The sequence below is a fragment of the Mycobacterium sp. NGS50 genome (assembly GCF_059812545.1).
In genome coordinates this window covers 56,203-111,893 of record NZ_JCALCW010000001.1, presented here as the reverse complement: position 1 = coordinate 111,893, position 55,691 = coordinate 56,203, and the positions used below count along the sequence as shown (strand labels likewise).

The 55,691-nt window shown below is 68.0% G+C and carries 60 protein-coding genes and 1 tRNA gene (1 of these 61 running past the window's edge); 38 read left to right on the top strand and 23 right to left on the bottom strand.

Annotated features, from left to right (window positions below):
* Both AC5Y36_RS00590 and AC5Y36_RS00585 read left to right on the top strand, forming a co-directional pair.
* On the top strand, positions 1-760 hold the 3' portion of the coding sequence (locus tag AC5Y36_RS00590) for a glutathione S-transferase family protein (protein ID WP_500038921.1). It extends 257 nt beyond the left edge of the window; only the last 760 of its 1,017 coding nucleotides appear in the window; its start codon lies beyond the left edge, outside the window; it ends in the stop codon at positions 758-760.
* Positions 761-826: 66 nt separating this feature from the next.
* Positions 827-1,192 carry a hypothetical protein gene (locus AC5Y36_RS00585; protein WP_500038920.1) on the top strand — a complete coding sequence of 122 codons (366 nt, stop codon included), beginning with the start codon at positions 827-829 and terminating at the stop codon, positions 1,190-1,192.
* Positions 1,193-1,305: 113 nt separating this feature from the next.
* Here AC5Y36_RS00585 and AC5Y36_RS00580 read toward each other — a convergent pair whose 3' ends face one another.
* A complete protein-coding gene (locus AC5Y36_RS00580) occupies positions 1,306-1,794 on the bottom strand; it encodes a DUF2771 domain-containing protein (RefSeq protein WP_500038919.1) in 489 nt (162 codons plus the stop codon).
* A complete protein-coding gene (locus AC5Y36_RS00575; RefSeq protein ID WP_500039117.1) occupies positions 1,791-3,386 on the bottom strand; it encodes an MFS transporter in 1,596 nt (531 codons plus the stop codon). Before AC5Y36_RS00575 ends, AC5Y36_RS00580 begins: the two co-directional genes overlap by 4 nt.
* Before the next feature lie 194 nt (positions 3,387-3,580).
* On the opposite strand from AC5Y36_RS00575, the gene AC5Y36_RS00570 reads away from it, so the two are divergent.
* Positions 3,581-4,360 (top strand): DUF3027 domain-containing protein, encoded by a 780-nt coding sequence (locus AC5Y36_RS00570; protein WP_500038918.1) that lies wholly within the window; start codon positions 3,581-3,583, stop codon positions 4,358-4,360.
* Here the strand turns inward: AC5Y36_RS00570 and AC5Y36_RS00565 are convergent.
* Together AC5Y36_RS00565 and AC5Y36_RS00560 are read right to left on the bottom strand one after the other, a co-directional pair.
* Positions 4,357-4,809: an SRPBCC family protein gene (locus AC5Y36_RS00565; RefSeq protein WP_500038917.1), complete on the bottom strand. Its 453-nt coding sequence runs from the start codon at positions 4,807-4,809 to the stop codon at positions 4,357-4,359. The genes AC5Y36_RS00570 and AC5Y36_RS00565 overlap by 4 nt on opposite strands.
* 11 nt (positions 4,810-4,820) lie before the next feature.
* On the bottom strand, positions 4,821-5,105 hold the full coding sequence (locus tag AC5Y36_RS00560) for a DUF2530 domain-containing protein (protein ID WP_500038916.1): 285 nt from the start codon (positions 5,103-5,105) through the stop codon (positions 4,821-4,823).
* Between the two features lie 51 nt (positions 5,106-5,156).
* On the opposite strand from AC5Y36_RS00560, the gene AC5Y36_RS00555 reads away from it, so the two are divergent.
* Positions 5,157-5,993 carry a TrmH family RNA methyltransferase gene (locus AC5Y36_RS00555; protein ID WP_500038915.1) on the top strand — a complete coding sequence of 279 codons (837 nt, stop codon included), beginning with the start codon at positions 5,157-5,159 and terminating at the stop codon, positions 5,991-5,993.
* A complete protein-coding gene (locus AC5Y36_RS00550; RefSeq protein WP_500038914.1) occupies positions 5,983-6,258 on the top strand; it encodes a DUF2537 domain-containing protein in 276 nt (91 codons plus the stop codon). The genes AC5Y36_RS00555 and AC5Y36_RS00550 overlap by 11 nt, the downstream gene beginning before the upstream one ends.
* A gap of 149 nt (positions 6,259-6,407) precedes the next feature.
* On the opposite strand, the gene sepH is transcribed toward AC5Y36_RS00550, so the two are convergent.
* The 3 genes from sepH to AC5Y36_RS00535 form a co-directional block, all read right to left on the bottom strand.
* Positions 6,408-7,238 (bottom strand): septation protein SepH, encoded by an 831-nt coding sequence (sepH, locus tag AC5Y36_RS00545; RefSeq protein WP_500038913.1) that lies wholly within the window; start codon positions 7,236-7,238, stop codon positions 6,408-6,410.
* A gap of 75 nt (positions 7,239-7,313) precedes the next feature.
* Positions 7,314-8,432 (bottom strand): phosphoserine transaminase, encoded by a 1,119-nt coding sequence (gene serC / locus AC5Y36_RS00540; RefSeq protein ID WP_500038912.1) that lies wholly within the window; start codon positions 8,430-8,432, stop codon positions 7,314-7,316.
* A 65-nt stretch (positions 8,433-8,497) separates the two neighbouring features.
* Positions 8,498-9,613, bottom strand: coding sequence for a hypothetical protein (locus tag AC5Y36_RS00535; RefSeq protein WP_500038911.1), 1,116 nt, complete (start codon positions 9,611-9,613; stop codon positions 8,498-8,500).
* A gap of 310 nt (positions 9,614-9,923) precedes the next feature.
* Here AC5Y36_RS00535 and AC5Y36_RS00530 point away from each other — a divergent pair, with 310 nt between their 5' ends.
* Complete coding sequence (locus AC5Y36_RS00530; protein WP_500039116.1) at positions 9,924-10,946, top strand: AurF N-oxygenase family protein; 1,023 nt, start codon at positions 9,924-9,926, stop codon at positions 10,944-10,946.
* 18 nt (positions 10,947-10,964) lie between these two features.
* Entirely contained in the window at positions 10,965-12,650 is a 1,686-nt protein-coding gene (locus AC5Y36_RS00525) for an FAD-dependent oxidoreductase (protein ID WP_500038910.1), read from the top strand.
* 4 nt (positions 12,651-12,654) lie between these two features.
* On the opposite strand, the gene AC5Y36_RS00520 is transcribed toward AC5Y36_RS00525, so the two are convergent.
* The 3 genes from AC5Y36_RS00520 to AC5Y36_RS00510 form a co-directional block, all read right to left on the bottom strand.
* Positions 12,655-14,097 carry an amidase gene (locus tag AC5Y36_RS00520; RefSeq protein ID WP_500038909.1) on the bottom strand — a complete coding sequence of 481 codons (1,443 nt, stop codon included), beginning with the start codon at positions 14,095-14,097 and terminating at the stop codon, positions 12,655-12,657.
* A 26-nt stretch (positions 14,098-14,123) separates the two neighbouring features.
* The gene (locus AC5Y36_RS00515; RefSeq protein WP_500039115.1) at positions 14,124-14,567 is read right to left on the bottom strand and encodes a VOC family protein; all 444 of its coding nucleotides are present in this window, start codon (positions 14,565-14,567) and stop codon (positions 14,124-14,126) included.
* Positions 14,568-14,654: 87 nt separating this feature from the next.
* The gene (locus AC5Y36_RS00510; RefSeq protein ID WP_500038908.1) at positions 14,655-15,788 is read right to left on the bottom strand and encodes a citrate synthase 2; all 1,134 of its coding nucleotides are present in this window, start codon (positions 15,786-15,788) and stop codon (positions 14,655-14,657) included.
* Between the two features lie 91 nt (positions 15,789-15,879).
* Here AC5Y36_RS00510 and pdxH point away from each other — a divergent pair, with 91 nt between their 5' ends.
* The 11 genes from pdxH to AC5Y36_RS00455 all read left to right on the top strand — a co-directional run bounded on the left by pdxH (position 15,880) and on the right by AC5Y36_RS00455 (position 24,982).
* The gene (gene pdxH, locus AC5Y36_RS00505; protein ID WP_500039114.1) at positions 15,880-16,536 is read left to right on the top strand and encodes a pyridoxamine 5'-phosphate oxidase; all 657 of its coding nucleotides are present in this window, start codon (positions 15,880-15,882) and stop codon (positions 16,534-16,536) included.
* A 5-nt stretch (positions 16,537-16,541) separates the two neighbouring features.
* Positions 16,542-17,852, top strand: a complete 1,311-nt coding sequence (locus AC5Y36_RS00500; protein ID WP_500038907.1) for an MFS transporter — start codon at positions 16,542-16,544, stop codon at positions 17,850-17,852.
* Between the two features lie 68 nt (positions 17,853-17,920).
* Positions 17,921-19,216, top strand: a complete 1,296-nt coding sequence (locus AC5Y36_RS00495) for a citrate synthase (RefSeq protein WP_500038906.1) — start codon at positions 17,921-17,923, stop codon at positions 19,214-19,216.
* A gap of 100 nt (positions 19,217-19,316) precedes the next feature.
* On the top strand, positions 19,317-19,679 hold the full coding sequence (locus tag AC5Y36_RS00490) for an FKBP-type peptidyl-prolyl cis-trans isomerase (protein WP_500038905.1): 363 nt from the start codon (positions 19,317-19,319) through the stop codon (positions 19,677-19,679).
* A 24-nt stretch (positions 19,680-19,703) separates the two neighbouring features.
* A complete protein-coding gene (gene arfA, locus AC5Y36_RS00485) occupies positions 19,704-20,375 on the top strand; it encodes a channel-forming protein ArfA/OmpATb (RefSeq protein WP_500038904.1) in 672 nt (223 codons plus the stop codon).
* Positions 20,376-20,406: 31 nt separating this feature from the next.
* Positions 20,407-20,532: a channel accessory protein ArfB gene (gene arfB / locus AC5Y36_RS00480; RefSeq protein WP_500038903.1), complete on the top strand. Its 126-nt coding sequence runs from the start codon at positions 20,407-20,409 to the stop codon at positions 20,530-20,532.
* Positions 20,525-20,662 (top strand): channel accessory protein ArfC, encoded by a 138-nt coding sequence (gene arfC / locus AC5Y36_RS00475; protein WP_500038902.1) that lies wholly within the window; start codon positions 20,525-20,527, stop codon positions 20,660-20,662. The genes arfB and arfC overlap by 8 nt, the downstream gene beginning before the upstream one ends.
* A gap of 228 nt (positions 20,663-20,890) precedes the next feature.
* Positions 20,891-21,763, top strand: a complete 873-nt coding sequence (locus tag AC5Y36_RS00470; RefSeq protein ID WP_500038901.1) for an alpha/beta fold hydrolase — start codon at positions 20,891-20,893, stop codon at positions 21,761-21,763.
* A 65-nt stretch (positions 21,764-21,828) separates the two neighbouring features.
* Complete coding sequence (locus AC5Y36_RS00465) at positions 21,829-23,145, top strand: TetR/AcrR family transcriptional regulator (protein WP_500038900.1); 1,317 nt, start codon at positions 21,829-21,831, stop codon at positions 23,143-23,145.
* Positions 23,146-23,255: 110 nt separating this feature from the next.
* Positions 23,256-24,290: a zinc-binding alcohol dehydrogenase family protein gene (locus tag AC5Y36_RS00460; protein WP_500038899.1), complete on the top strand. Its 1,035-nt coding sequence runs from the start codon at positions 23,256-23,258 to the stop codon at positions 24,288-24,290.
* Positions 24,287-24,982 carry a haloacid dehalogenase type II gene (locus AC5Y36_RS00455; protein ID WP_500038898.1) on the top strand — a complete coding sequence of 232 codons (696 nt, stop codon included), beginning with the start codon at positions 24,287-24,289 and terminating at the stop codon, positions 24,980-24,982. The genes AC5Y36_RS00460 and AC5Y36_RS00455 overlap by 4 nt, the downstream gene beginning before the upstream one ends.
* A gap of 3 nt (positions 24,983-24,985) precedes the next feature.
* Here AC5Y36_RS00455 and AC5Y36_RS00450 read toward each other — a convergent pair whose 3' ends face one another.
* The 3 genes from AC5Y36_RS00450 to AC5Y36_RS00440 form a co-directional block, all read right to left on the bottom strand.
* Positions 24,986-26,323: a HAMP domain-containing sensor histidine kinase gene (locus AC5Y36_RS00450; protein WP_500038897.1), complete on the bottom strand. Its 1,338-nt coding sequence runs from the start codon at positions 26,321-26,323 to the stop codon at positions 24,986-24,988.
* Positions 26,324-26,333: 10 nt separating this feature from the next.
* Positions 26,334-27,044 (bottom strand): two-component system response regulator PrrA, encoded by a 711-nt coding sequence (gene prrA / locus AC5Y36_RS00445; RefSeq protein WP_500038896.1) that lies wholly within the window; start codon positions 27,042-27,044, stop codon positions 26,334-26,336.
* Positions 27,045-27,134: 90 nt separating this feature from the next.
* Complete coding sequence (locus tag AC5Y36_RS00440) at positions 27,135-28,610, bottom strand: carboxyl transferase domain-containing protein (protein WP_500038895.1); 1,476 nt, start codon at positions 28,608-28,610, stop codon at positions 27,135-27,137.
* A gap of 25 nt (positions 28,611-28,635) precedes the next feature.
* On the opposite strand from AC5Y36_RS00440, the gene AC5Y36_RS00435 reads away from it, so the two are divergent.
* The 8 genes from AC5Y36_RS00435 (at position 28,636) to AC5Y36_RS00400 (ending at position 36,688) form a co-directional block, all read left to right on the top strand.
* Entirely contained in the window at positions 28,636-29,367 is a 732-nt protein-coding gene (locus tag AC5Y36_RS00435) for an enoyl-CoA hydratase (protein ID WP_500038894.1), read from the top strand.
* Between the two features lie 61 nt (positions 29,368-29,428).
* Positions 29,429-30,547: an MBL fold metallo-hydrolase gene (locus AC5Y36_RS00430; RefSeq protein WP_500039113.1), complete on the top strand. Its 1,119-nt coding sequence runs from the start codon at positions 29,429-29,431 to the stop codon at positions 30,545-30,547.
* Positions 30,548-30,598: 51 nt separating this feature from the next.
* Entirely contained in the window at positions 30,599-32,983 is a 2,385-nt protein-coding gene (locus AC5Y36_RS00425) for an HAD-IC family P-type ATPase (RefSeq protein ID WP_500038893.1), read from the top strand.
* Positions 32,984-33,028: 45 nt separating this feature from the next.
* Positions 33,029-33,208: an antitoxin gene (locus AC5Y36_RS00420; RefSeq protein WP_500038892.1), complete on the top strand. Its 180-nt coding sequence runs from the start codon at positions 33,029-33,031 to the stop codon at positions 33,206-33,208.
* A 3-nt stretch (positions 33,209-33,211) separates the two neighbouring features.
* A complete protein-coding gene (locus AC5Y36_RS00415; RefSeq protein ID WP_500038891.1) occupies positions 33,212-33,649 on the top strand; it encodes a type II toxin-antitoxin system Rv0910 family toxin in 438 nt (145 codons plus the stop codon).
* Between the two features lie 105 nt (positions 33,650-33,754).
* Positions 33,755-34,525: a VOC family protein gene (locus tag AC5Y36_RS00410; RefSeq protein WP_500038890.1), complete on the top strand. Its 771-nt coding sequence runs from the start codon at positions 33,755-33,757 to the stop codon at positions 34,523-34,525.
* A 165-nt stretch (positions 34,526-34,690) separates the two neighbouring features.
* The gene (locus tag AC5Y36_RS00405) at positions 34,691-36,262 is read left to right on the top strand and encodes an ABC-F family ATP-binding cassette domain-containing protein (RefSeq protein WP_500038889.1); all 1,572 of its coding nucleotides are present in this window, start codon (positions 34,691-34,693) and stop codon (positions 36,260-36,262) included.
* Positions 36,263-36,271: 9 nt separating this feature from the next.
* The gene (locus tag AC5Y36_RS00400; RefSeq protein WP_500038888.1) at positions 36,272-36,688 is read left to right on the top strand and encodes a hypothetical protein; all 417 of its coding nucleotides are present in this window, start codon (positions 36,272-36,274) and stop codon (positions 36,686-36,688) included.
* 115 nt (positions 36,689-36,803) lie between these two features.
* Here the strand turns inward: AC5Y36_RS00400 and AC5Y36_RS00395 are convergent.
* From AC5Y36_RS00395 to AC5Y36_RS00385, 3 genes are all read right to left on the bottom strand, one after another.
* A tRNA-Arg gene (locus AC5Y36_RS00395) sits at positions 36,804-36,876 on the bottom strand.
* 178 nt (positions 36,877-37,054) lie between these two features.
* Positions 37,055-38,485, bottom strand: a complete 1,431-nt coding sequence (locus AC5Y36_RS00390) for a hypothetical protein (RefSeq protein ID WP_500038887.1) — start codon at positions 38,483-38,485, stop codon at positions 37,055-37,057.
* A gap of 6 nt (positions 38,486-38,491) precedes the next feature.
* Positions 38,492-39,421 (bottom strand): site-specific integrase, encoded by a 930-nt coding sequence (locus tag AC5Y36_RS00385; protein ID WP_500038886.1) that lies wholly within the window; start codon positions 39,419-39,421, stop codon positions 38,492-38,494.
* Between the two features lie 131 nt (positions 39,422-39,552).
* Here AC5Y36_RS00385 and AC5Y36_RS00380 point away from each other — a divergent pair, with 131 nt between their 5' ends.
* The 7 genes from AC5Y36_RS00380 to AC5Y36_RS00350 all read left to right on the top strand — a co-directional run bounded on the left by AC5Y36_RS00380 (position 39,553) and on the right by AC5Y36_RS00350 (position 45,383).
* Positions 39,553-39,882 (top strand): helix-turn-helix domain-containing protein, encoded by a 330-nt coding sequence (locus AC5Y36_RS00380; protein ID WP_500038885.1) that lies wholly within the window; start codon positions 39,553-39,555, stop codon positions 39,880-39,882.
* Positions 39,883-40,023: 141 nt separating this feature from the next.
* On the top strand, positions 40,024-40,614 hold the full coding sequence (locus AC5Y36_RS00375; protein WP_500038884.1) for a hypothetical protein: 591 nt from the start codon (positions 40,024-40,026) through the stop codon (positions 40,612-40,614).
* Between the two features lie 54 nt (positions 40,615-40,668).
* Entirely contained in the window at positions 40,669-41,217 is a 549-nt protein-coding gene (locus AC5Y36_RS00370) for a DUF6932 family protein (protein WP_500038883.1), read from the top strand.
* Positions 41,204-42,190: a hypothetical protein gene (locus AC5Y36_RS00365; protein ID WP_500038882.1), complete on the top strand. Its 987-nt coding sequence runs from the start codon at positions 41,204-41,206 to the stop codon at positions 42,188-42,190. The genes AC5Y36_RS00370 and AC5Y36_RS00365 overlap by 14 nt, the downstream gene beginning before the upstream one ends.
* Before the next feature lie 240 nt (positions 42,191-42,430).
* The gene (locus AC5Y36_RS00360) at positions 42,431-43,069 is read left to right on the top strand and encodes a hypothetical protein (protein ID WP_500038881.1); all 639 of its coding nucleotides are present in this window, start codon (positions 42,431-42,433) and stop codon (positions 43,067-43,069) included.
* Positions 43,066-44,160, top strand: coding sequence for a helix-turn-helix domain-containing protein (locus tag AC5Y36_RS00355; protein WP_500038880.1), 1,095 nt, complete (start codon positions 43,066-43,068; stop codon positions 44,158-44,160). Before AC5Y36_RS00360 ends, AC5Y36_RS00355 begins: the two co-directional genes overlap by 4 nt.
* Positions 44,157-45,383, top strand: a complete 1,227-nt coding sequence (locus AC5Y36_RS00350; RefSeq protein WP_500038879.1) for a hypothetical protein — start codon at positions 44,157-44,159, stop codon at positions 45,381-45,383. The genes AC5Y36_RS00355 and AC5Y36_RS00350 overlap by 4 nt, the downstream gene beginning before the upstream one ends.
* Here AC5Y36_RS00350 and AC5Y36_RS00345 read toward each other — a convergent pair.
* The 4 genes from AC5Y36_RS00345 to AC5Y36_RS00330 all read right to left on the bottom strand — a co-directional run bounded on the left by AC5Y36_RS00345 (position 45,380) and on the right by AC5Y36_RS00330 (position 47,881).
* Positions 45,380-45,829, bottom strand: a complete 450-nt coding sequence (locus AC5Y36_RS00345) for a hypothetical protein (protein WP_500038878.1) — start codon at positions 45,827-45,829, stop codon at positions 45,380-45,382. The genes AC5Y36_RS00350 and AC5Y36_RS00345 overlap by 4 nt on opposite strands.
* A 233-nt stretch (positions 45,830-46,062) precedes the next feature.
* A complete protein-coding gene (locus AC5Y36_RS00340) occupies positions 46,063-46,419 on the bottom strand; it encodes a hypothetical protein (RefSeq protein ID WP_500038877.1) in 357 nt (118 codons plus the stop codon).
* Positions 46,420-46,588: 169 nt separating this feature from the next.
* Positions 46,589-46,993, bottom strand: coding sequence for a hypothetical protein (locus tag AC5Y36_RS00335; protein ID WP_500038876.1), 405 nt, complete (start codon positions 46,991-46,993; stop codon positions 46,589-46,591).
* Between the two features lie 3 nt (positions 46,994-46,996).
* Positions 46,997-47,881, bottom strand: a complete 885-nt coding sequence (locus AC5Y36_RS00330; protein ID WP_500038875.1) for a DUF6192 family protein — start codon at positions 47,879-47,881, stop codon at positions 46,997-46,999.
* A gap of 1,033 nt (positions 47,882-48,914) precedes the next feature.
* Here AC5Y36_RS00330 and AC5Y36_RS00325 point away from each other — a divergent pair.
* The 4 genes from AC5Y36_RS00325 (at position 48,915) to AC5Y36_RS00310 (ending at position 52,279) form a co-directional block, all read left to right on the top strand.
* Positions 48,915-49,322, top strand: a complete 408-nt coding sequence (locus tag AC5Y36_RS00325; RefSeq protein WP_500038874.1) for a hypothetical protein — start codon at positions 48,915-48,917, stop codon at positions 49,320-49,322.
* Between the two features lie 112 nt (positions 49,323-49,434).
* Complete coding sequence (locus AC5Y36_RS00320) at positions 49,435-50,127, top strand: Fe(II)-2OG oxygenase family protein (protein ID WP_500038873.1); 693 nt, start codon at positions 49,435-49,437, stop codon at positions 50,125-50,127.
* Positions 50,127-51,023: a hypothetical protein gene (locus tag AC5Y36_RS00315; RefSeq protein ID WP_500038872.1), complete on the top strand. Its 897-nt coding sequence runs from the start codon at positions 50,127-50,129 to the stop codon at positions 51,021-51,023. The genes AC5Y36_RS00320 and AC5Y36_RS00315 overlap by 1 nt, the downstream gene beginning before the upstream one ends.
* Before the next feature lie 599 nt (positions 51,024-51,622).
* Complete coding sequence (locus tag AC5Y36_RS00310; protein WP_500038871.1) at positions 51,623-52,279, top strand: class I SAM-dependent methyltransferase; 657 nt, start codon at positions 51,623-51,625, stop codon at positions 52,277-52,279.
* A gap of 68 nt (positions 52,280-52,347) precedes the next feature.
* Here AC5Y36_RS00310 and AC5Y36_RS00305 read toward each other — a convergent pair whose 3' ends face one another.
* The 3 genes from AC5Y36_RS00305 to AC5Y36_RS00295 form a co-directional block, all read right to left on the bottom strand.
* Entirely contained in the window at positions 52,348-52,773 is a 426-nt protein-coding gene (locus tag AC5Y36_RS00305; protein ID WP_500038870.1) for a MerR family DNA-binding protein, read from the bottom strand.
* A 38-nt stretch (positions 52,774-52,811) separates the two neighbouring features.
* Positions 52,812-53,249 (bottom strand): transposase, encoded by a 438-nt coding sequence (locus AC5Y36_RS00300; protein WP_500038869.1) that lies wholly within the window; start codon positions 53,247-53,249, stop codon positions 52,812-52,814.
* A 165-nt stretch (positions 53,250-53,414) separates the two neighbouring features.
* Positions 53,415-54,974 carry a multicopper oxidase family protein gene (locus AC5Y36_RS00295; protein ID WP_500038868.1) on the bottom strand — a complete coding sequence of 520 codons (1,560 nt, stop codon included), beginning with the start codon at positions 54,972-54,974 and terminating at the stop codon, positions 53,415-53,417.
* Positions 54,975-55,361: 387 nt separating this feature from the next.
* Here AC5Y36_RS00295 and ricR point away from each other — a divergent pair, with 387 nt between their 5' ends.
* A complete protein-coding gene (gene ricR / locus AC5Y36_RS00290) occupies positions 55,362-55,652 on the top strand; it encodes a copper-sensing transcriptional repressor RicR (RefSeq protein WP_500038867.1) in 291 nt (96 codons plus the stop codon).
* Positions 55,653-55,691 lie beyond the last annotated feature (39 nt).

Genomic DNA, 55,691 nt, shown 5'->3' with positions numbered 1-55,691 from the left:
CGTCGACCCGGTCCTGAAGATCCCCCGCCTGCAGGACGCGTACTTCAAACGGTTCCCGGACTACCCCAAGGGCATCACCGTTCCGGCGGTCGTCGACGTGCCGACCGGCGAGGTGGTCACCAACGATTTCGCGCAGATCACCCTGGACTTCTCCACGCAGTGGACGGCTCACCACCGCGACGGTGCGCCGGTGCTGTACCCCGAACCGCTGCGGGCCGAGATCGACGAGGTCGCGCGGCGGATCTACACCGAGATCAACAACGGGGTCTACCGGTGCGGCTTCGCCGGCTCACAGGAGGCCTACGAGGCCGCCTACGACCGGTTGTTCACCGCGCTGGATTGGGTCAGCGACCGGCTGGCCGACCAGCGATACCTGGTGGGGGACACCATCACCGAAGCCGACGTCCGACTGTTCACCACACTGGCCCGGTTCGACCCGGTCTATCACGGGCATTTCAAGTGCAACCGGCAAAAATTGTCCGAGATGCCGGTGCTGTGGGCCTACGCACGTGACCTGTTCCAGACACCCGGGTTCGGCGACACCACCGACTTCGTGCAGATCAAACAGCACTACTACATCGTGCACGCCGACATCAACCCGACCCGGATCGTCCCCAAGGGGCCCGAGCTGGCCGACTGGCTCAGCCCGCACGGCCGTGAAGCGCTGGGCGGCAGGCCATTCGGCGATGGCTCCCCGCCGGGGCCGACGCCCGACGGGGAGCGGGTGCCGGCCGGTCACGGTGCCACCCCTAGTAGCTGACGGCGCACCGATTACCAGGGAAATCCCTGTACCGCACCCATCGTTGGGGCCGATAGCGTCCCTCCGATGAACACGATGATCAGGACGAGTGCGGTTGTCGCTGCGGCGCTGGCCGGTGTTGCGTTCGCGGCGGCGGCCCCGGCGTCCGCCGACACGCCGAGCGGGTCGTACACCAGGACCAACACCGGTCTTGCCGGCGGCGGCTTCGAGATAGTGCTGACACCCTGCGGCTCAGGGTGCATCCACTGGGAAAGACCCGGATATCCCGAGAGCGCATGTGATTTGCATCTGCAGGGCAACCGGTGGGCCGGTGTCAAAGGTACCGGCGATCCGCTGTCTTTCGACAACGATTCGCTGATGGGGACCGACACCATGACACTGCCGGATGGCAGAGCGATGGTTCTGGAGTTCCAGTTGTCCAAGAACGGCTGAGGCATCGCGGGCGGGTCGCACGAGGTCGACGTCGCCGCGCAAAACGTCGAGAACAGTCCACGCTGGCGTCGATCTCGGCGCGCGGCGAACGACGTCAAGAGCGTTGCGCAGGCTCAGTCCCACACCATGCGTACCGACCATTCGGCGTGCGGGGTGCCCCACAGTTGGCCGTCGGGGCCGACGACCACGGTCAGCAACTGCACCGCCACGCCGGTCAGTCGTCCACGGTGCGGGTCGATGCTGGGAATGGTGACCGCCAGCCGGGTGTTCGGCCGGAAGACGGTCGTGGTGGAGTTGGTCGGGTCGTCGTAGACCTGCAGCAGCCGCCAGGGTGCCGCACTGATCGATGTCGGCACCGACAGTTGCACCGCGTCGCGGCCGGTGACCCTCAGCTCGCCCTGGGTGTGCGGCGTCTGACAATCGTTGAGGTCCAACACGTTGCAGTACTCGTACGGCCCGACCCTGGCCAGCTGCCCGTGGGTGTACACGCTGATCCGGGGCAATTCGGGACCGTCGCTGCGGGCCAGCCGCCAGGCGCCCACGCCGGCGGCGCCGGCCAGCACGACAACGGCCGCGACCAGCGCGGCGACGCGAACTCTCACCGCCGGCCCCACTCCGGCGCGTGTACGACGGCGTCGATCTCCCCGCCCTGCTGTTCGACCATGACGGGGCGGTTTCCGCCGAACCACGGGATCAGTGAGTTCCCGCGGAAACTGAGCACGGTCTGCGCCAGGCCCGGGATCAGCACGGCGGTGATCGCGGTGAAGCCGACCCACAGATCGGTGTACACCAGCACCCCGATCGCACCGCCGAGCACCCACGCCAGCTGCAGCGTCGACTCGGACCGCCCGAACGCCGACGCCCGCGACTCCTCGGGCAGATCATCCTGCAGCGACGCGTCCAGCGACGCCTTCGCGATCGCGCTGGCCCCGGAGGTGACCAACGCCGCCACCGCGACCATCAACAGCGTCCCGGCCACCGCGGCCGCCAGGGCAACCGCGGTCACCGCCGTCGCGCAGCGCACCACCAACACCGCCGGCCTACCCAACTTCAGTCGCGCGCTGGCGAAATTGCCGATGAAATTACCGATTCCGGCGGCTGCCCCGATCAGGCCGAGCATGGCCAGCTGCCGCCAGCCGGTCGCATCGTGCTGCTTGGCGACGAACGCCGGATACAGGAACATGAAGCCGACCATCGCCTTGATCGTGCAGTTGCCCCACAGCGAGGTGATGATGTTGCGGCCCAGCGGTTGCCGCAGCGCACCGCTCGCCGTTTTGATGTGCTCGGACCAATGGCGCTGCGGGCTGGGCCCGGCGTGATAGCTCAGGGTGGCCGGCACCTCACCGGCGGTGACCTCCACCCAGCGCGGGATGCGCATCGACAGCGACGCTCCGGCCAGCGTCACCGCGACGATCACGAACACCGCCCCGGGCAACGCGAACAGGCGGGTGAACAGGAACTCGACACCGGCAGCGATCCCGCCGCCGACGATGGTGCCGCCCAACAGACCGAACATCGTCAGCCGCGAATTGACCCGCACCAGATCGATGGTCGGGGGCATCACCCGCGGGGTCACCGCGCTGCGCAGCACCGAAAACGACTTCGACAGCACCATCATCCCGAGCGCACAGGGATACAGCACCCAGGACGGATAACTGCCGGTGGCGCCGTCGTAGTTCATCACCAGCAGCACCGCCAACGCGGTGCGCAGTGCGAACGACATCGCCAAGGCCACCCGCCGGCCGTGCTGCAATCGGTCCAACGCGGGCCCGATCAGCGGGGCGACCACCGCGAATGGGGCGATGGTGATCAGCAGGTACAGCGCCACCTTGTCCTTGCTCTCACCGGCCGCCGCCGCGAAGAACAGGGTGTTGGCCAGCGCCACCGCCATGGCGGCGTCGACCGCGAAGTTCGCCACCACCGGCCAGGTCAGCGCGGTCAGGCCGGACTTGTCGGCACCGTCGGCGGTAGCAGCGCGCTGCACCAGCCCGTACATCCGCGAACCCATTTCGCGGCTGCGCTGAGCGGCGGCGCGGGTGACGGTGATCCGTTCGCCGGCCGGACGCGGCGGCTCGCCGTATCGCGGTGGCTCCGGTTGTTCATGCAGCGGCGGAAGGTAGGGGTTGGCACTGGCGTTCGGCGGCCGCCGGCCCGGCTGACCAGGCCGGGGCCGTTCGCTGGGGTAATTGGCCATCCCGGGATGCTCGCCGGCCGAGCGGTTGCGCGGTGGCCTGCCACCGTCGGGGGGTGCCTGCCGCCGAACCGGCCCCGGGTTGGGGTGATTGCGGCGTGGTGGGGTCACGCATCGATTCTCCCCTATGGCGGTGGATGGGCGCCGCAAGGAAGGGGTTGTGGCTGCGCGCCGAGTGCTACGGCACTATTAGAGACGTGACCGGACCCACCCCAGACGTCGAGACGACGATCGCGGCCGACGAGCAACCCACCCCGGCCGTGCTCACCGATGCCGTAGAGACGGCGCGGGCTGCCGTCGCGGAGCACAGCGGCGCCGAGACGGTGGGTGACTACCTGGGCGCGCAGGCTGAGGATGCCAGTGCGGTCACCCACCGGTTCCTGGCCCACCTGCCCGGCTATCAGGGCTGGCAGTGGGCGGTGGTGGTGGCGGCATATCCCGGTGCCGATCACGTCACCATCAGCGAGGTGGTGCTGATTCCGGGCCCGACCGCGTTGCTGGCACCCGAGTGGGTGCCGTGGGATCAGCGAGTCCGTCCCGGCGACCTGGGCCCCGGCGATCTGCTGGCCACACCGGCCGACGACCCGCGTCTGGTGCCGGGCTACACCTCCAGCGGTGACCCTCAGGTTGACGAGGTCGCCGGAGAGATCGGGCTCGGGCGACGCCGGGTGATGAGCCGCTGGGGTCGCGGGGATGCGGCGCAACGTTGGCACGACGGCGACTACGGCCCCGACTCCGCGATGGCGCGCTCCACCAAACGGGCGTGCCGGGACTGCGGCTTCTTCCTGCCGCTGGCCGGATCGCTGGGCCGGATGTTCGGGGTGTGCGGCAATGAGATGTCCGCGGACGGTCACGTGGTCGACTGCGGGTACGGCTGCGGCGCGCACAGCGACACCCCGGTCCCGGCGGGCAGCGGATCGCCCCGCTACGAGCCCTACGACGACGGGGTGCTCGACGTCAACGCACCCGCCGACTAGCTTTCGGCGGCCGCTTTGATCCGGGCCAGCGACGCGTTCATGCCGTCGACCAGTTCGTTCTCGAAGCTGGGCACCCCGCCCATGAACGTTTTCACCAGCAGGTTCGACACGGCCTTGACGCCGTTCTCGGCGTGCCGGCTCTCGATCAGCCGGGTGCCGGTCGCGGTCGGCTCCAGTTCGTAGCTCCAGACGCTGCCGTTGGTGTTCACCCGGAACATCAGCTTCTGCTCGGGAACCACCTCGAGGATCGTGGAGGTGGTGGGCCAGAACGAGTAGCCGCGGCGGTTGATATTGAGCGTGCGGGTGCCCGCGCGCAGCGGCCCGAACGATTTCATCCAGCGGCACTGCGGACTCCACTGCGGCATCCGGCGCAGGTCGGAAACCAGGTCCCAGACCTTCGCGGTCGGTGCGTTGATGTCGATCTGCGCCTGCAGTAATGGTGCTGCCATTGCCCCACTCCTCACTGATTGTGTGGCCGGTTTCGGCCAACCTGGGTTTCGAGTCCGGTTTGGGCGCCGCGCGCGCCGCGACGGGCGGCGTCACGTTGCCACAGGAAAATCGACGTACCGAGCACCCCGACGCCCAGCCCGGCCAAGCTCACCGGGCGCCAGCTCTGTAGGGCGGGAACCAAAAACGCCGCCGCCGCGGCCACCACCCAGCCTGACGCGATGACCGTGATCACCGGCCATACCTGCAGCAGCGCGGCCGGCAACGGCGGCGGCTGGGGCGGAGGGTCGGCGGACATCGTGTCTAACCTAGCCGAGCCCGCCGCGACCCCACCGGTAGTGTTCGCGCCGTGACGGCGTGCGGGGTGCAGGTGCATGACATCACCGACCCCGACGATCCGCGACTGGACAACTTTCGGGACCTCAACAGCATCGACCGTCGCCCCGATCTGCCGACCGGCAAGGGGCTGGTGATCGCCGAAGGTGTGCTGGTGGTGCAGCGGATGCTGGCCTCCCGCTTCACACCGCTGGCGCTGCTGGGCACCGATCGTCGGCTGACCGAGTTGGACGACGACCTGATCGGCTGCCACGCGCCCTACTACCGGGTGTCCGCCGAGGTGATGGCGCAGGTGGTCGGGTTTCACCTCAATCGCGGGGTGCTGGCCGCCGCCCGGCGGGTGCCCGAGCCCACGGTGTCGCAGGTGGTCGAGGGAGCGCGCACGATCGCGGTGCTCGAGGGGGTCAACGACCACGAGAATCTCGGGTCGATCTTTCGCAACGCGGCGGGCCTCGGCGTGGACGCCGTGGTTTTCGGCACCGGCTGCGCGGACCCGCTGTATCGGCGGGCGGTGCGGGTGTCGATGGGTCATGCCCTGTTGGTGCCCTACGCCCGGGCGACCGACTGGCCCGCCGACGTGGTTCTGCTGCGTGAGCTCGGGTTCCGGTTGGTGGCCATGACGCCCGATCCGCAGTCGCAGCCACTGGCGGACGCGATGGGCGAGCTCGGTGCGCAGCGGGTGGCGGTGCTGGTGGGGGCAGAGGGTCCGGGGTTGACCGAGACGGTGATGCGGCTCAGCGACCGTCGGGTCCGCATCCCGATGTCGCGCGGCACCGATTCGCTCAATGTCGCGACGGCCGCAGCGCTGGCCTTCTATGAGCGGGTTAGGCTCGGCGCTCATGGGTCCTGACGCCGACGCCACCCCCTGGGGGACGGGGCTGACGGTGGCCGCGTTCGTCGCGGCGGTGACCGCGACCGCGATGGTGGTGTTGAGCCTCGGGCTGCTGCGGGTGCATGCGGTGCTGGCGGTCGGGCTCAACCTGGTCGCCGTCGGCGGGCTGGCGCCGACGCTGTGGGGATGGCGCTACACGCCGGTGCTGCGCTGGTTCGTGCTGGGCGCCGGCGTCGGGGTGGGCGTCGCGTGGCTGACGCTGGTGGCGTTGGCGTTCTCCTGACGACGCCGAGCCGGAATTTCACGACGCGACACACCGCCCACCCGTCGCGAATTTCCGCCTCGCGGCCTGGGTTGGCGCGGGTAGGGCTGGGTTGGCGCGGGTAGGCCTGGGCTGGGTAGGCCTGGGATAGCCGCCGCTTGAGTCCCGCGCTAGCGCTGCGTGCCGCTGGAACGAACCCCCAACAGCACGTCCTCCCAGGCCGGCACCGCCGGCTTGTTGCGGCGGCTGCGCGCCGGAGCGGGCTGCTCGACGGGCTCGCTGGACTCGACCGGCTGCTCGGCGGGTGCCTGTACCGGCGCCGGTTCGGGGGCGACCTGCTGGGGCGGGGTCTCGGGCTCGCTGAACTCGAGTTGGGCCAGCGGGGCCACCGGCCGCAGCGGACGCTGGAAGCTGGGGTCGATCAGCTCGGTGGCCGCATCATCGAGGGCGGTCACCGTCCCGCCGTGCGCGCCGGGGACGAACCGGAAATGCGCGATGTTGTCCGAGCGGCCCGCCTTCCAGGCCAGCTGGACCGTCCACCGGCCGTCTTCGTTGCGCCACGCGTCCCAGTCGGTGCTGTCCGGCCGTAGGCCGCGGGCGACCAGTGCCGTGCTGACCACCTCGAGCAGCGTCAGCACCGCGGGCCCGTCGGCCAGTACCGGATGCGCGGCCGTCGCCAGTTCGGCCGCGCGGGAACGTTCCAGCAGCACCGGGTGGGCGAACCGCTCGACCCGGGAGACGTCGACGCCGGCCGCGGCCGCTACCTGCTCGACGGAGGCTCCGGCACGAATCCGGGCCTGGATCTCCTTGGGGCGCAGCGCGCTGGGCAGTTCGATGTCGAGTTGGGTCTGGCCGACCCGCGCCGCGTCGCCGCGCAGCGCCGCCCGCAGCCGGTCGTCGGCCGGCAGGATGAACTTGGCTGTGTTCTCGGCGGGGTCCGCGACCTCACAGATGATGTGCCTGCCATCGGCGTCGAGTCCAACGACTTTGAGTTCCTGCATGGCATCTCCTCGCACAGTCTGCTGCGGACTCTAGTGCAGGTCGCGGCAGCGGCCGCGCTGACACGCGGGGATGGCTTACAGCCGCTCGACCACCCAATCGATGCACTCGGTCAGCGCGCTCACGTCGTCGGGGTCGACGGCCGGGAACATCGCCACCCGCAGCTGGTTGCGGCCCAGTTTGCGGTACGGCTCGGTATCGACGACGCCGTTGGCCCGCAGCACCTTGGCCACCGCCGCCGCGTCAACGCCGTCGACGAAGTCGATGGTGCCGACGACCTGCGACCGCAGCGCCGGGTCGGCGACGAAGGGCGTCGTGTAGGACCGCTGCTCGGCCCAGCTGTACAGGCGCTGCGAGGAGTCGGCGGTGCGTTTGACCGCCCAGTCCAGCCCGCCGTTGCCGACCAGCCAGTCGATCTGTTCGGCCAGCAGCACCAGCGTGCCGATCGCCGGGGTGTTGTAGGTCTGGTTCTTGACGCTGTTGTCCACGGCGATGGGCAGCGACAGGAACTCCGGCACCCAGCGACCCGACGCGGCGATGGCCTCGATGCGGGCCAGCGCGGCCGGGCTCAGGATCGCCAGCCACAGCCCGCCGTCGGCGGCGAAGTTCTTCTGCGGCGCGAAGTAGTAGGCGTCGGTCTCGGTGATGTCGACCGGCAGCCCACCGGCCCCCGACGTCGCGTCGATGACCACCAGGGCGTCGCCGGAATCCGCCGGCCGGCGCACCGGAACCGCGACGCCGGTCGAGGTTTCGTTGTGGGCCCAGGCGATGACGTCGACGGACGGGTCGGACTGCGGGGCGGGCGCGCTGCCCGGGTCGGCCTTGATGACGATCGGGTCGCCGACGAACGGGTTCTTGGCCACCGCCGAGGCGAACTTCGCGCTGAACTCGCCGTAGGTCAGGTGCAGCGAGCGCTTGTCGACCAACCCGAACGCGGCGGCATCCCAGAACGCGGTGGAGCCGCCGTTGCCCAGGATCACCTCGTAGCCGTCGGGCACCGCGAAGAAGTCGCGCAGCCCGTTGCGGACCCGTCCGACCAGGTCTTTGACCGGCGCCTGGCGGTGGGAGGTGCCGAACAGGCCGGCGGCCGTGGTGGACAGGGCGGCCAGCTGCTCCGGGCGGACCTTCGACGGGCCGCAGCCGAACCGGCCGTCTTTGGGTTTGATCGCGTCGGGGAGCGTGAGCTGTTCAGCCATGGCCACCAGCGTAGGGCCTGCCGGGCAACTCCGATCCAGGGCGTCAGCGCAGCGCTCACCGGCAGCTACGGGGTGATGCCGAAGATGGCGTCCCAGATGTGGGTGATGTCGGCGAGGATGGGTGACAGATCGGTGCCGAACACGTCACCGTAGGGGCCGGCGATCAATGTCGGGTCGCTGAACAGCGCCTGCAGGCCGGTGAACAGGCCGGTGGCGTCGAAGTGGGTGAAGGCGAAGGTGAGTTGCGTCGGGGTCATGCCGAACAGGTCGGTCAACTGCGCCAGGCTCTGGTCCGACATGCCGGTCAGCCCACCGATGCTGCCATCGTTGAAGACCTGTGCGGCTGGGCCGGTGAGCAAGCTTTGCGTCAGCGCGATCGGGTCGTAGTTGGCCAGGGCGGTGATTCCGAGAAAATTGTTGAGGCTCTGCTCCTGTGCGTCGTACATCATGTTGAGGGCGTTGAAGCCGCGGTCGATGGCGCCGTTGAGGACGCTGTCGCTGCCGGGGCCGCCACCGAAGGCGGCCATTTCCGTGGCCACCTCATGCTGAACTAGGGCCGTGTTGAAGGCGGTCTCGGCCGCGATGAGAGCTTTGTCGAAGGTGATCTCGTCATGCGCCAACTTCACGAGCAGCAGGGATAGGTCGGCGACCTGTTGGCCGCCGAGCAACGCCAGCAGCTCGCTGGTGAACACCAGATCCTGGGTGACGGCGCCCTGCAGCCCGCCGATGTTCGCGGTGGCCGGGACGAACGGGGCCAACAGCAACGACTCGTTCAACGCGATCGGGGAGTACTGGGAGGTGTTCCCCGCGGCGTCTGCCAGCAGCCGGGCCCCGTCCAGGCCGAAGAAGGAACCCTGCTCGGCGCCCGTCATCAGGTTGGTGGCGTCGAAGAAGTGCTGGTAGGCCGCCGTGGCCAGGGGCTGCTGGGCAGCGGGAAACAGACCCGAGAGGTCGGTGGCGAGGGTCTCCTGGCCGCTGACCATGCTGGCGTTGGCGGTCAACGTGTTCTGCACCAGCGTGTAATTCGCCGCCAGCTGCTGGCCCCACAGGTCCGACAAGGCGTCGGTGAGCTGCACATGGCGGACTTGGACCTCGGGCGGCGCCGGCGGGACCGGAGTAGCGGCAACCAAATTCCCGCCGGCAATAGCGGCGATCGCGGCTATGTAGGGGGTACGCACCATGGCCATCTCCTCCGACCACATTAAGGTTAGCCAGGCGTGATCTAGATCACAAGCAGTTCTGCGGCTGCTGCCGCCGGTTCGCGCGTCCTCCCTGATATTGAATATCGGCTGGTCAGACCGTTTTGAGCGAAAATCGACGGCGGCGGGGTACCGTTGCTCAAAGTGAGCCCGATCACATTAAGCTCCCAGGTTTCGGCCGCGCCACAGCGGGCAGGTTGGGTCTAGAAAGTTTGTGATACCTGCGGTACCGTTGTACACAACTAGCCCAGATGTAAACCTTAACGGGAGGGTTCTCGGGATGGCTCAGAAACTGGCTCGGACGCGGATGGTTCGCCGTTGGCGGCGCAACATGGACGTCTCGGATGACCCGGCCTACACAGAGATTCTCGACACACTGTCCGAGGGGTCGGTGCGTCGGAATTTCAATCCGTACACCGACATCGACTGGAAGTCACCGGAGTTCGCGGTCTTCGACAACGACCCGCGCTGGATCCTGCCGGCGACCGACCCGTTCGGGCGTCACCCCTGGTACCAGGCGCAGTCGCAGGAGCGTCAGATCGAGATCGGGATGTGGCGGCAGGCCAACGTCGCCAAGGTGGGCCTGCACTTCGAGTCCATCCTGATCCGCGGGCTGATGGAGTACGCATTCTGGACCCCCAACGGCTCCCCGGAATACCGGTACTGCCTGCACGAAGCGGTCGAAGAGTGCAACCACACCATGATGTTCCAGGAGATGGTGAACCACATCGGCGCCGACGTGCCGGGCATGCCGCGGCTGTTGAAGTGGATTCAGCCGCTGATCCCGCTGGTCGCCGGGCCGATGCCGATTCCGTTCTGGTTCGGCATCCTCGCCGGCGAGGAGCCCATCGACCACACCCAGAAGAACGTGCTGCGCGAGGGCAAGACCCTGCACCCGATCATGGAAAAGGTGATGGCCATCCACGTGGCCGAGGAGGCCCGGCACATCTCCTTCGCCCACGAGTACCTGCGCAAGCGTGTTCCGCACCTGCGGGCCGGCAAGCGGTTCTGGCTGTCGCTGTTCGTCCCGCTGACCATGCGGATTCTGTGTTCGGCGATCATCGTGCCGCCGAAGGCGTTCTGGGAGGAGTTCGACATCCCGCGCTCGGTGCGCAAGGAGATCTTCTTCCGCTCTCCGGAATCCCGGCAGATGCTGCGCGACATGTTCGGTGACGTGCGGATGCTGTGCCACGACACCGGCCTGATGAATCCGGTGGCCAAGCTGATGTGGCGGATCTGCAAGATCAACGGCAAGCCGTCGCGCTACCGCAGCGAGCCGCAGCGTCAGCACCTGGCCGCCGTTCCGGCCGCCTAGCGCGAGACCAGATCACTCATGCCGCACGTTATTACCCAGGCGTGCTGTAACGACGCATCGTGCGTCTTCGCCTGCCCGGTCAACTGTATCCACCCCACGCCCGACGAGCCGGGCTTCGCCACCACCGAGATGCTCTACATCGACCCGATCGCCTGCGTGGACTGCGGTGCGTGTGTGCGTGCCTGCCCGGTCGAGGCGATCGGGCCGGACACCCGGTTGGCCGCCCAACAGCAGCCGTTCATCGCCGTCAACGCCGCCCACTACCCGGATCGTCCGGCCGGCGTAAAACTGCCGCCGACCTCGAAATTGGCGCCGGTGCTGCCGGCTGCTGAAATCCGGCACGGCCGCCACCCGCTGACGGTCGCGATCGTGGGCTCCGGCCCGGCAGCGATGTACGCGGCCGACGAACTGCTGACCCAGCCCGGCGTGCTGGTCAACATGTTCGAGAAGCTGCCCACCCCGTACGGGCTGGTGCGCGCCGGGGTGGCCCCCGACCATCAGCGCACCAAACTGGTCACCCGGCTCTTCGACACGGTCGCCGCCAACCGGCGGTTCAACTTCTTCCTCAACGTCGAGATCGGCAACCACCTCAGTCACGACGACCTGCTGCGCTACCACCACGCCGTGCTGTACGCGTCCGGGGCGCCCAACGACCGTCGCCTCGAGATCGACGGGATGAACCTGCCCGGTACCGGTACCGCCACCGAACTGGTCGCCTGGATCAACGGGCATCCGGAGTTCACCGATCTGCCGGTGAACCTCAGCCATGAGCGGGTCGTCATCGTGGGCAACGGCAACGTCGCCTTCGACGTGGCCCGCATCCTGACCGCCGACCCGGATGCGTTGGCCCGCACCGACATCTCCGACCATGCGCTGGCCGAGCTGCGCGAGTCCGGGGTGCAGGAGGTGGTGATCGCCGCCCGGCGCGGCCCGGCCGCCTCGGCGTTCACCCTGCCCGAGCTGATCGGGCTCACCCAGACCGCCGAAGTGGTGCTCGACGCCCGCGACCACGACCGGGTGCGACGGGACCTGGCGACCGTCGAGGATTCGCTGACCCGCAGCAAACTGGAGATCCTGAGCAAACTCGGGGACGCTTCTGCGCCGATCACCCGCCCGCGCATCCGGCTGGCCTACGAGCTGACCCCCAGCCGCGTCCTCGGGCCGGAGCGCGTCAGCGCTATCGAGTTCACCGTCACCGGAACCGATGCGGTCGAAACGCTGCCGGTCGGTCTGGTCTTGACCTCAATCGGCTACCGCGGCAAGCCGATCCCCGGCCTGCCGTTCGACGACGACACCGCGGTGGTGCCCAACGACAAGGGCCGGGTGATCGACCCGGCGTCCGGGCAGCCGGTGCCGGGGGCTTATGTGTCGGGCTGGATCAAGCGGGGCCCGACCGGGTTCATCGGCACCAACAAGTCCGACTCGCTGCAAACCGTGCAGACCCTGGTCGCCGACTACAACGCCGGGCAGATGGCCGAGCTCGCCGGCGGGCCGCGAGCCGTCTGGCGGATGGTGCACGAACGTCAACCCGATGTCGTCGACGCCGCCGGCTGGAAGGCGATCGACGCCGCCGAGCGGGCCCGCGGCAGCGCCGACGGGCGTCCCCGGGACAAGTTCATCGACATCCGCGACATGCTGTCCGCGGCAGCAGGCGCGCCGCAGCCCCCGCTGCATCGCCGGCTGCTGAAACTCGTTCAGCGCTAGGCGATCAGGCCGGCGGGTACGGCGCCTGCCACGGCCAGGGCGCGGCCAGCTCGATCTGGCGCGCCAGCCGCAGCAGGCGGGCCTCGGACCCCATTGGTCCCATCAGCTGAACTCCGACCGGCAGGCCGGACTCATCGAATCCGGCGGGCACACTGGCGGCCGGCAATCCGGTCACATTGGCGATGACGGTGAAGGACACCATCTCGGCGCCGTGGATGGCCATCGCCGCCGGATCGGTCGGGTCCAACACGCCCAGCCGCGGCACCGGCACCCGCAGCGTCGGGGCCAACCAGATGTCGTAGGACTCGAAGAACGGCGCGACCTGGCGGCACAGTGATTCGATGCCGTCGAAGGCCTGCAGCAACTGGACGGCGGTGACGGTGCGCCCGTATTCCAGCAGTGACCGGGTGAACGGCTCGACGTCGTCGAGCGAATCCTCCGACCATGCGCGCCCCATCCGGGCGAGCCCGTCTTCGACACAGGCCTGCATGGTGCTGACGAAGACGGCTGCGGTCGACAACGTTGCCGTCACCGAATCCCATTGCGGTGCATCGGTTCTCACCTGGTGGCCCAGATCGGCGAGCAGGTCCGCGACCCGCCGCACCGCCTGCACCGCCGCCGGGTGAGCGGGTATCCCGTCGCTGTCGGCGCTGGAGGTGCCGATCTTCAGCGGCGCCGGCGGGTCGTCGAGGGCGGCCAGGAAACTGCCGTGCGGCGCTTCCGGCAGGGTCGCGAACGGGTAGCTGGCGCCGGGGCCGGCGATCGCGTCGAGCAGCGCCGCGCTGTCGCGTACCGAACGGGTCAGCGCGTGACTGCAGTTCAGCGGATCGGTGAAGGCGCCGGAACCGCGGTCCTCGGGCACCCGGCCGCGGGACGGCTTGAGCCCGAACAGCCCGCAGCAGGCCGCGGGGACCCGGATGGATCCGCCGGCATCGTTGCCGTGGGCGGCGGGCACGATCCCGGCCGCGACCGCCGCCGCCGACCCGCCGGACGATCCACCCGCGGTGTGGCTCAGCTGCCACGGGTTGCGGGTCGGTCCGTGCAGCAGCGGCTCGGTGGAGGGGCTGCGGGTCAACTCCGGTGTGTTGGTCTTGCCGACCAGCACCAGGCCGGCCCGCCGGTAGCGGGCCGCGAGCACGCCGTCGGCACCGGCGACCGCGTCGGCCAACAGCCGGCATCCCGAGGTGCTGGGCAGCCCCGCCACGTCGCACAGCGCGTCCTTCACCGCGAACGGCACGCCACGCAGCGGACCGTCGGGCAGCCCGGCGGCGATCTCGGCGCGGGCCTGCTCGATGCGGGTGGCGATCAGCGCGTTGATCGTCGGGTTGCGCTGCTCGATGCGCTCGACGACCACGTCCAGCAACTCGTCGGGTTTCAGCTCACCGTCGCGAATCAGCCCGGCCAGCCCCACCACGTCGTGTCGGTCCAGCACCTCGCCATCGCTCACAGCCGCCCCTCACCGGCGGCCCGGCGTCAGCGCATTGCCGCCTGGATCTCCTCGATGCTGACCTCGCGCACCGGCTGCCCCATCGACCAGTGGTGGCCGAACGGGTCGGCCACCGCGCCGTAGCGGTCGCCCCAGAACTGGTCCTCCAGCGCGGCCACCACGGTAGCGCCCGCGTCCACGGCGCGCTGGAATTTGGCGTCGACATCGGTGACGGTCAGGTGGATGGTGACCGGGGTTCCGCCCAGCGCCTTGGGGGTCATGGCCTTGCCGCCGCACGTTTCCGGGAAGTCGTCGTTGAGCATGACGGTGAAGCCGTTGATCTGCACCGCGGCATGGATCAGCCGGCCGTCCGGGCCGGGGACCCGGCCCAGCTCGACGGCGTCAAACGCGGCGACGTAGAAGTCGATGGCGGCAGCGGCGTCGTCGACGACCAGGTGCGGGGACAAGGCGGGTTGAACGTTGATGGCCACGATGGTCACTCCTCGGTGGTAGCGGTAGCTGCGGGTGTACGCACCGATACTGACCGCCGGCACCGACAAAACTCATCGCGTCGCGGGTCAGCCCCGCCGAATCGCGTCCCAACCGTCGACGGACTCGGGGCTGCGCGGTGCGGGGCCGACATAGATCGCCGACGGACGAACCAGCTTGCCCAACCGCTTCTGCTCCATGATGTGCGCGCACCAACCGGCGGTACGGCCACAGGTGAACATGGCCGGCATCATCTTGGCCGGCACCCGCGCGAAGTCCAGGATCACCGCCGCCCAGAACTCGACGTTGGTTTCGATGGCCCGGTCGGGTCGCCGTTCGCGCAGCTCGGCCAGCGCCGCCTGCTCCAGGGCGGCCGCCACCTCGTAGCGGGGCGCATCCAGCCGCTGAGCGGTGGACCGCAGCACCCGGGCACGCGGGTCCTCGGCGCGGTACACGCGATGCCCGAAGCCCATCAGCTTCTCGCTGCGGTCGAGGATGCCCTTGACCACCGCACGGGCGTCGCCGGTGCGTTCGGCTTCCTCGATCATCGGGATCACCCGGGCCGGCGCCCCGCCGTGCAACGGCCCGCTCATCGCACCGATCGCGCCGGACAGCGACGCCGCCACGTCGGCGCCGGTCGAGGCGATCACCCGGGCGGTGAACGTCGAGGCGTTCATCCCGTGCTCGGCGGCGCTCACCCAGTAGGCGTCGATGGCCTCGACGTGCCGGGGATCCGGCTCACCCTGCCAGCGCGTCATGAACCGTTCGGTGATGGTGGTGCATTCGTCGACCCGGCGCTGGGGAACGGCCGGCTGGTAGATGCCGCGGGCCGACTGGGCGACATAGGACAGCGCCATCACCGAGGCGCGGGCTAGCTGGTCACGGGCGGTGTCGTCGTCGATGTCGAGGATGGGGGCGTATCCCCAGATCGGCGCCAGCATGGCCAGCCCGGCCTGCACGTCTACCCGGACGTCGCCGGTGTGGATCGGCAGCGGGAACGGCTCGGCCGGCGGCAGGCCGCGCCCGAAGCTGCCGTCGACCAGCAGCGCCCACACCTCGCCGAAGGTGACCCGCTGGCCGACAAGGTCCTCGATGTCGACGCCGCGGTAGCGCAGCGCACCGCCGTCCTTGTCGGGTTCGGCGATTTCGGTGGTGAAGGCCACCACGCCCTCCAAGCCGGCGACGAAGTTTTCGGGGATATTCTCCGGGACCGCTACAGGCATGGGCCGATTCTCGCATCCGGCGCCCGACGGGTTGCTACCGGTTGGTAACCGGGGTGCGCGGCTGGGCGGTAGCGTTACCGCAGTGGCGCAGATGGCGGGCCCGGACAACGAACACCTGGCGGCAATGCGAGTGGAATACCAATCGGAAAAAGACAGCAGCGGCGACCTCGACGAGAGCTGGCTCGACGAGGGCTGGCATGTGCTGCTGCGCAACTGGATCGGTGACGCCGAACGCGCCGGGATCTCCGAGCCCAATGCGATGGTGCTGGCCACCGTCGACTCGGGCCGGCCGGTCAGCCGCTCGGTGCTGTGCAAGAGCCTGGATGAGACGGGCATCACCTTCTTCACCAACTACGACTCGGCCAAGGGCGCCGATTTGGCGGCGACCCCCTACGCGTCGGCGACGTTTCCCTGGTACCAGCTCGGGCGCCAGTTCCACATCCGCGGCCCGGTGACCAGGGTCAGCCCGGAAGTCACCGCGGACTACTGGTCCAAGCGGCCGCGCGGCTCTCAACTGGGGGCCTGGGCGTCGAGCCAGTCGCAGCCGATCCCGTCGCGCGCCGCGCTGCTGGACCAGCTCGCCGACGTCACCGCCCGCTTCGCCGACAGCCCCGCCGTCCCGGTGCCGCCGAACTGGGGCGGATATCTGATCGCCCCCGAGGTAGTCGAATTCTGGCAGGGCCGAGAAGACAGGCTGCACAACCGGATCCGTATCACCGACGGTCGCATCCAGCGCCTGCAGCCGTAGCGTCGGTGAGGCTATTCGCGGACACGACGCCGCTGCGGAACGCCGACTTCCGCCGGCTCTGGCTGGCCGGGATACCCACCGTCATCGGGGCGAACCTGACCATCTTCGCGGTCCCGGTACAGATCTACGCCCTCACCGGGAGCTCGGCCTACGTCGGGCTGGCCGGCGTGGTCGCCCTGGTGCCGCTGGTCGTGTTCGGCCTGCTCGGCGGTGCCTGGGCCGACGCCATGGACCGGCGGAAGTTGCTGATCATTGCCTCCGGCGGGTTGGCGGTGGCGTCGGGCCTGCTGTGGTGGCAGGCCGCGGCGGCGATAAACAACGTCGGGGTGGTCATGGGGCTGCTCGGGCTGCAGCAGGCGTTCTACGCCATCAACGCGCCCACTCGTTCGGCGGCGATCCCGCGAATACTGGGCGCCGAGCAGTTGCCGGCGGCGAACTCGCTGAACATGACGGTGACGCAGTTCGGCGCGATCATCGGCCCACTGCTGGCCGGGATGCTGCTGAGCTGGGTGGACCTGTCCACTCTGTACCTGCTCGACACCGCGACCTGCCTGCTGCCGATCTGGGCGACGTGGCGGCTCACGCCGATGCCGGTCGGCCGGGCCGACACCGCCGACGCGGCGCGCTGGGGCTGGGCGGCGGTACTGGACGGGTTCCGCTACCTGGCGGGGAACCAGGTGGTGTTGATGTCGTTCGTGGTCGACCTGATCGCGATGGTGTTCGGCATGCCGCGGGCCCTGTTCCCGCAGATCGCCCATGAAAGCTTCGGCGGGCCGGTCGACGGCGGCACCGCCATGGCGCTGCTGGCCGCGGCGTTCTCGGCCGGGGCGGTCGCCGGCGGGGTGTTCTCCGGCTGGCTGCCGCGGATCCGCCGCCAGGGCCTGGCCACCGTGGTGGCCATCGTGGTCTTCGGGGCGGCGATGGCCGGTTTCGGGCTGGCCGTCGCCTCCGCCGACGGCCGGCCCGGTGCGGCGTTGTGGATCGCGCTGGTGTTCCTGGCGATCGGGGGCGCGGCGGACATGGTGTCGGCGGCCTTCCGGTCGACGATCCTGCAGCACGTCGCCTCCGATGAGATGCGGGGCCGATTGCAGGGCGTGTTCATCGTGGTGGTGGCGGGCGGGCCGCGGCTGGCCGACGGGGTGCACGGCGCTGCGGCGGCGGTTATCGGGACCTCGGCGGCCGCGGCCGGCGGCGGCGCGCTGGTTGTCGTCGTCGTGGTGATCGCTGCGGTGGTGGTGCCGGCGTTCGTGCGCTACCGGGTGTCGCGAGCGGCCGAGGGGCCTGCAGCCCCCCGCGCAGGCACGCCTGCGGGATAACGACTACCTTTCTCTATACGCACCCATACCGGCAGCTATCTCCGAGTGACTTGACCAAAGGGGTTCTTGTGGCCGCGAACGACGACACCGCAACTCTCCGGTACCCGGGCGGTGAGACGGAACTGCAGATCGTCCGCGCCACCGAGGGCGCCGACGGTATTGCCCTGGGCTCGCTGCTGGCCAAGACCGGCTACACCATGTTCGACGGCGGCTTCGTCAACACCGCCTCCACCAAGAGCGCCATCACCTACATCGACGGCGACGCCGGCATCCTGCGCTACCGCGGCTACCCGATCGAGCAGCTCGCTGAGCACTCCAACTTCATCGAGGTCAGCTACCTGCTGATCTACGGGGAGCTGCCGACCACCGAGCAGCTGGCCGAATTCACCCACCAGATCCAGCGGCACACCATGCTGCACGAGGACCTGCGGCGGTTCTTCGACGGTTTCCCGCGCAACGCGCATCCGATGCCGGTGGTGTCCAGCGCGGTCAACGCGCTATCCGCCTACTACCAGGACTCGCTGGACCCGACCGACAGCGCCCAGGTGGAGGTCTCGACGATCCGGCTGCTGGCCAAGCTGCCGACCATCGCCGCCTACGCCTACAAGAAGTCGATGGGCCAGCCGTTCCTGTACCCGGACAACTCGCTTTCCCTGGTGGAGAACTTCCTGCGGATGACGTTCGGGTTACCGGCCGAACCCTATGAGGCCGACCCCGAGATCGTCCGGGCCCTGGACATGCTGTTCATCCTGCACGCCGACCACGAGCAGAACTGTTCGACGTCGACGGTGCGGCTGGTCGGCTCCTCGCGGGCCAACCTGTTCACCTCGATCTCGGGTGGCATCAACGCGCTGTGGGGCCCGCTGCACGGCGGCGCCAACCAGTCGGTGCTGGAGATGCTGGAGGGTATCCGGGCCGACGGCGGCGACGTCAAGGAGTTCGTCCGCAAGGTGAAGAACCGCGAGGACGGCGTCAAGCTGATGGGCTTCGGCCACCGGGTGTACAAGAACTACGACCCGCGGGCCCGCATCGTCAAGGAGCAGGCCGACAAGATCCTCGGCAAGCTGGGCGGCGACGACGAGCTGCTCGAGATCGGCAAGGCCCTCGAAGAGGTGGCCCTGACCGACGACTACTTCGTGGAGCGCAAGCTCTACCCGAACGTCGACTTCTACACCGGCGTGATCTACCGCGCGATGGGCTTCCCGACCCGGATGTTCACCGTGCTGTTCGCGCTGGGACGGTTGCCCGGCTGGATCGCGCACTGGCGGGAGATGCACGACGAGGGCGACAGTAAGATCGGGCGGCCCCGCCAGATCTACACCGGGCACCGGGAACGGGCCTACCCCGGCGTGGGCGCCAGCTGATCCCGCGCGAGCAGACGCAGAAGTGCCCTGAAACACCCGTTTCGGGGCACTTCTGCGTCTGCTCGGCAACAGTGGCGCGGGGCCGACTAGGGTAAGCCGGGTGACTAGCAAGCCAGAGATCGAGTTTCCGAGCGGCCCGGCACCCAGCGGGCTGGTTATCCAGGACCTGGTGGTCGGCGAAGGACCCGAAGCCGCCCCGGGTGGCACCGTCGAGGTGCACTACGTGGGTGTCGAGTACGACACCGGTGAAGAGTTCGACAGCTCGTGGAACCGGGGCGAGACCATCGAGTTTCCGCTGCGCGGCCTGATCCAGGGATGGCAGGACGGCATTCCGGGGATGCGGGTCGGCGGTCGGCGTCAGTTGGTGATTCCGCCCGAGCAGGCGTACGGACCGGCCGGTTCCGGGCATCGGCTCTCCGGTAAGACCCTGATCTTCGTCATCGATCTGATCGGCACTCGGTAGCGTTCATCGACAACAGGAGGGGTCATGCCCGAGTCCGAGCCTGACACCGAATCGGGTCCCGAGCCCGAAGGGGCCGACGCGACCGCCGAGTCCCGCCCCCGCGCCGGCTGGTACCGCCGCCCGCCCGGCATCGCCTGGCTGATCGCGGTGGTGCTGATCCCGCTGCTGCTGGCGGTCATCGGCTACGGCCTGTCCGAGCGGACCCTGCCGGAGGCGGGCACCCCCGCCGGCACCCTCCCGACGCTGACCGAAACCTCGGTGCCGGACATGCCGCCGGCTCCGCTGCCCGGGGCCTTGACGCTGGCGCCGTTGACAATCACGCGCAGCGGCGACCAGGTCACCCTGGACGGCGCGATGCCGAACCTGGAGGCCAAGCGGGTCCTGCTGGACACCGTGATCGGCGCCGTCGGCAAAGACGTCAACATCAACGACAACGTCGAGATCAACCCCGACGTCAAGGCACTCGACTTCTCCTCCGCCGGACCGTTTTTCGATGCGGCCGCGGGAATCCCCGATTTCGGTCTGGTGGTCGGCGGCGACACCGTCACGTTGAGCGGCACCGCAGAGGTGGCCGCTGACCAGGACGCGGTCGAGGCCGCGGCCACCAGGGCCTGGCCGTACGTGAACATCGTCAACACCATCGAGACGGCCGGCCCGCCGACCGTACCGGCTGCTCCGACCCCGCCGGGGCGATGAGCACCGTCGGGCGAGCGAAGGAGAATCCGAGATGAGCTTCGTCATCCCGTGGTTGTGCTATCTGCTGGCGTTCGTCGCGGGCTCGCTGGTCGCCTGGGGCGCGGCGACCGCCTTGGTCAAGCCGCCGACGCAGACGAGGAGTGGCGCCGATGACTGACGTGAACTGGTGGCTGACGGCGGTGGCCTTCGCGCTGGGAGTGGTGCTGACGACTGCCCTGATGATCCGCCCGGTCACCGGTGACGCGGCGGCCGGTTCCGCTGACGAGTCGGACGAAAACGGGACATAGTCACCTGCGCGTCGGGGCCACGGGCCGCGCCGCAGAGTGGGATGTAGAACCCAAATTCTTGCCATGTCGACGGCGGCCGGTCAATGACTGCGCGGCCGGGTCTGGCGTGGACCGCTCCGGACGTGCATACTGGGTTGCGCAACCCAAATTCGACCCGGACGCGGGCAACGGCGACGTGCAGGACCTGCGACGTGTTCGAATCCCGCTACGGCTCAGGAGGAACCGCCGATGTCCGCTGTTCATCACCGATACGCGACCGTCGACGGATGCCGGTTGTTCTTCCGGGAAGCCGGCGATCCGGCCGCGCCCGCCCTCGTGCTCTTGCACGGATTCCCGACCAGCTCCCACATGTTTCGGCATCTGATTCCGGCCTTGGCCGATCGGTATCACGTCATCGCCCCCGACCACTTGGGATTCGGGCTGTCGGACGCACCCGGCGTCGATGAGTTCGACTACACCTTTGACGCGCTGACCGCACTGACATCGGGGCTGTTGCGCGGCCTCGGCGTCGAGCGCTACGCCATGTACGTGCAGGACTACGGCGCGCCTATCGGGTGGCGGCTGGCGTTGAACAGCCCGGCCGCCATCAGTGCGATCATCAGCCAGAACGGCAATGGGTACGACGCCGGATTCGTCGAAAGCTTCTGGAAGACGGTGTGGGCGTACCAAACCGAACAAACACCAGAGACCGAGGCCCCGGTCCGCCAGTTCCTCAGCCTGGAAGCCACCCGGTGGCAATACCTGACCGGCGTGGCTGACGAGACGCTGGTCGATCCCGAATCCTGGTACCACGACTATGCGCTGATCTCACGGCCCGGCAACGATGCGGTGCAACTCGCGCTCTTTCGCGACTACGCCACGAATGCTGCGCTCTACCCGCGACTGCACGAGTACTTTCGTGCGAGTGGCGTGCCGCTGCTGGCGGTGTGGGGCCGCGGCGACGAGATATTCGGCCCCGCAGGGGCAAAGGCCTTTGCCGAGGACCTGCCCGATGCCGAGATCCACTTGCTCGACGGCGGGCATTTCCTGCTCGAGTCGGCCCTCGGAGAGGTGGTCCCGCTGATCCGGTCCTTCCTCTCCGGGCATCATCCACCCAACTGAACGACGCCGCGACATACTGGGTTGAATGTCCCATATACCGAAGGTCGGGGCGCTAGCCTCGGGCGATGGCGAATGTCGACGCGTCCGCTGCGGGCCTGACACCCAAGGGGCGCGCAACCCGTGAACGGATCGTGGCAGCAGCGGCAGCGCTGATCCTCACCGACGGGCTGGCAAGCCTGAACATGGACAAGCTTCGGACGGCTGCCGCGGTGAGCGGTTCGCAGCTGACCCACTATTTCGCGGACAAGCAGGCGCTGATCCGCGCCGTGCTGGTGCGCCAGATCGACGTGGTGCTGAACTTTCACCGCCAGCCCGCGCTGCGCGGCTTGGCGACCTTCGACGACTTCGAGCGTTGGATCGACCTGAACATGCGTCACCTGCGGCGCATCGGTTACAGCGGCACGCCCACCTACCATGCGCTCGCCGGCCAACTCGCCAAATCCGACGACGCGACCCGTCAGACATTGGCCGTGGGGTATGGGCAATGGATCTCGCTGTTCGAGGAGTCGATCCTCGGGATGAGGGACCGCGGCCTGCTGGTCGGCGACGCCGACCCGCGCCGGCTGGCGGTGACGATGGTCAGTGCTCACCAGGGCGGTGGCACCCTGGCGTTCACCTATCGGCAGGAGTGGCTGCACGCCGGAGCCGTGCGATTCGCCGTCAACCAGCTGCGGATGTACGCGTCCGACCCCGCCGAACGTACTCCACGTCCAGCCCGGCGGCCCCGCGGGCGACGCCCGAATCCGCTGCCTCCCAGCGGCTCCGGTCAGGACACGGCCGGGTTCACCCGGAAGGGGCGCGAAACGCGGGCGCGGATCGTGGCGGCCGCGGCCGAGCTGATCTTCGAGCGGGGCGTCGCCGGAACCAGCATCGATGATCTGCGCCGGAACGCGTCGGTCAGTGGCTCACAGATAGCGCACTATTTCCGGGACAAGCGTGAGCTGACACGTCAGGTCATCGGTGCGCGCCGTGCCGGTGTGATGGCGTTCCACCATGAACCGCGGTTCGGCGCGCTGGACAGCCTCGAAGCACTGCAGGCATGGGCAGCCGCCTGTACGGCTGACATCGACAGCGTCTACCGCCGCGGTGGATGCGTCTACGGCTCGCTCGCCGGTGAACTGCTGGAAGGCGACGTGGACGTCCTCGACGATCTGGCCGCCGGCTATGAGCAATGGCTGGGATTGTTCAGCTCGGGGTTTGCGGCGATGCGCGGCCGTGGTGACCTCCGCACCGACGCCGACCCTGTGCACCTGGCCGTTGCATTGGTGGCTGCACACCAGGGTGGTGCCATGCTCACCCACGCCGCCCAGAGCCCGGAGCCGCTGACCGTGGCGCTGGACTCCGCCATCGACTACGTCCGCTCCTACGCGCCGCCTCCGTGACAGGGGTGTGGCGATCGCTCATCTGTGGTTCTTCACCCTGGACATAATGGGATGCAGGACCCATAATACTGGGTTTAGTAACCCAATATTTCTGGTGAGGAGTGCCGAAGATGTCGGACACTATGACGGCGGGACCGGCCATCGTGCGCGAACAGGCGGGCGGGGAAAACATGCGTGCCATGATCCTGACGAAGTTCGGGGGACCGGACAGCCTGGTTTACGCCGATCTCCCCAAGCCGCGGCCCAAGCCTGGTGAGGTGGTGATCAGGGTCAAGGGTTTCGGCATCAACCACGCCGAAATGCACATGCGGCGAGGTGAATGGGCCGAAGCCGCCGAAGTCAGCGGGATCGAATGCGTCGGCTTGGTCGATTCCTGCCCGGGCGGCGAGTTTCCGGTCGGGGCCAAGGTGGCGGCCCTGATGGGTGGACTCGGGCGGACCGTCAACGGCAGCTACGCCGAATACACCCGGGTACGCGCGGCCAACGTCGCCGCCATCGACTCGGAGTTGCCGTGGCAGCAATTGGCGGCGCTGCCCGAAACGTACGCCACGGCCTGGACGTGCCTGTTCCGCAACCTCGACCTGAACGCCGGGCAGACCTTGGTGATACGTGGGGCGACATCCTCGTTCGGCCAGGCCGCCGTCAAGTTGGCGGTCGCCGCGGGTGCGCGGGTCATCGCCACGACACGCAGTCGCCAACGGGTCGCGCTGCTCGAGAAACTCGGCGCTGCGTGCGTTGAACTGGAAGCGCCGGATCTGGCCGCTCACCTGGGGGAGGCCAAGCGGGTCGACGCCGTTCTCGATCTGGTCGGCAACAGCACCATCCTCGACTCGCTGAACATGCTGCGTCGCGGCGGGAGTGCCTGCCTGGCGGGATGGTTGGGGGGCTTGGACCCGATCGCGGATTTCAACCCGCTGCTGCAGATGGCCAGTGGTGTGAACCTGACCTTCTTCGGCAGCTTTGTGTTCGGTACCCCGGGCTTCCCATTATCGGATGTGCCACTGGAAGACATTGCGCGGCAGGTCGCCGACGGCCAACTCGACGCCGGGCCTTCCCGCGTCTTCTCCTTCTCCGAGATCCGTGACGCGCACCGGATCATGGAGTCCGGACAGGCCGGCGGAAAGATGGTAGTCGTGATGCAATGACTGCTGCCGCGCCGTCGGTCCTCGTGTTCGACGTGAACGAAACCCTGATCGATATCGGTGCACTGTCGCCACTGTTTCACCGGATCTTCGGCGATTCCCGGGTCATGCGCGAGTGGTTCGCTCAGCTGGTGACGTATTCGATGACCGCCACGTTGTCCGGGCGATACGTCGACTACCTCACCCTCGGGCAGGGCGCGCTGTCCATGCTCGCGGACATCCACCAGGTGGCCACCACAACCGAGGACGCGCATGATTTGCGGCTGGCCATGCTGCATCTGCCCGCACACCCCGATGCCTTTGACGGGCTTACGCTCCTGCGCAACAAGGGCTTTCGTATGGTGACGCTGACCAATTCGCCGCCGAACCCGGACGGCCCGAGCCCACTGGAGCAGGCCGGGTTGGCCGGTTTCTTCGAGCAACAGTTCAGCGTCGATGCCGTCGGCGCGTTCAAACCGGACACACGGGTCTACCGGCACGTGTGTGAGCAGCTTGGGGTCGACCCGTCAGCCTGTCTGATGGTTGCCGCGCACGCGTGGGACACCGTCGGCGCCCAATGCGCGGGATTCGGGGGTGCGCTGATCACCCGGTCAGGCAACGCGGCGCTGCGGGTTCACGGCCTGCCGCAACCAACCCTGGTCGCCGGGGATCTGGTCGCGTTGGCGCGTCAACTCGACCACCCGGCGAACGGATGACGGTCAGTGCGGGCCCGGCAGCTGCAGCAGCAGCCGCACCCCGCCCAGCGGGCTGTCCTGCAGGGACGCCGAGCCGCCGTGCAGCCCCGCCTGCTGGGCGACCAGCGCCAACCCCAGCCCCGACCCCGAATGCGACGCCGTCGATCCGCGGGAGAACCGCTCGAAGACCATCGCGCGTTCCTCTTCGGGAAGCCCGCTGCCGTTGTCGTCGACGGCGATCTCCACCCCGGCCCGCGAGCTGACCGCCGACAGCTGCACCCGCGTCGCGCCGCCGTGTTTGACCGCGTTGGCGATCGCGTTGTCGACGGCGAGCCGCAGCCCCGCCGGCAGGCCGAGGATGATGCAGGTCGGCGACGGAACCAGGGACACCTCCAGGTCGGGATAGATCCGCATCGCGTCGTGCGCGGCCCGGTCGAGCAGCTCGGTGATGTCGACGGTGACGTGGTCGTCGGAGGTGGTCAGTTCGCCCTGCGCCAGCCGCTCCAACGCGCCGAGGGTGGCCTCGATGCGGGACTGGGTGCGGATGACGTCGTTGATCACCTCACTGCGCTGCTCGGGAGGCAGATCCAGGGTGGACAGCACCTCGAGATTGGTGCGCATCGCGGTCAACGGTGTGCGCAGCTCGTGTGACGACACCGCGGCGAAATCGCGGGCCGAGGCCAACGCCTCCTTGGTGCGGTCCTGCTCGGTCCAGATGCGTCCCAGCATGCCGCGCATCGCCTCGGCGATCTCGACGGCCTCGGTGGCGCCGCGCACCTCGATCTGCGGCCGTTCGTCGCCGGTGTCGATCGACCGGGCCTGATGCGCCAGCCGTTTGAGCGGCCGCACCGCGAACGCGGCCAGCAGCCAGGCGAACATCGCGGCGGCCGCGATGGAGAACACGCAGATCAGGATCACCCGGCGGTGCAGGTTGTTGGTGTCGGCCAGGGTGGCGTCGTAGGTGTCGCCGACCGCCAGTGATCGCGGGCCGGGACCGGGAATCTCCACGGTGCGCACCCGGTAGCGCACCCCGTCGACGTCGGTGTCGGCGTAGCCCGCCGGCAACTGCGGCAGCACCACCGAGGAGTTGGAGGTCACCGCGTCGCCCTTGCGCACGGTGATCACCGCGTTCTTGGCGCTGGTGGACCGGGGGATGTCGCCGCCCATGCCGATGAACGGGATCGCGAAACCCGCCGCCTCGTCGAGCCGGCGGTCGAGGCGTTCGATGCGGTCGCGGGTGATGCCCCACCAGACGATGGCGCCGGTGATGAGCACCGCGATGGCGGTGCCGATGGCCACCGCCAGCACCACCCGGCTACGCAGCGACGGTGTCCGGGTGAAGATGCGGGCAAAGATGTTCACGACCGCCTCGTCACTGCAGCCGCAGCACGAACCCCACGCCGCGGACCGTGTGCAGCAGCCGGGGCGCGCCGCCGGCCTCCAATTTGCGCCGCAGATAGCCGATGAACACGTCGACGACGTTGGTGTCGGCGGCGAAATCGTAGCCCCACACCAGCTCCAGCAGCTGTGCGCGGGACAGCACCGCCGTCTTGTGCTCGGCCAGCACCGCGAGCAGATCGAATTCCCGCTTGGTCAGGTCGACGTCGACACCGTTGACGCGGGCCCGCCGGCCCGGGATGTCGACCTCCAGCGGGCCGACCGTGATCGTCTCCGAGGACGAGGTGGCGGTCGATCCGCGCCGCCGCAGCAGCGCCTTGACCCGCGCCACCAGTTCCTGCAGCACGAACGGCTTGACCAGGTAGTCGTCGGCGCCGGCCTCCAGACCGGCGATGCGGTCATCGACCGAGCTGCGCGCGGACAGCACGCAGACCGGCACATCGTTGTCCATGGCGCGCAGTGCGGTGACGACGCTGACGCCGTCCAGCACCGGCATGTTGATGTCGAGGACGATGGCATCCGGGCGGGTCTCGGTCGCGCTGCGCAATGCCTCCGCGCCGTCGCGGGCCGTCGCGACCTCGAACCCGGATAGCCGCAACCCGCGCTCCAGCGACATCAGCACGTCATCGTCGTCGTCGACGACCAGTACCCGCGGTGAGGTTGTACCCGTGTCCATGCCGCCCATCTTGCCTGATTGGGGCGCAGTTCTTGCGCCGAGATCGACACTAGCGCGTGTCTCACTCGAACGATTCCGCGCTGCCGTCGATCTCGGCGATCAGGTCAGCGGCAGCCCGATACGCCGGTAGCGCGCCAGCCGGGTGGTCATCCGCTGATCATCGGGTACGTCGCGCAGCGCGTGCACCTCGGCGGCAATGACCCCGGCCAGCCGTTTGACGAAGTCGATCGGTTCATCGGCCGCGTCGGGATACTCCGGCACGATCGTGTCGACGATCCCGCACGCCAGCAGGTCTGCCGAGCGCACCCCCTGGGCAACCGCCAACTCCGGGGCGTGGTCGGTGTCGCGGAACACGATCGCGCTGGCCCCCTCCGGCGGCAGCGGCGCCAGCCAGCCGTGCAGCGCGGCCAGCACCCGATCGGCGGGCACCATCGCCAGCGCCGGGCCGCCGCTGCCCTGACCGAGCAGCACCGACACCGTCGGGACCGCCAGCGTGACCAGCTCGGCCAGGCACGCCGCGATCTCACCGGCCAGCCCGCCCTGTTCGGCCTCGGCGGACAGCGCCGGGCCCGGTGTGTCGATGACCAGCACCAGCGGCAGGCGCAGCCCGGCGGCCAGCGCCATCCCGCGGCGGGCCTCCCGCAGCGCCGCCGGACCGACCAGACCGCCGATTTTCTGCTGGCCCAGCACCACCGCCGGCTGACCGCGCAAGCGGGCCAACGCCAGCAGCGTGGTGGATGCCACACCCTCGCCGGTGCCCGAGAGCAGCACCCGCTCGGTGGCGCCGTGCCGCAGCAGGGTCGCGATCCCGGGCCGGTCGCGGCGCCGGGTGGCCAGCACCGAATCCCAGGCCGGCACGTCGCGCACCGGGGGCGCGACGGGTAGCGGGGGAGCGGCACCCGGGTCGTCGACCAGTACCTTCAGCGCCCGTTCCAACGTCCGCCGCAGCCACTTGAGTGGAACGACGCCGTCGATCACCCCGTGGCGCTGCAGATTCTCCGCGGTCTGGATGCCCGGCGGGAACGGCTCACCATAGAGCTGCTCATACACCCGGGGACCCAGGAACCCGACCAGCGCGCCGGGTTGGGCGATGGTGACATGACCCAGCGACCCCCAGGACGCGAACACCCCACCGGTGCTGGGGTGACGCAGATAGACCAGGTAGGGCAGGTGCGCGCGTTTGTGCAGTTGCACCGCGGCGGCGATCTTGACCATCTGCAGAAACGCGATGGTGCCCTCCTGCATCCGGGTGCCGCCCGAACACGGCGACGCGAGCAGCGGCAGCCGCTGGGCGGTGGCGCGCTCGATCGCGGTGGTGATGCGTTCGGCGGCGGCCACCCCGATCGACCCGGCCAGGAAGTCGAACTCGCAGGCGATCACCGCCACCCGGCGGCCGTGTACCCGGCCCTCACCGGTCAGCACGGCTTCGTCGCGGCCGGTGGCGGCCCGCACCGCCGCCAGCTCCGCGGTGTACTCCGGGTTGGCCGGCACCTCCAGCGGGGCGGTGTCCCAACTGATGAACGACCCGGCGTCCAGCACCGCGTCGCGCAGCTCGACGGCCCCGATCCGGTCCACGAATTGAGGCTAATAGGCTTGGCGCATGATTGGCGTGACCCGGGACGGCAACGTCCTGACCCTTGAGATGCAGCGACCAGAGCGCCGCAACGCGTTGAACTCCGAACTGGTCGACGGCCTGCGTGAGGCCGTCGAGCAGGCCAGTGCCGATGACATACGGGCGATCGTGCTGACCGGGCAGGGCACGGTGTTCTGCGCCGGGGCCGATTTGTCCGGCGACGCGTTCGCCGCCGACTACCCGGACAAACTGATCGCGCTGCACAAGTCCATCAGCGACTTCGAAATGCCGGTGATCGGCGCGATCAACGGTGCCGCGATCGGCGCGGGACTGCAGCTGGCGATGATCTGCGACCTGCGGGTGGTGGCGCCCGACGCGTTCTTCCAGTTCCCGGTGGCCAAGTACGGATTGGCTCTGGATAACTGGAGCATCCGCCGGCTGGCATCGCTGGCCGGGCACGGGCGGGCCCGGGCGATGCTGCTGACCGCCGAGCGGCTGAACGCCGATGCCGCCCTGCTGACCGGGATGGCGAACCGGATCGGCGCGCTGGCCGACGCGCAGGCCTGGGCGCATGAGGTGGCGGGTCTGGCGCCGCTGGCGCTGAAGCATGCCAAGCGGGTGCTCAACGACGACGGCGCCTTCGAGGACCAGTCGCCGCTGCACAAGGAGCTGTTCGACAAGGCGTGGGGCAGCCAGGACGTGATCGAGGCGCAGGTCGCCCGCATCGAAAAGAGGCCGCCGAAATTCCAGGGAGCCTAGTGCGGTGAGCGCAAGCGGGGACGACGCGGGCAGCGCGGGTCGCGGCCCGCAACTGACGGGCATGCTGCGTGCGGCGCTGCGGCTGACGGCGGGAACGGCCACGCTGGCCGCCGGCGGCTGGACACTGCGCGCCCTGCACGGCACACCCGCGGCGCTGGGCGCGGACCCGGTCGCGATCCGCGCGGTGGCGCAGGGCTCCCCGAACTACCGCGACGGCGTCTTCGTCAACGCCGACCCGGCCTCGATGATCAGCCTGGACCTCGAACAGCAGCGGCGGGTGTTGTGGGAGCTGATCGGGGGCCGGGGAGCCAGCCGTCCCGCGGCACCGATCCCGCTGGCCGAACCGGGTAACGCGGACGGCTCTGCCGGTCCGGCCGGCGAGCTCGCGGTCAGCTGGCTGGGCCACGCGACCGCCCTGGTGGAGATCGACGGCTACCGGGTGCTCACCGACCCGGTGTGGAGTGAGCGCTGCTCGCCGTCGGATGTGCTGGGCCCCGGCCGCCTGCATCCGCCGCCGGTGGACCTGGAGACCTTGCCGGCCCTGGACGCGATCGTCATCAGCCACGACCACTACGACCATCTCGACATCGACACGGTGATCGCCCTGGCCCGCAGCCAGCGGGCGCCGTTCTTCGTTCCGCTCGGTGTCGGGGCGCACCTGCGGGCCTGGGGCCTCCCCGAATCCCGCATCGTCGAGCTGGACTGGAACCACAGCGCCCGCGTCGATGACCTGACCCTGGTCTGCACCCCGGCCCGGCACTTCTCGGGGCGATTCCTGACCCGGAACCTGACGCTGTGGTCCTCTTGGGCGATGCTCGGCCCGTCACACCGGGTGTATTTCGCCGGTGACACCGGCTACACCACCGGTTTCGCCCAGATCGGTTCGGAGTACGGGCCTTTCGACCTCACCCTGATGCCGGTCGGTGCCTACAACGCGGCCTGGCCCGACATCCACATGAACCCCGAGGACGCGGTGGCCGCGCACCGCGACGTCACCGAGGCCGGGCTGCTGGTTCCGATCCACTGGGGCACATTCCGGCTGGCCCCGCACCCGTGGGACGAGCCGATCGAACGGCTGCTCACCGCCGCCGACGCGGCCGGGGTGTCCGTGGCGGTCCCCAAACCCGGCGGCCGGGTGGAGCCCGGCGCCGTCGCCCGAGAACCGTGGTGGAGGTTGTAGCGCAATGACCGGGCGGGCGGCTACGGCCGTGGTCACGGGAACGCTCACCCGGTGACGACAACACGGGCCGAAGGCCTCACCGATGCCGAGGTCGCCCAACGGGTTTCCGACGGCAACACCAACGACGTCCCCACCCGTGCCACCCGCAGCGTGCCCGAGATCGTCCGGGCCAACGTCTTCACCCGGATCAACGCGATCCTGGGCGTGCTGCTGGTTATCGTGGTGTCCACCGGCTCGTTGATCAACGGTCTGTTCGGTCTGCTCATCGTCGCCAACAGCGTCATCGGCATGGTCCAGGAGATCCGGGCCAAACAGACCCTGGACAAACTGGCCATCGTCGGGCAGGCGAAACCGATGGTGCGTCGAGCGTCCGGAACCCGGCCGCTGCCCCCCAGTGACGTGGTGCTCGACGACATCATCGAACTCGGGCCCGGGGACCAGATCGTGGTCGACGGCGACATCCTCGAGGACGCCGCCCTCGAGGTGGACGAATCCCTGCTCACCGGGGAAGCCGATGCGATCACCAAAACTGCCGGGGATCAGGTCATGTCGGGCAGCTTCGTGGTGGCCGGCGCCGGCGCCTACCGGGCCACCAAGGTCGGCCGCGCCGCCTACGCCGCCCAGTTGGCGGCCGAGGCCAGCAAGTTCACGCTGGTCAAATCCGAACTGCGCAGCGGTATCAACAAAATCCTGCAGTTCATCACCTATCTGCTGGTCCCGGCCGGGCTGCTGACCATCTACACCCAGCTGTTCACCACCGGAGTCGGGTGGCGTGATTCGGTGTTGGCGATGGTCGGGGCACTGGTGCCGATGGTCCCCGAGGGGCTGGTGCTGATGACCTCGCTGGCCTTCGCGGTCGGTGTGGTCCGGCTGGGTCAGCGGCGCTGCCTGGTGCAGGAGCTGCCCGCCATCGAGGGGCTGGCCCGCGTCGAGGTGGTCTGTGCCGACAAGACCGGCACCCTCACCGAGAACGGCATGCGGGTCTCCGACGTCGCCGAGCTCGGTGACACCGACCCGGGCGTCATCGCTGCCGCGCTGGCCGCGCTGGCCGCCGCCGACCCCCGCCCCAACGCCAGCATGGCGGCCATCGGTGAGGCCCACCACGTCCCGCCGGGCTGGACCGCGACCGCCACCGCCCCGTTCAAGTCGGCCACCAAATGGAGCGGCGCGTCCTACGGCGATCACGGCAACTGGGTGATCGGCGCACCGGATGTGCTGCTCGACCCGACGTCGGAGCCGGCCCGGCGCGCCGAGCAGCTCGGCGCCCAGGGGTTGCGGGTGCTGTTGTTGGGTGCCAGTGACCGGCCCGTCGACGACCCCGACGCGCCGGGCACCGTAACCCCGGCCGCGCTGGTGCTGCTCGAACAAAAGCTGCGGCCCGATGCCCGCGAAACGCTGAACTACTTTGCCGCCCAGAATGTGTCGGTCAAGGTGATTTCGGGGGACAACGCGGTATCGGTGGGTGCGGTCGCGCACAAGCTCGGGCTGCGCGGCGAGACGATGGATGCCCGCGAGCTGCCCACCGATGCCGCCGAACTCGCCGACGTCGTCGCCGAGTGCACCACGTTCGGGCGGGTCCGCCCGGACCAGAAGCGCGCCATGGTGCATGCGCTGCAGTCGCGCGGACACACCGTGGCGATGACCGGCGACGGTGTCAACGACGTGTTGGCGCTCAAGGACGCCGACATCGGTGTCGCGATGGGCGCCGGGAGTCCGGCGGCTCGGGCGGTGGCGCAGATCGTGTTGCTGGACAACAAGTTCGCCACCTTGCCCTACGTCGTCGCCGAGGGTCGTCGGGTGATCGGCAACATCGAGCGGGTGTCGAATCTGTTCCTGACCAAGACGGTGTATTCGGTGCTGCTGGCGCTGCTGGTGGGGCTCGCCGGGTTGGGCGCCAAATGGTTCGGTGCTGACCCGCTGCTGTATCCGTTCCAGCCGATCCACGTCACGATCGCGGCCTGGTTCACCATCGGGATCCCGTCGTTCATCTTGTCGCTGGCCCCCAACAATGAGCGCGCCCACCCCGGGTTCGTCCGCCGCGTCATGACCTCGGCGCTGCCGTCCGGTCTGGTCGTCGGGATCGCCACCTTCGCCTCGTATCTGGTGGCGTACCACGGCCGGCAGGCGTCCGTCGTGCAGCAGACCCAGGCGTCCACGGCGGCGTTGATCACGCTGCTGGTGTCGGCGGTGTGGGTGCTGGCGGTGGCGGCGCGCCCGTACCAGTGGTGGCGGGTGGCGCTGGTGGCGGTGTCCGGTCTGGCCTATGTGGTGATCTTCTCGATCCCGTGGGCGCGGGAGAAGTTCATGCTCGACCCGTCCAATCTGGCGGTGACATCGACCGCGCTGGCCATCGGGGTGCTGGGCGCCGCCGCGATCGAAGCCGGGTGGTGGATTCAGCACGCCGTCCTCGGCGAGCCGGCCCGGTTGTGGAAGTAGCCGGATCGCCCGACGGTAGGGTTTGGTTCGAGAAAGGACGGCATCATGGGATTTCTGGACAAGGCCAAAGACCTGGCGATGAAGAACGCGGACAAGGTCGGCGCCGCGATTGACAAGGCCGGCGACCTGGTCGACGAGAAGACCGACGGCAAGTTCGCCGGTGCGGTCGACAAGGTGCAGGATGCGGCGAAGAAGGCCCTGCAGGACGACGCCAAAGGCGAGTGACCGATGGCCAAGCTGTCCGTCTCGATCGACGTGCCGCTGCCCCCGGAGCAGGCCTGGGCGCACGCCTCTGACCTGTCCCGCTACAAGGACTGGTTGACCATCCACCGGGTGTGGCGCAGCCCGCTGCCCGACCAACTGGACAAGGGCACGGTCCTCGACTCGATCGTCGAGGTCAAGGGCATGCTCAACCGCATCAAGTGGACGATCGTGCATTTCCGGCCGCCGGAGGGCATGACGCTCAACGGCGATGGTCGGGGCGGGGTCAAGGTCAAGCTGATCGCCAAGGTGAAGCCGAAGGGCGACGCCTCGGTGGTCAGCTTGGACCTGCACCTCGGCGGCCCGGCGCTGTTCGGCCCGATCGGGATGCTGGTGGCGGCCGCGCTCAAGACCGACATCAACGAATCGCTGCGCAGATTCGTCTCGGTGTTCGCGCCGGCCTGAGTTGCCACGGGTTCTTCAGGTGCGCGACACCCTGCGATGAGTTTCGGGTGCGACGCTGGTCGGTATTGACGAAACCGATCATCTGCAACCGCTGAGGAGTTCATCGTGCCCGTCCGAGCCGCCGCCCCGCTGGGCGCACCCACCTGGATCGACCTGACGTCCTCGGATCTGCAACGCGCCCAGGACTTCTACGGCACCGTGTTCGGCTGGACCTTCGAGACCGCCGGGCCGGAATACGGCGGATACGTCAACGCCGCCAAGGACGGACATCTTGTCGCCGGGCTGATGGCCAACAACCCGGAGTGGAACGCGCCGGATGCCTGGACCACGTACTTTCACACCGCCGACATCGACGCCACCGTCGCCGCGCTGGTGGCGGCCGGCGGCTCGTCCTGCGTCGCGCCGATGGAGGTGCCCGCCAAGGGATTCATGAGCATGGCAACCGATCCGGTGGGGGCGTTCTTCGGGCTGTGGCAGCCGCTGCAGCATCAGGGCTTCGAAGTGATCGGCGAGGCCGGTGCCCCGGTCTGGCATCAGCTGAACACGCGCGGCTACGAGGCGGCCGTCGACTTCTACCGGACCATCTTCGGGTGGCGCACCGAACCGGTTTCCGACACCGACGAATTCCGCTACGCCACCGCCTGGTTCGGTGACCAGCAGCTGCTCGGCGTGTGGGACGGGGCGGCCGAGTTGCCCGCGGATGTGCCGGGCAGTTGGACGGTGTTCCTCGGCGCCGACGACGTCGACCACACGCTGCGCGTGATCGACGCGCAGGGGGGCGCCGTGCTGCGCGAGGCCGAGGACACCCCCTACGGTCGGCTGGCGGCGGCGGCCGATCCAACCGGCGCGGTGTTCAACCTGTCGTCGCTGCAATAAATCGGTTGCGGGCGGCGCCACGGCGTGGCTAGCCTGGTCGGCGTCGTCGCACAGGAGGTCAGCACAGTGACAGGTACCGGTCGCGCGCCGTTGCCCGCGCGCTGATAACCGACGCCTGCTTGCGCTCCGGTCATCAGCGCATCCGCTGAATCCTCCGGAGACCTCATGTCTGATCCTGTCATCACCTTCACCGACCTCGGGTATCGCTGGCCCGATGGCAGCACCGCACTTTCCGGCGTCAACGGCTCCCTCGGCGTCGGTCGCACCGGCCTGGTCGGCGCCAACGGCGCCGGAAAGTCGACGCTGTTGCGGCTGATCGCCGGTGCGTTGGCGCCGACGACCGGACACGTCACGGCGTCGGGGGAGGTGGCCTACCTGCCGCAGAACCTCACGCTGAACCTCGCTGCGTCGACCGCGGAGCTGCTGGGGGTCGCCGGGCGGGTGGCCGCATTGCGGGCCATCGAGAACGGCACGGGCACCGCCAGGCACTTCGACGTCCTCGGCGACGACTGGGACATCGAAACCCGGGCCGGGCAAGCACTGCGCGACATCGGGCTGGACTCGACGTCGCTGGACCGGCGCGTCGACGAGTTGTCCGGCGGCGAGGCGATGCTGGTGGCGGTGACCGGGCTGTGGCTGCGGCGCGCACCGATCACCTTGCTCGACGAGCCGACCAACAACCTCGACCGCGACGCCCGTGCTCGCCTGACCCGGCTGGTGACCGCATGGCCGGGCGCGCTCGTCGTGGTCAGCCACGACACCACGCTGCTGGAGCACATGGACGCCACCGCCGAGCTGCACGACGGCCGGCTGAGCACCGTCGCCGGACCGTACAGCGTGTGGCGGGCACACCTGGACGGGCAGCAGGATGCGGCCCGCGCCGCCACCCGGGCCGCCCAGCAGGCCGTGCGGGTCGAGAAACGCCAGCGCGTCGAGGCCGAGACCAAACTGGCCCGGCGTCGGCGCGCCGGGCAGATCGCCTACCAGAACCGGCGCGCAGCGAAGATCGTGATGAACCAGAACGCCGCCAACGCGCAGGTCTCGGCCGGCAAGCTGCGCGCGAACCTCGACCAACGGGTGCAATCGGCCCAGGCCGAGCTCGACGCGGCCGCCGCGTTGGTCCGCTCCGACGATCGGATTCGCGTCGAGCTGCCCGACCCGGACGTGCCGGAAAGCCGGCGGCTCGCCGAACTACCGGGAACCCGCGGGCCCATCGTGGTGCAGGGGCCCGAGCGCATTGCGGTGATCGGACCCAACGGCGTCGGCAAGACCACCCTGCTCGAAGCGCTGCTCGACGGCTCCGCGGGTCGGCTGCTCACCGAGCGGGTCGGCTACCTGCCGCAACGCCTCGACGGCCTGGACGACACGGCCTCGGTGCTCGACACGGTGCGCGCGGCCGCACCCACCGCGTCACCGCGCGAGGTGCGCGCCCAACTGGCCCGGTTCCTGCTGCGCGGCGATGCGGTGTCCCGCCGGGTCGGCACCCTGTCGGGCGGCGAGCGGTTCCGGGTGGCGCTGGCCCGGCTGTTGTTGGCCGACCCTCCGCCGCAGCTGTTGCTGCTCGACGAGCCCACCAACAATCTCGACCTGGCCAGCGTGGATCAACTGGTCGACGCGCTGGGCAGCTATCGGGGGGCGGTGCTGGTGGTCAGCCACGACGACACCTTCCTGGGTCGGCTCGACCTGACCACCACCCTGGTGATGGCGGCCCGCGGCGAACTCGGCGAGGCAAGCTAACCTCGCGCTATGAGTCGCCTGCGTGCCGGTTGGCTGGTTGCGCTGTTCGCCGTGTCCCTGCTGATCAGCGTCTGGTTGCCGTGGCTGACCACCAGCGTCCACGGCGGCGGTCACGCCAGCGCCATCGGCGGCAGCGCGGGCAGCCTGGAACTGCCGCCCCGGTTCGGCGTGGGGCAGCTGATCGTGTTGCTGGCGTCGCTGTTGCTGGTGGCCGGCGCAATGGCCGGCCGCGACCTGTCGACACGGCTGGCTTCGGCTGCCGCGCTGGTGATTTCGATGGTTATCACCGGGCTGACGGTCTGGTATTACCACGTCAACGTGGTGGCGCCGGTGGCCGCCGGGTACGGGTTCTACCTGGGCGCCGTCAGCGCGCTGGGGGCGCTGGGCTGCTCGGTGTGGGCGGTGGTGTCGGCGGTGACACGCTAGCCGGTGGTCATGTAGCCGGGAGCGTGACTGAAAACGTTGTCGCAGCGGCGCAACCCCACGGTTTTCGGGGGTGTATGTCAGCTGGGAGGGCGTTTTCAGTCAATAGGTCAGCTAGTGCCCCCGGCAGGATTCGAACCTGCGACACCGGCTTTAGGAGAGCCGTGCTCTATCCCCTGAGCTACGGGGGCGGGGGACCAGTAGGAATAGGTGTTGAAAACTCTAGTGGATCGCCGGTGGTGGGCGGCGTGCGGCTGGGTGAGTGCGTCGGGGGCTCGGCGGCGCGGTGTTGGTGATGCGTGTGGGTTCGCCGTGCCTGATGGGGCGGGTGGGACTAGCTGGTGGGTAGACGGGTCCGGTGTGGGCCTGTCAGACGGTGGCGGGTTGCGCTTGTCGTTGATGGATGTAGGCCGCAATCGCGTTGCGGCCTAACGCGAATCCGATCATTACGGTGTGTTGTCGGGTTGCGGTGTGGGCGGTCATTCGGCCGCCGTAGAGTGTGCGGTCGAGGGTGTTGTTTAGGGATTCGGCGTCTTCGCGCCAGCCGTAGCAGCGGTCGTAGACGCTGTCGCCTTCGTCGGTTTTGGTGTGCTGGCGTAGGTGTTCGGTGCGGTTGTAGCCCTTTTCGGCGTCTTTGGGGGTGGTGTCGACTCGTTGGGTGTGCACGGTTCCGCAGGTGGTGGCGAAGTCGATGTACCAGCGGTGTGTGCCGCTACGGTTGCGGCGGGAGTAGACCTTGGCCACCGGGAGGGGCTGGAGGTGGGTTTCGCCGGTGTCGAGGATGGTGCGTTCGTGCAGTCGTCCCTGGTTGGTCCACAGGGTGTGGGTGTCGCCGCAGCGGCAGCCGATGGTGGTCAGCGGGGTCGGCATGGCGGTGCCGGCATGTGGTGGGGCCAAGACGGTGAGGCCGGCTTTCATGGCGTGGTCGATGTGGGTGCCGCGGAAGGCGCCGTCGTAGCAGATGCCGTCGACGCGCACGTCGGGTCGGCTGGTGAGGCGGTCGAGCATGGCTAACGCGATGCCGGCTTCGCCTTTGTAGCCTTTGCCGGGCGGAACGGGTGCGGTGTCGAGGACGACGCGCAGGTTGCGGGTGTTGTCGGGTCGGGCGCTGAGGATGGCGAATTTGGTGCCGTAGCGGTATTCGGGTGCGCCGTCGCCGTTTTGGACTTCCAGGTGGGCGTTGACGCCGCGGACACCGTTGGCGGTTTTGCGTTCGATGGTTGATTTGCGTTCGGGGGCGGCGACGACGGTGCCGTCTCCGACGACGAATTGTCCGCGTACTGGCTCGCGGCGTGATGCCCGGGTGGTCGGGTTGAGGCAGTCGAGTTGGCGGGCGAGGGCGGCGGCGGTGTCGATCAGCCCTTGGTGCAGGGCGTCGATGTGGGTGTCGAGGCGGTCTTGGGCGTAGGTGTGGTGATGGCGTCGTGGCGGTGTGGAGCGGGCGGTTTTTCCGTTCGTCGCCGCGTGGCGGCAGATGATCTGCCAGTACTGGGGGTTGGTCATGATGCGGCTGGCGTGGTTGGCGCTGCCGAACGCGCCGTGCAGGACTTTGTGGATGACCGCTACCCATGCCGGGTAGTGCGCCGGGCGCCCGGGTGAGTTGGGTGCGCGATCGGGTATCAGGTTGCTGATCGCATACAACGCCGAATAGGAGGCGACGGCGCGAATCTTCTCGATTTCGAGCAGCGTGCCGTCGAACGGTGTGGCCAGTGCCTCACGTTTGCGCTGGTCGACGCGGCGAGCACCGTAAGCGTCGTCGGCGTCGGGGCGCTGATGCGACGAACCGTGCTTCGACGACATGGCAGATCAGATGTCCTGGCTCCACCGGTAGCCGATGAGTGAGGCGGTACCGTCGAGTGAGCCGGAGCCGGTGAGGTGGGCGGCGGCTTCGATGCGGCCGGTGTCCTCGAAGACGCGTAGCGCGGCGTAGGCGGTCAGCGAGGACGGCTTGATTCCGGCAGTTCCGGTGAGTCCGGCGCGGGTCAGGACATCGCGGACGGTGACGCAGACCCGCGCCTGGCGCTGGGCATCGGAGCCGTCGGAGCCGGTGCAGATGACGGTGTCGGCGGTGGCGCCCTGTTCGGTCATGTGGCTGATCCGTTGGTAGATCACCCGGCGGGCCCACGTATCGAGGGTGAGGAGGCGGGCACGGTGTTTGGTTGAGCCGTGCGCCCAGACGGTGTGGGCGGTGGTGTCGATGTCGGCGATGCGGATGTATCCGAGTTCGCTGGTGTGCGCGCCGGCCAGCAGCAGTGCGGTGGTGGCGGCATGGCGGGTCGGGGTGGCGTGCTCGGAGAACAGCCGCACGAGTGCGGCCTCGTCGTCGTGTAGCGGGCGGACCGTGGAGGCTTCGCGGTCGGGGACGGCGATGTCGGTGGTCGGGTCATCGAGGGTCAGTCCGAGGCGCCGGGCGGTGCGGAAGAACGCCCGCAGCGCGGCGCGGCGGTTGTGCATGGTCGCCACGGCGGCGGGACCGACCACGCCGTGACGTGATCGGCCTTTGGCGGCAACGAACTTGGCGACCAGGTCGTCGTCGGCGCCTGCGAGGGTGGTGACGTCGTGTGCGGCGGCGAAACGGGTGAATCTACGTACCAGCAGCACGAACTTGTCCAATGTCTGCTCAGACATCACGCCGTCGACAGCCCAGGCCGCGGTCACGGTGTCGGCGGCCGACGCCAGGCTTCCCTCAGCCAAGGCCGGCCCCCAGAGCAACGGCAACGTCAGCTGCGTCGTCATGGGTGTTGTCCCACGTCATACGGTGTGGTGTCATGGCGGCACCCTCCCACGTGGTGCGTATATGCACCAATCTGCGGGAGGTGATACTCGGCACAGATGCTGCCCTCAGTGCTGGGCGCTATCGTCGGCTCATGTCGCGCGGTCACGGCGATCAACCGCCGATCGGGTATCTGGCCGCCGGCGGGTGGCCCGAAGGCCCGTTGCTTCCCGACGCACCGCCCTCGGCGTCGGCTGCCCAGTACCTGGCCCGTGCACTTCGGCTGGCGATGGCCGAGATCGGGACCGGTCAACGCGCGCTGGCCGCGGCCACCGGCGTCGCCCACACCACCATCGGCCGGATCCTGGCGGGCACGGTGTTGTGCGACATCGGGACGCTGGCAAGCCTCGAACATGCGTTGGGCCGCCCGCTGTGGCCACCCGCTCCGCAGAAGGGGTCGAACAAGACAACTCGTGGAACGTGACACGTGTGTCACAATACAAACTGCGGAAGCGTCTGCGGTGAACCGAGGACGGTGTGTTGCGCTTGACTCGCGTTACATGTGGCAGAACAATAAGAGATGTGCATGTGCGCGCACCCCAGCGATATGAAGGTGGGTATGGCGATGAGTAGAACCAGTCGATCGTTGATGGATCTGATCGACATCGCGGTAAAGCGTCACGACGGTGCCTCTGGGCGCCGTCTGGCCGATCTCGCCCAGCAGGCCGGCCACGACATTTCCCACGCGACGCTCAACCGCCTGCGACAGGGCACCTATGCGTCTCGGCCCACGGACGCTTCGATCCGGGCCATCGCGTACCTGGCCGAAGTTCCCGAAACGGTCGCGTTCGCCGCCGTAGGCGTGCGGCCACCGGCCGCCGAGCAATACCAGGTGCCGGCCGAAGCCCAGCGGATGAGCACCCGCCAGCGCCGAGCGCTCGATGAGTTGCTGCGGGCATTCGTCATCGAGCAGGCGCCGCCGGCGGCCCCGAGTTTCGGGGCATTGCTGGCCGCACGCGATGAGTTGGCCGCCGCATTGCACGCCGGCCACACCGACAGCCCGTTGGTGGATGCGGCACGCGCGGTGATCGCCTCGATCGATGACACCACTGCCGCGCTGTTCAGCGACGTCGAGGACGATCAGGACGCGCTGACGGGCGGTCGGCATTGGCCGCCCGGTGATGGTGCATCGACTGCGGTGTGCGCTGTGGGCTAAACGCCCGGGGCGGGGGATTCCACCTGACGGGGGCCGAGGCCAGAAGGGTGCAAGGTGGTGATACCGAAACTCGGGCCAGACGGGGTGTTACCCCCGGGGCGGTATCGGGCAACGCGAGAACAACTGCGTGCCCGCTTCGTTGATGACCGAGGTCCCACCCGAGCCGAACTATGGCGCGATTGGGAAGCGGCGACCAACCTGCTTGCGCGCCATGTCCATGTCAACGCCGCCTGGATGCATGGTCCGTTCCTGTCCGAGGACACCGACCCGCCGGCGGTGCAGTGCGTGTATTGGGCCGAAGATTTTGAATTGGACAAAGCCCGCCTGGATGTCGCGGCCGGCAAGTTGTTGCGCGCCTTCGCGGTACCGGGTTATGTTCGTCGCCTTGCCGGCCTGAAGGTCGACACCCAGATCGCGGGCTGGCATTGCCAGGCAGACCCGCGCGCCAGCGACAACTACTATGCGCGGTACTGCACGTGCCGCGGCCAGGTCGACGACCTGCTGCAGCGCTTGGCGGTCGGCCAGACGGGGGCCGGGCCGACGCGGGCGGATGCGTGGCCGCGGCGCGGCTATGTGGAGGTGATCATCGATGACTACACCTGAGGACGAACTCGACCGGCTGGAGTCGGCGATCCTGGCCGCAATGAACACCCCCGACATCGATGAACAGCTGCCGGACTGGAGCACCGCCGACGATCTGTCCCGCATCGGCATCGAGGCGATGATCGATGCCGACCCGTTCGGGCGCACCCTGGCCTCGCACGGCAACATCCGCATCACCGGCGACGGAGTCATCGGCTCGGCAGCCAAGGTCAACGACGTCGCCCGCGTCATGACCGGATTCCAGAGGATCGCCACCGCCGTAGGCGCTTCACAAAACGGCGATAAGGAGCTGGGAAGGCAAGCCAACGCCGACGTCCGGCGCCGCACGGATCTGCTGCTGACCGCCGCCCCCGCCCCCGGCTCCATCATCTTGACCTTCACCCCTGCCCTGGCTCCGATCGAGGAGGTCGGCGGACCCGGAATGTTCGCCGAACTCGAATCCGAGGACCAGATGCTCGACACGGCCCTCGGCGCGACGATCGACGTGTTCGCAGCCGGCAACGACATCGGCCCCAGCCCCGAGGAATCAGCTTTCGTGCACCAACTCGGCGCCATGGGCCCGCGCACCGCCTCGGCGGTACGGGACCTGGCAAAAACGCTGGACCGTGCGGGGTTTGACATCGATATCGACTGGCAACAACCCGCCCGCACCACCCGGCGCGTCCGGGTCACCGCCACCGCAGCGGCGTACATGGCCGACGTGGTCGAACACGCCAACCTCGACGAGCAATCCGTCGCCATCGTCGGTGAATACCTGACCGTCTCCGCGGTGAGCTCATGGCTGGTCCAACAAGACGACGGCGACACCGTCACCGTCAAACTTGGCCGCGTGGACCCCAGTCAGACCCGCGGCCTGGCCGTCGGTGACCGCGTTCGTATCGAGGCGATCATGAAAATCGAAACCACCCCCGGCGGTTACGCCAAAACGACCTACACCGCGCAAACCGTCGAGAAGCTCGGCGCGCATTCGTAGCTTTCAACGAGCGAACCAGGATGAGGCGGGTCGTCGGCGCTGTGCCGGGCGACCCCGACGATTCAGCGAACGCCAGCATTGCTCCTTTTGGCCGGAGAGGCGGGGTGGGGCAGGGGCCCACCGAGGTGGCCGTTTCGGGTGGCGCGCCCCAACCGGCTTACGCGGAGACCGTCCAAAAATGATGCGAATGATTCCGATCTGCTATCCTCGGTGGAGTTGCCCCTGCTAGGGAGGTTGCACATGGCACAGGTGCCCGACATCGCGCCACCACGTCCGCTGCGGGCTGTACTGCCGATCGTCAAGCCCCATCTGGGGCGCCTGGGTGCGGTCCTTGAGGAGGCGTGGACGACCTTCGCCGAGGTGCGCGCGGTGGCCTCACCCCAGATGGCGCAGGCGGGCGCTGGGGCCCGCGGGATGCTCGTCGCCGATTTCGTGAGGGGGCCGGTGCATCGCCGGTTCGCTGGTATCGAAGGGGTGTGGGTTGATGACCGATATGGTCGGCCGTGGGTCAACCTCGATAGCGGTCTCGTACAGATCCGGTTCAAGAAACTGACCCCAGAGCTGGGAATCTGCCCCAGTGATACTGAGCGCCAGACGCGGTTGGCGTTCCATCTGGGTGATCCGCAGCTGCCCGGTATGCCGGAGGCCACTGTTCTGACGGCCGGGTATGTGTTGGATTCAGCTGACCGCCAGTTGCAGCATCTGGCCCTGGTCTGCCATATCGGGCCGGTACTGTATTACTCGGTTCGTCTGCCGGGGGGGAGTCAGGCCGCCGAGCCGGTCGCGCAGTTGCCGCTCACCCCGTTGTCGCCGCCGGTGATCCGCTCGGCACGTGCGGCCGCGCGCAATCGCCTTGATCACGAATACCATTCACGGTGACCGAGCAGGCGCACCCGCGGTTGGTCACCCTGGTACGAGAAGCGAAAGGGTGGTCGCAGCGCGATCTTGCCGCCGCGGCTGGCATGAGCCAGGGGTTCATCTCGAAGGTCGAAACGGGCGTCGTCGATCTGCACGGTGAACATCTGGTGGCGGTCGCCGAGGCGCTGGAGTGCCCGCCGGGACTGCTCACCAACGATCTGCCGGTACAAGGGCTTGAGGTCACCTGTCTGCATCACCGCCGGCGGCATTCGAAAATTCCGGCGGCGGTCAAACGCAGGATTGAAGCGGTCACGCATCTGACTCGGATCAGCGTGGAGGGACTGCTGGTTGGCATCGAAATTGTGCCGGAGGCGCGTCTACAGCGACTCGACATCGATGAGTACAACGGGGATCCCCGCGAGATCGCCCGGGCATTGCGAGTGCATTGGCGTGTGCCCGCCGGGCCGGTCACCAACGTGGTGCAGTTGCTGGAGGCTGTCGGTGTCATTGTGGTGGTTCGCCCGTTGGGGACCAACGCCCAAGACGCGGTCAGTACGTGGCCCCATGACGCGGATCGCCCTCCGATTATGGTGATCCGTACCGGTCTTCCCGGTGACCGGCAGCGTTTCACCACCACGCACGAGCTCGGTCATTTGGTCATGCACCGGCTTCCCGGTGAGAATCAGGAAATCGAGGCGGATGCGTTCGCGGCCGAATTCCTCGCCCCCGCAGACGATATCGGCCCTGAACTGGTCGGGCTGACGACCAGGGATTTCCCGCGTCTGTTGGAGCTGAAATCCAAATGGGGTATCTCAGTTGCTGCACTTATTCGGCGTGCGAAAGACCTTGACCTCATCTCTGAGCGACAGTACAAGGAGTTTCAGATCAAGTTGGGTCGCCTGGGTTGGCGCATGATCGAACCTGGCACGCTGCAGGCCGAAACGCCCGCCACGTTAGATGCGGTGGTCAATACTCATATTCGTGAACACGGCTATAGCATCGGCGAACTCGCACAGGCTGCAGTGATGAGTGAGCGGGCCTTTGAGCGGCATTACCTGTGCTGTCGCGATGATGAACCTCCGCGGTCTCGACTGAGAGTGGTGAAACCGTGACCGGTGGCATCGGCGATCAGCCGAATTTGTTGCCCGAGATGGCCAATCGGCTGTTCGTGCAGGCCGAATGCCGCCGGGTGGCCGCAGTGTCGGATCTGGTGCAAAAGCACCAGATCGGCGCGGTCTACACCGTTGATGCACGTCGCCGCGATCACCGCCGCGAGGATGCCCGCGCAGCAGTGTGGCACACCCGTACGTACGCGCCGAATGTCGATCTGCTGCTCGATGCCAATCTGTACGCCGGCAGGAATCGCAAGGTTGCCGGGCACCTCAGCGCGCTTGACCCCAACCCTCACGTCGGCGGCAACGGCAAACTCGCCGGGCTCAGCTCGCCCCTTGATCCTGGGTGGATTGCCTTTCAGCGTGAGATGAAGCTGCCGTATGCGCTGACAGACTCCGGCTACATCGCCGCTGGCGATAAGGAAGGGCTCTGCGCCACTCTCGAGCAGGCAGCGAAGCTGGGCGACAACGTGATCACCGCGCTACCGGTCTCGGTCAAGTGGCTCACCACCGAGACCGACGTTCTGTGTCAGCAGATCGAGAAATTCGGCATCCCTGTGGCGCTAATGGTCGAGGACTCAGGAGACCCGTTCGACAAAAAGGGGGCCGTCGACGGCCTGATCAGCGCGATCGGCACCGGGGTCCCGATGCTGTTGTTGCGGACTGATACATCGGCGCTGGGGGCGTTAGCGTACGGCGCGGCGGCAGCGGCGGTAGGAGCGACCTCAGCGCTCAGGCACTTCTACCCGATCAAGGATGGGGGGCCCGACGCGGGCGAGGACTTTCTGGCCTTCCTCATCGCCCCGCTGCTCCGGTATGTGCGTAACGCCAACTTCGAAGAGGCATTCCTGGCCGAACCCGAGAACTCTGCCTGGCGGTGTCACTGCGTCTACTGCGGCGGGTCGACCTTGACATGGATCGGCAACGCCGAAGCGGCCGGGGCCGCCGCACCGGCACCGGCTCAGCTCGCGTTCGACGATTTCCCGGCGGTCGACCCTGAACCTCGGCACCGGGACTATCGCGAAGAAGCAGCCTTCCAGCATTCGGTCGCCGCCATCGCTGAACTAAGGACACAGCTGCTGACGCGGGGAGCGCAAACTGTGGGTGGGTTGCCCGAAGCATGGGGCCGCATGTGTGAACAAGCGCAGCAGGCGCACTACACCATCCAGAGCACCGCCAATAACTCCTGGGAGCCGCGCAAGGCGCTCGCCCACTGGCGTTAGCTGACCGCCACATCCGCTGGATCCTCGACCATCTTGTGGTGCAGTGCGTGGGCGAACAATCGTTCTTCCCAGTAGCGGCTGGCGACCATCCTGCGTGCGGTCGAGACCGGACCCAGCCGTCCGCGCACCAGCATGGTCGCGCCGTCTTCATCGTGATGACACACGACGTGAATCCCCGACGCATCCGCATCGCACAACCGCAACGCTGACGGTTTGTGCGGCGTCAGAATCATCGTCGATCCCACACCGCGCAAAGCGTGAGCCGCCTGGAAGGCCGGCCGCCACGTTGCCGTCGAGACAAATCCCACCACCGACAGCGGTGGTGGCGGTGGCGACGATGACATCCCCGCCGGCCACAGCTCCCACAACGACAACAGCGGCCGGTCCAATACCGGACCCGGCCCGGTGAGCAGCCGCGCCCGCACACCGGCGTGCCAGCGAATCACGGGAAAGCCCTGGCGAGCGAACAGACGGGTAAACGGCAGGACAACGCCCCTCCAGCCAACAAGATCAACCGCCTGCTGCACGCGCTGGCGACTGATCCACCTCTCCCGCCGATCGTGCGCGGGCCGTGGCGCCGGCGACGGCGCCGGCACCTGAGGTGGGGCCGCGCCGGCGCCGACAGGGATCATCGACGCATCATCGTCCACGCCGTGAGGGTCGTCGTCACCAGGTCGGGTCATCGAATCCTGCCCCGCACGGGTAATGGGCCCACCATCCGGCTTGCCGCAAACATCTTGATTGCCGCTGCGCCCAAAGTGAACGCCACCAACGAACCGATCCCCAACCCGGCGCTATCGAGCAGTGCGGCGGGGAAGGTCACCTGACGCACATCATCGACAACGCGGGGATTGCCCGATCCTCGACGCGAGCAGGGCCGGATCATGATGGCGAAACGATCGTTGCGCGCCCGCTCGGCCATCACGTAGCCGCCCGGCTCGATGCCCAGCGTGCGGGAGAACCCGACCGGCAGTGCAACGCGCCGATACCGTGTAATACGGCGCGGACCAGCAAAATCCGTCTTATCTAGCGGCATAATACTGCTAATTATAGCAGTCATTGCTGGCAAACACATGCTCACGCATCTCGTTCTCCGGCTGCCGCTTATGCCGGGTTGGTGGCGCTGATCGTTTCGATGTGCGGTACCGGTTTTGTGCCGGCGCGGCGGCGTCGCGGGGTGCAACGCCTTGGCCGGCATCCCGGGTCTATTGCCGGGTGATGCCTTCCAACATGGCCCGCACGCCAACGAGCTGATCAAAGACGAGTCTGATCCAGTCGTCGTCGGGTTCGAGTTGCGCGTGGGGATAGGCGGTGCCCTTGATGAGCCGCACGAACCGGGTCAGGCCGGTGTGGACTTGGGCGCGCTCGTAGGCGATCCAGTCGGACGGTTCGCGGGAAAAGCAGTACCCAGTCCCATGAGACCAGGTGAGCGGGGTGAGATGCTCCATGGCGGCGTGCTCCTTGATCTCGGTGAGCCCTCCGCGCACCTGGCTGGCCGTTAGACCCGTCGCCATGCACAGTTGTTGAAACGACAATCCGCCGGGACGGGCTTCAATCAACGCCAACCTGACCCGCTCAGCCTTGACATTGCCGGCGATACGGCGCGCCATCGCTCACCGGCTCTTGAGCAATTCGGCGAGGGCTTCATCCAGGGAGACATCACCGGTTTCGATCGCGTGCTGAATCCAGTCGGCGGTGCTGCGGACCCGCTCCACGTTGCGCAATATCGCCGCCTTCTCCTCATCGCTGAACTCATGGCCCCGCAGCCCCGGCAGCGTCCGACCGATGCCCGCCACGAACTGCGCGCACGCGCCGACCAGATCCAGGTATTCGATGCTGTGCTCAAGGTGGCGGATGGCTGGCGTGTGTTGGCGCGCGCACACCACGATCTGCCGCGAATGGTCGAACTGGGCGCTGTTCACGGCGTGGCGCGCCGACTGGTCGGCCATGGCCTGGAACGCCACGTTGGGCCGTTTGAGGAGATCGCGGGCCACGGAGACAGCGACCGTGTCATCCTTGGTCAGGTCGTGGATCCGGTTGACCTTCTCCTGCGTGCTCACCGGTGTGCGCGGGGTCCAGCCCGCCCGCCGGAATGCCGCATCAATGCTCCACCGGTGTTCACCGGTACGGGCGTTCCGCGGCGGTTTGCCGATGAGGTCGAAACGGTCATCTAGGCCTGCCAGGACCTTGTGTACGTAGTGCGAAACACCGGCCACCCGCCGGTCTTTGGGCCAGCGCGACGACACCCACCGGTAGGTTCTCAACGTCGCCGCGGGAACCCCGATATCTTCGGCGTACATGTGGATCGCGTCGCCGACGTTAAGCAATTCCTCGTCGAGGCCCGGGTGCGCACCGCCACGGGGACGCAGTGGTTCGATTTCCAGTGCACGGTCACCGAGCGCGAACTGGCAGCCTGACAGCTGCTCGACGAGGTCGCGGCCCTCGGCGACCAACTGCTCGTAGCGACGTTGCGTCACATTTCCGATCTTGGTGGACATGGTCCTCTCCTCGCGGGATCCCTACCGGGACCGCGTGAGCCGCCACCGCGCCTGCACTCGATTTCGCTCAACCCACGACCCGCGGGTTACCGGCTGCCGACGAGCCCTCAACGCGCGGCGGGCCCGCACGATCCGCTCTTGTCTAGCTGCACTCACCTTCCGTGCGCATCCGCGTGTCGCATCACGAACGACTATCCAACGAATGCACGTACAGTGTGCGCGCCCAATCCTGCCGTGACAAGGCCTACGATCGTCTTATTTCAACAGGCTACCAATACTATTCGGTCGATCTCGGCAGATAGTCTGAAGCGTTCGACCGCAGCGTCACGGTGACGGATCTTGCGAACGGCTACGCCGCCAGCCGCGGGTGCGGCACCGATGCGAGCAATACAGCGCGCCGACACGCCGATCCACACCGGCCACCCACGCCGTCCCGCACTCCGGGCATCGGGCCACCGCACGGTCGGTCGCGCGCATCGCGCGGACCCGCATGCGACTGCGCCGGACCCACCGCCAATGCCGGGCTCGGCACGCTGGCGAGCAGTACACCGCGTCGCCGCGCAGCCCCTTGGGGACCATCGCCCCACAGCTCGGGCAGTACCGCGCGCCGACACCGCCATCGGTCGCTGCCCGCCTGTGCACTCGTTTGGTCACGAACTCGTCCCTCTGCTCGCTGTCCCAATGCTAGGTCGACCGCGCACCAATTCACCACAATGCCATAAGCCGCAGCAGAACAGCCGATCTGTGGCCGACAGGGCGCCGCCTACTCGATCTCTACGCGCCCGCCGGAGAGCCCCCGAACCGCCGCGACCCGGGTGTTGGCCACGAACGTGATCGAAGTCGTAGTCACCGACCTGGGTTTCCGCTCGACGCCCCCAGCGTCGGCATCACCGCGCACGTCGATGATCTCTCGGTTCAGGCGGCAGCTCACTGACGGACCCTGTGCCGGGAACACCGGGGTTCGACCAGGTTTGTCAGACGGGCGTGCGAGGGTGTTCGAGACCGGCAGGGTTGGGTTGAGAAGGGAAGACCGATGGCAGCGCCGCAGCCTCCTGAAACAGGTGGAACGTACGATCCGGACCACCACAGCATCGCTCATCTGCTGATGGCTCGGGGTGAACTCTTGGCGGCCGGTCTGGTAGCGCTGTCCCGCTATCGTACCGATTGTGTCGACAATTGGAACGGTGGCCAATACCGGGCGACTCTGGAGGTGCCGGCAGAAGCCTTCGACCAAGTGTGTGGTGAACTACGGAAGTGTCTGGACGCCGCCTGCCGAGATGTCATCGGCAGCGACTCCTACTCCGGACTGCAGATTTGTGTTCTTGCTCCGCCCGAAGACCCCGATTGGGCCGTGGCGCTCATCGGCGTACTCGAGCTGCGCCGCATCCCCTCGCAGCGCATCGACGTCCCGATCCTCGACGTCGTGTCGACCTCAAGCTGAGGGCCACGCCGCACCGCAGCTTGCGAATAGAACACGCGACTACTTGTCACTAGAACACATGACTATCTGATTGCGCAGTCGTCAACACGTGACGGATCGACGGAGCCCAGCAGTGGACAACATCACACCCCAGACGGGATCACTCCAGGTCGCACTGTTGCAAGCCAAGCAGTTCGGTTGGCAGCTTGCGCGTGGTGACCTCGTCGCAATCGCACAAGAGATCGCCGAGAGCCCCGGTCCCTTCCATATCGTGCGCCCACGCAGAGGGGACGACGACGTGCAGGTGCTGCGCCCCCAAGGCAGCCAACACGCTGCACCTCGCTCGCTGAGCACCCTATACGGCGATGGCCCCTTCCCGTTCCACACCGATGGCGCACACCTCGAAGCACCGCCCGACTTTGTGCTACTCGGCTCGAAACACGTTGGAGAGCAGGACGTTCCCACCCACCTGCTGCGGTTCCCGGGCCCCAACCCGTGTCAGGAGGTCGCCGAGGACATGCGACTCGGCGTCTTCCGACTAGACACCGGCGTCACGACCTTCTACACCACAGCCCGCTACGCCGACAGTGCATCCGATAACTGTGTGCGGTTCGATCCGGGTTGTATGAATCCCGTCGACCCACGATCACGACGACTGGCCCGCACGGTGATGTCATCCGCGCCCGATCACACCCACTCGTGGTCTGATCCGGGTGAGATCCTGATTATCGACAACCACCACGTACTGCACTCACGCGGCGACGCAACACTGAGTCCGGACCGCGAGATCCATCGCCTGCTACTTCTCTGGGACGTGAGAATCTAATGCCCGCAAGATCGTTCGACTACGATGCAATCTGGCTTAAGGCTGTCACCTTCATCAACCGAGCCCTCGACGATTCCGAAGACTTTGACGAACGGGCGCTGTGGGCCGCCTGCTCCCTCGAACTGCTCGGCAAGGCGTCGTTGGCTAAAGTTAACCCTGCCCTGATCGCAGACATCGCCGCCGACGGCAATTCCTTGCTCATCGCTACGGGGTTACACGATGACGCGTCGACCTTTGTGTCCGTGCAAGCCAAGACGGTCTTCAGGCGATGCCAGTCACTGACAAAGCAGTTCGACCTCGGCCGAGCACTCAAGATCGCCGCCAACCGTAACGGCTATCTGCATTCGGGCGCGCCCTTCTGCACCACCATCCCGGCCAGCACCTGGTGGGAACAATTCTGGCCTCTGGTCAGCATTCTGCTTGCCGCTCAAGACAAAGAGCTAGCTGACTTCGTCGGCGCTGACCGCGTACAAGAGATCGATCAAATACTCACCCGCTCAAAGCAACACGCCGAGCAGAGGTGTCAGACACTCATTGACCGAGCAAACCTCGCCTATCAACGGCGCCAGCGCGGGGAGCTGCTGCCGGCCGAAATCGCGGCCATCCGCACCCGGGTCAGTGGGCACTTTCCGTACTCGACGACGTACACGTGCCCGGCATGCTCGAATGTCGGCGCCTTGCGGGGAAGCACCACCCTCAACGTCGAAGACGTGTTTGACTACGACGAGGAAGGCACCTACGTCTACAGCGTCAGCGAAATCGCCTCCGAGGAGTTTGGTTGCCGTTCCTGCGGACTGCTACTGCGTGGCCCCGACGCAATCAGCTACGCGAAGCTGCCCGCCTCATTTGAGTATCGCGATGAAGGGCCAGACGAGCCCGAATACGGCAACGATTAGCCGTTTCGCCACCAGCTTTCACGTTCGTCTGTGCCCGCGCCGTAACATCTGCATTCAGTCACGAGGAGGACCGTGTTGGGAGACACAGCGCCCGTAAGCTACAGCAGCGGGGCGGCGTGACGGCGATCGTGGCGGCGACGTATCCGGAACCGGCCAGTGGTTCCAGCGAGCCAGGCGTCTGCGGATTCCGTGCATGTGGTGGTTTCGTTGCAGCCGAACTGTCGTCGGCTGCGCCATCCAAAACCGAGGGCGGCGAAGAGGTCGAGCGTTATCGCGGGTGCCGCCATGATCGAGACGACCCACGGTTAGGCGTGGTCGGGCCGGTGAGTGCGGCCGTGCGGGTCCTGGCAGTGCGCGCTGTCGCCGAATCGGCGCGAGCTGACGGATTCGCGGTTGCTTCGCACCGTAGTCAGCGTCACCCCTGACTAGGTCGGTAACACTCTTACAGATACCACTGTCTTCCACCGCGATGCCCGGGCGTCGCCACCGGCCGCATAGGTCTGAGGTGGCGATGCATATGCCCAAATGATTATACCCATTAGGGGTGTAGGGTATCCAGAAATGACCGGTGTCGGCTGTGAATTTCGGGAGGGGTTGCGATGGGACTGACGCAGAAACTGTTCGCGCATGATCGGCACGAGCACGGCCCCGGGTGGGTGATCAACTATCCGCGCGGCTATGAAGTGCTCGCCAATATCTGGTTTCTGGGGCTGCGGGCGCGCGTCTGGGACCGGCTGGTGGCACTGTCGGGTGCCGAGCCGGGCCAACGTGTCCTGGATGTGGGTTGTGGCACCGGGTATTTCGCTCGCCGCGTCGCGCGGGCGGTCAGCCCGAGTGGCACGGTGGTCGGCATCGACCCGTCGGCGTCGATGCTGGATTACGCCGCCCGCCACGCACCGGCCAATCTCACATTTCAGGTGGCCGGCGCCGAATATTTGCCGTTCTCGGGGCAGTCGTTCGATCTGGTGGTGTCCAGCCTGGCGTTTCACCACTTTCCCGGCGACCGCCGACGGGAGGCGGTGCGGGAGATGTTTCGCGTGCTGCGGCCCGGCGGGCGCCTGTTCATCGCCGATATCCGCCCCGCAGGGGGTGGGATCGCGCACCGGATCCTGGCGGTCGTCAACGCCCATGCGCGCGAGCAGAACCGGGTGGGCCGGCTCGGCGAGCTGATCACCGAGGCCGGGTTCGTCACCACCGGCAGCGGAGAGCGTGCCCGACTGCACTACATCACCGCGCAACGGCCCCAGGATCGCTGAGCGCGGCCGGGGGTTGCCGCATTCTCGGCGACGCTGACCCGGTACAGGCCGAGGCGCCCCGGAGTCGGCTAGGCGGGTTGGTCTCGCGGCCGGCCGGGCGCCTCGATGATGTGGCACACGGTCGCGGCCTGGCCGCGGCGCGCATCGCTGTGCGCGATACGCGCCGCCGCGGCCAGGGTGGCGCGCAGGGCGCGCAGGTCGGCGATGGCACGGTCGATGTCGGCGATGTGCTGATCCAACAGAGTGGTGACGGTCTGGCACGGCGCGGCGCCCGCCCGTTGCAGGTCAAGGATGGTTTTGATTTCGGGCAAGGTGAGCCCGAGTGCTTTGGCCCGGCAGATGAACCGCAGGATTTCGATGTCGTGGTCGGTGAACAGCCGATAGCCTCCCTCGGTGCGCTCGGCCGGTGCCAGCAGCCCCTTGGCTTCCCAGATCCGGATGGCCTTGGCGGACGCGCCGACCATCTTGGCGGCTGCACCGACGGTATGTTTCACGACCCCGCTCCTTTGTCCTGCTCCGAGAGTTCGACCGTCTAGGGCAGGCGTGAGCCGTTGGCGTGGTTGCCGGGCCAGCGGACCGTACCGCCCCCCGTCATGGTCTTGTCGCGGGTGCCCGGCCATGCGCCCGGGTCGTCGGCAACGGATCCGCCCGGGTTGAGGTGGGCGGCGAAGTACGCGGTGGCCTGTTCCAGGATTGCGATGGTTTGCGCCTGCTCGGCCACCTGTTCGCGCAGTCGGATCAGCTCGGCACGCTCATCGGCCGACAGCTCTGAACGAGCGTACCGATCCGTGCCGGCAGTGGTGGCGGTGCTGCTCATCCGCCAGCGTTCATCGCGCACCCAGGTATGCAGCAGGCTTTCATCGAGGTCTAGGTCCTGGGCCACGTCTGCGACCCGCTGTTTGCCGTCGATGACACGATGGGCGGCCTGGGCCCGGTACTCGGGGGTAAATGATCGCCGTGGTCGTCGCATGGGGGTATCTCTTCCAGGTACACCTCAGCCTAAGGATTGCCCCACGGGCAAGGTCAAGCGTTGGGAGGACACCGCCGCGACGCGGCGCTCGTCGACCGCCTGAAGATCGCTGCGCGCCCCGGCGGCTCGTCGGGGACGGATGCGCGCACCGCCGCGCAGGGGCGATTAGGGGGTGTAGTCCAGCCGGGTCATCATGCCGGCTTCCTGGTGGTAGCCGTTGTGGCAGTGCAGCATCCACAGGCCGGGGTTGTCGGCGACGAGTCCGACGGCCAGTTTCTGGCCGGGTAATACGTTGAGGGTGTCCTTGCGGGCGCCGGGGCGCCCGTCGGGTTTGATCAGCTGGAAGGTGTGTCCATGCAGGTGCATGGGGTGCCACATCCCCGACCCGGTGTTGCTGAACGTCAGCGTGGCCCGCTGGCCCTGGCGAATGGACAGCGGCCGCTCATCGGGGAAACGCGCACCGTTGATGGTCCACACGTAGTCGCTCATCGACCCGCCCAGCTCCGCGGACAGCGCGGTGTCGGGTTTGCCCGGTCCCAAGTCGGCGGCCGGTGTCGCGGTGAACAGGTCGATGGTGCCGACCCGGCCCATCAGCTCAGGAGGCTGGAATCCCGGCTCGGGTGCGCTGCCCGCGGCGGTGGACAGCAGCGCCCGTGCGAGGGCGTTTTTGCCCTCGGCCAGCGCCACCAGCGGGAAGACCCCGTCGCCGGCGGTGACGATCACGTCGTAGCGTTCGCCCATTCCGAGCAGCAGCGCGTCGACGTCGGCGGGCGCCACGGGATAGCCGTCGGTGTGGGTGACGGTCATGCGGTGTCCGGCCAGCGCGACCCGGAAGGCGGTGTCGGCGCCGGCGTTGATGATCCGGATCCGGATCCGCTGACCGGGTTTGGCGGCGAACGTGGTGGGCGCGGCGGGGATGCGCCCGTTGATCAGGTAGTGCGGGTAGGCCACGTCGCCGGCGTCCCCGCCCAGCAGGGCGCTTTTGGCCCCACCCTCCATGCCGGGCATCTCACCCATGCCGGGCATACCGGGCATGCCGCCGCCGGTGCTGGCCGGGGTCTTGGCGCGCAGGTCGTCGTAGATCTGTTGGGGCGCTTTGCCGATCCCGTCGGTCCAGTCGTCGAGGACGACGATCCACTCGGCGTCATAGCGCGCCGGGTCGGCCGGGTCGTCGACGATCACCGGAAGGTACAGGCCGTAGTCGGTGTCCAGGCCGACGTGCGGATGCGCCCAGTAGGTACCCGGGTGGGGGACCGAGAACCGGTAGGTGAACTCGCGGCCGGCGTCGATGCTGGGTGTGGCGGGCGGGGCGCCGTCCATGTCGTTGCGCAGCGCGATGCCGTGCCAATGCACCGAGGTGGGGTGGTTGAGCTGGTTGGTGACGCTGACGGCGAGTTCGTCGCCGACGTTGGCGCGGATCAGCGGGCCCGGGATCGCATCGCCGTAGGCCAGCGTGTGCGCCAGCGGGCCACCCAGGTCGATCGTGGCGGGCTGCGCAGTCAGCGAGGCGGTGACGGTGCGCCCGGTGTGCGGGCGGGCCGCCTCGGCCGCGTCGATGGCGCCCCGCAGCTTGGCCAGCGCCGCCTCGGCGGCGCCGGTGGCGTGGGAGCCCGCCGGTGCGCCCGATCGTCCACAGGCCGCCAACGTGAACCCGCCGGCGATCGCGGCACCCACAAACCCGCGCCGGCTCAGCTGAATCCGCTCCAACGGCGATTCGCTCACCATGGATCCTCACCCCTTACCTGCATAGTGGTCTCGGACCGGTCGCGGCCGGCTGCCGGTGCGTGTCCGAGCCCCCCGATAGCGCCCAGCGCACCGCACGGGGTAACGGCCCCTCACCGACGGGCCCCTTCCGGTACCGGCACCGCCGAACAACGATACCCCTACCCTACAGGGGTATTGGGGTGGCCGGGAGGTCCCCGTGTCGACGCGGTACCTGGTGGTGCGCGGCCCGGTACGGCAGCACCGCGCGGCGGTGGTGCCGCAGGCGTGAACCCGGCCAACTCGCTGGATACCCAACGGGGGTATGGGATAGACTGGCCGCATGAGATCCGTTGCCACAGTCGCCGCCCGGTATGCGACACGTGGGTGACGAACATGCAGGGAGGCACGATGACAACCGAGCGAGGGTATTCGGCGCAGAAGGACAACTACGCCAAACGGCTGCGCCGTATCGAGGGCCAGGTCCGCGGCATCGCGAAGATGATCGAGGACGATAAATACTGTGTTGATGTGCTGACCCAGATCAGCGCGGTCAACAGTGCGATGCGGTCGGTGGCGCTGAACCTGCTCGACGAGCACCTCGAGCACTGTGTGAGCCGCGCGGTCACCGAGGGCGGCGAGCAGGCCGACGCGAAAATCGCTGAGGCATCTGCCGCCATCGCCCGGCTGGTGCGCTCCTGATCGCCGGTGTTCACCGCTGCGGCAATCCCCGACGCTGTG

Coding starts and splice junctions, on each gene's coding strand:
- AC5Y36_RS00585 (WP_500038920.1), top strand. CDS start 827: ATGAACACGATGATCAGGACGAGTGCGGTTGTCGCTGCGGCGCTGGCC.
- AC5Y36_RS00575 (WP_500039117.1), bottom strand. CDS start 3,386: ATGGCCAATTACCCCAGCGAACGGCCCCGGCCTGGTCAGCCGGGCCGG.
- AC5Y36_RS00565 (WP_500038917.1), bottom strand. CDS start 4,809: ATGGCAGCACCATTACTGCAGGCGCAGATCGACATCAACGCACCGACC.
- AC5Y36_RS00560 (WP_500038916.1), bottom strand. CDS start 5,105: ATGTCCGCCGACCCTCCGCCCCAGCCGCCGCCGTTGCCGGCCGCGCTG.
- AC5Y36_RS00550 (WP_500038914.1), top strand. CDS start 5,983: ATGGGTCCTGACGCCGACGCCACCCCCTGGGGGACGGGGCTGACGGTG.
- sepH (WP_500038913.1), bottom strand. CDS start 7,238: ATGCAGGAACTCAAAGTCGTTGGACTCGACGCCGATGGCAGGCACATC.
- serC (WP_500038912.1), bottom strand. CDS start 8,432: ATGGCTGAACAGCTCACGCTCCCCGACGCGATCAAACCCAAAGACGGC.
- AC5Y36_RS00535 (WP_500038911.1), bottom strand. CDS start 9,613: ATGGTGCGTACCCCCTACATAGCCGCGATCGCCGCTATTGCCGGCGGG.
- AC5Y36_RS00525 (WP_500038910.1), top strand. CDS start 10,965: ATGCCGCACGTTATTACCCAGGCGTGCTGTAACGACGCATCGTGCGTC.
- AC5Y36_RS00510 (WP_500038908.1), bottom strand. CDS start 15,788: ATGCCTGTAGCGGTCCCGGAGAATATCCCCGAAAACTTCGTCGCCGGC.
- pdxH (WP_500039114.1), top strand. CDS start 15,880: ATGGCGGGCCCGGACAACGAACACCTGGCGGCAATGCGAGTGGAATAC.
- arfA (WP_500038904.1), top strand. CDS start 19,704: ATGCCCGAGTCCGAGCCTGACACCGAATCGGGTCCCGAGCCCGAAGGG.
- arfB (WP_500038903.1), top strand. CDS start 20,407: ATGAGCTTCGTCATCCCGTGGTTGTGCTATCTGCTGGCGTTCGTCGCG.
- arfC (WP_500038902.1), top strand. CDS start 20,525: ATGACTGACGTGAACTGGTGGCTGACGGCGGTGGCCTTCGCGCTGGGA.
- AC5Y36_RS00470 (WP_500038901.1), top strand. CDS start 20,891: ATGTCCGCTGTTCATCACCGATACGCGACCGTCGACGGATGCCGGTTG.
- AC5Y36_RS00465 (WP_500038900.1), top strand. CDS start 21,829: ATGGCGAATGTCGACGCGTCCGCTGCGGGCCTGACACCCAAGGGGCGC.
- AC5Y36_RS00460 (WP_500038899.1), top strand. CDS start 23,256: ATGTCGGACACTATGACGGCGGGACCGGCCATCGTGCGCGAACAGGCG.
- AC5Y36_RS00455 (WP_500038898.1), top strand. CDS start 24,287: ATGACTGCTGCCGCGCCGTCGGTCCTCGTGTTCGACGTGAACGAAACC.
- prrA (WP_500038896.1), bottom strand. CDS start 27,044: ATGGGCGGCATGGACACGGGTACAACCTCACCGCGGGTACTGGTCGTC.
- AC5Y36_RS00435 (WP_500038894.1), top strand. CDS start 28,636: ATGATTGGCGTGACCCGGGACGGCAACGTCCTGACCCTTGAGATGCAG.
- AC5Y36_RS00430 (WP_500039113.1), top strand. CDS start 29,429: ATGCTGCGTGCGGCGCTGCGGCTGACGGCGGGAACGGCCACGCTGGCC.
- AC5Y36_RS00420 (WP_500038892.1), top strand. CDS start 33,029: ATGGGATTTCTGGACAAGGCCAAAGACCTGGCGATGAAGAACGCGGAC.
- AC5Y36_RS00415 (WP_500038891.1), top strand. CDS start 33,212: ATGGCCAAGCTGTCCGTCTCGATCGACGTGCCGCTGCCCCCGGAGCAG.
- AC5Y36_RS00405 (WP_500038889.1), top strand. CDS start 34,691: ATGTCTGATCCTGTCATCACCTTCACCGACCTCGGGTATCGCTGGCCC.
- AC5Y36_RS00400 (WP_500038888.1), top strand. CDS start 36,272: ATGAGTCGCCTGCGTGCCGGTTGGCTGGTTGCGCTGTTCGCCGTGTCC.
- AC5Y36_RS00390 (WP_500038887.1), bottom strand. CDS start 38,485: ATGTCGTCGAAGCACGGTTCGTCGCATCAGCGCCCCGACGCCGACGAC.
- AC5Y36_RS00385 (WP_500038886.1), bottom strand. CDS start 39,421: ATGACGACGCAGCTGACGTTGCCGTTGCTCTGGGGGCCGGCCTTGGCT.
- AC5Y36_RS00380 (WP_500038885.1), top strand. CDS start 39,553: ATGTCGCGCGGTCACGGCGATCAACCGCCGATCGGGTATCTGGCCGCC.
- AC5Y36_RS00375 (WP_500038884.1), top strand. CDS start 40,024: ATGAGTAGAACCAGTCGATCGTTGATGGATCTGATCGACATCGCGGTA.
- AC5Y36_RS00365 (WP_500038882.1), top strand. CDS start 41,204: ATGACTACACCTGAGGACGAACTCGACCGGCTGGAGTCGGCGATCCTG.
- AC5Y36_RS00360 (WP_500038881.1), top strand. CDS start 42,431: ATGGCACAGGTGCCCGACATCGCGCCACCACGTCCGCTGCGGGCTGTA.
- AC5Y36_RS00340 (WP_500038877.1), bottom strand. CDS start 46,419: ATGCCGCTAGATAAGACGGATTTTGCTGGTCCGCGCCGTATTACACGG.
- AC5Y36_RS00335 (WP_500038876.1), bottom strand. CDS start 46,993: ATGGCGCGCCGTATCGCCGGCAATGTCAAGGCTGAGCGGGTCAGGTTG.
- AC5Y36_RS00330 (WP_500038875.1), bottom strand. CDS start 47,881: ATGTCCACCAAGATCGGAAATGTGACGCAACGTCGCTACGAGCAGTTG.
- AC5Y36_RS00325 (WP_500038874.1), top strand. CDS start 48,915: ATGGCAGCGCCGCAGCCTCCTGAAACAGGTGGAACGTACGATCCGGAC.
- AC5Y36_RS00315 (WP_500038872.1), top strand. CDS start 50,127: ATGCCCGCAAGATCGTTCGACTACGATGCAATCTGGCTTAAGGCTGTC.
- AC5Y36_RS00310 (WP_500038871.1), top strand. CDS start 51,623: ATGGGACTGACGCAGAAACTGTTCGCGCATGATCGGCACGAGCACGGC.
- AC5Y36_RS00300 (WP_500038869.1), bottom strand. CDS start 53,249: ATGCGACGACCACGGCGATCATTTACCCCCGAGTACCGGGCCCAGGCC.
- AC5Y36_RS00295 (WP_500038868.1), bottom strand. CDS start 54,974: ATGGTGAGCGAATCGCCGTTGGAGCGGATTCAGCTGAGCCGGCGCGGG.
- ricR (WP_500038867.1), top strand. CDS start 55,362: ATGACAACCGAGCGAGGGTATTCGGCGCAGAAGGACAACTACGCCAAA.